At 47.7% G+C, this 49,352-nt stretch carries 51 protein-coding genes and 3 pseudogenes; 28 read left to right on the forward strand and 26 right to left on the reverse strand.

Going from position 1 to position 49,352, the window contains the following annotated elements; genetic code table 11:
- Together RWM02_RS07250 and RWM02_RS07255 are read left to right on the forward strand one after the other, a co-directional pair.
- Positions 1–209: pseudogene (locus RWM02_RS07250) on the forward strand (cytochrome C); the annotation flags it as partial.
- Between the two features lie 6 nt (positions 210–215).
- On the forward strand, positions 216–869 hold the full coding sequence (locus tag RWM02_RS07255) for a response regulator transcription factor (protein ID WP_314070589.1): 654 nt from the start codon (positions 216–218) through the stop codon (positions 867–869).
- Here the strand turns inward: RWM02_RS07255 and RWM02_RS07260 are convergent, their stop codons facing one another.
- The 3 genes from RWM02_RS07260 to RWM02_RS07270 are packed head-to-tail and all read right to left on the reverse strand — an operon-like array spanning position 870 to position 3,332.
- Positions 870–1,631: an ABC transporter ATP-binding protein gene (locus RWM02_RS07260; protein WP_314070591.1), complete on the reverse strand. Its 762-nt coding sequence runs from the start codon at positions 1,629–1,631 to the stop codon at positions 870–872.
- Positions 1,628–2,659 carry a FecCD family ABC transporter permease gene (locus tag RWM02_RS07265; protein ID WP_002944284.1) on the reverse strand — a complete coding sequence of 344 codons (1,032 nt, stop codon included), beginning with the start codon at positions 2,657–2,659 and terminating at the stop codon, positions 1,628–1,630. Before RWM02_RS07265 ends, RWM02_RS07260 begins: the two co-directional genes overlap by 4 nt.
- The gene (locus tag RWM02_RS07270; protein ID WP_314070597.1) at positions 2,649–3,332 is read right to left on the reverse strand and encodes an ABC transporter substrate-binding protein; all 684 of its coding nucleotides are present in this window, start codon (positions 3,330–3,332) and stop codon (positions 2,649–2,651) included. Before RWM02_RS07270 ends, RWM02_RS07265 begins: the two co-directional genes overlap by 11 nt.
- A gap of 158 nt (positions 3,333–3,490) precedes the next feature.
- Here RWM02_RS07270 and proB point away from each other — a divergent pair, with 158 nt between their 5' ends.
- Together proB and RWM02_RS07280 are read left to right on the forward strand one after the other, a co-directional pair.
- Complete coding sequence (gene proB / locus RWM02_RS07275) at positions 3,491–4,618, forward strand: glutamate 5-kinase (protein ID WP_314070599.1); 1,128 nt, start codon at positions 3,491–3,493, stop codon at positions 4,616–4,618.
- 220 nt (positions 4,619–4,838) lie between these two features.
- The gene (locus RWM02_RS07280; protein WP_122861764.1) at positions 4,839–5,447 is read left to right on the forward strand and encodes a hypothetical protein; all 609 of its coding nucleotides are present in this window, start codon (positions 4,839–4,841) and stop codon (positions 5,445–5,447) included.
- Between the two features lie 20 nt (positions 5,448–5,467).
- Here RWM02_RS07280 and nhaA read toward each other — a convergent pair whose 3' ends face one another.
- On the reverse strand, positions 5,468–6,646 hold the full coding sequence (gene nhaA, locus RWM02_RS07285) for a Na+/H+ antiporter NhaA (protein ID WP_314070601.1): 1,179 nt from the start codon (positions 6,644–6,646) through the stop codon (positions 5,468–5,470).
- A gap of 185 nt (positions 6,647–6,831) precedes the next feature.
- On the opposite strand from nhaA, the gene RWM02_RS07290 reads away from it, so the two are divergent.
- From RWM02_RS07290 to RWM02_RS07330, 9 genes are all read left to right on the forward strand, one after another.
- Positions 6,832–8,091 (forward strand): glutamate-5-semialdehyde dehydrogenase, encoded by a 1,260-nt coding sequence (locus tag RWM02_RS07290; RefSeq protein WP_314070604.1) that lies wholly within the window; start codon positions 6,832–6,834, stop codon positions 8,089–8,091.
- Between the two features lie 63 nt (positions 8,092–8,154).
- Positions 8,155–9,060: a restriction endonuclease gene (locus tag RWM02_RS07295; protein ID WP_314070606.1), complete on the forward strand. Its 906-nt coding sequence runs from the start codon at positions 8,155–8,157 to the stop codon at positions 9,058–9,060.
- Between the two features lie 74 nt (positions 9,061–9,134).
- Positions 9,135–9,764 carry a hypothetical protein gene (locus RWM02_RS07300; RefSeq protein ID WP_314070608.1) on the forward strand — a complete coding sequence of 210 codons (630 nt, stop codon included), beginning with the start codon at positions 9,135–9,137 and terminating at the stop codon, positions 9,762–9,764.
- Positions 9,761–10,549, forward strand: a complete 789-nt coding sequence (gene proC, locus RWM02_RS07305) for a pyrroline-5-carboxylate reductase (protein WP_314070611.1) — start codon at positions 9,761–9,763, stop codon at positions 10,547–10,549. Before RWM02_RS07300 ends, proC begins: the two co-directional genes overlap by 4 nt.
- Positions 10,550–11,022: 473 nt before the next feature.
- Complete coding sequence (locus RWM02_RS07310; protein WP_314070614.1) at positions 11,023–11,781, forward strand: amino acid ABC transporter substrate-binding protein; 759 nt, start codon at positions 11,023–11,025, stop codon at positions 11,779–11,781.
- Between the two features lie 38 nt (positions 11,782–11,819).
- Positions 11,820–12,575, forward strand: a complete 756-nt coding sequence (locus tag RWM02_RS07315) for an amino acid ABC transporter substrate-binding protein (protein ID WP_314070616.1) — start codon at positions 11,820–11,822, stop codon at positions 12,573–12,575.
- A 6-nt stretch (positions 12,576–12,581) separates the two neighbouring features.
- Positions 12,582–13,250: an amino acid ABC transporter permease gene (locus RWM02_RS07320; protein WP_314070619.1), complete on the forward strand. Its 669-nt coding sequence runs from the start codon at positions 12,582–12,584 to the stop codon at positions 13,248–13,250.
- Positions 13,250–13,984, forward strand: coding sequence for an amino acid ABC transporter ATP-binding protein (locus tag RWM02_RS07325; RefSeq protein WP_314070621.1), 735 nt, complete (start codon positions 13,250–13,252; stop codon positions 13,982–13,984). The genes RWM02_RS07320 and RWM02_RS07325 overlap by 1 nt, the downstream gene beginning before the upstream one ends.
- A gap of 15 nt (positions 13,985–13,999) precedes the next feature.
- Positions 14,000–15,136, forward strand: a complete 1,137-nt coding sequence (locus tag RWM02_RS07330; protein WP_314070622.1) for a trans-sulfuration enzyme family protein — start codon at positions 14,000–14,002, stop codon at positions 15,134–15,136.
- Positions 15,137–15,290: 154 nt separating this feature from the next.
- Here RWM02_RS07330 and RWM02_RS07335 read toward each other — a convergent pair whose 3' ends face one another.
- The 5 genes and pseudogenes from RWM02_RS07335 to RWM02_RS07355 form a co-directional block, all read right to left on the reverse strand.
- Entirely contained in the window at positions 15,291–15,740 is a 450-nt protein-coding gene (locus tag RWM02_RS07335; protein ID WP_314070624.1) for a TerC family protein, read from the reverse strand.
- The gene (locus tag RWM02_RS07340; protein ID WP_314070626.1) at positions 15,737–16,294 is read right to left on the reverse strand and encodes a TerC family protein; all 558 of its coding nucleotides are present in this window, start codon (positions 16,292–16,294) and stop codon (positions 15,737–15,739) included. Before RWM02_RS07340 ends, RWM02_RS07335 begins: the two co-directional genes overlap by 4 nt.
- 19 nt (positions 16,295–16,313) lie before the next feature.
- A complete protein-coding gene (locus RWM02_RS07345) occupies positions 16,314–16,682 on the reverse strand; it encodes a stress protein, tellurium resistance protein TerZ (protein WP_314070629.1) in 369 nt (122 codons plus the stop codon).
- Complete coding sequence (locus tag RWM02_RS07350; protein WP_314070632.1) at positions 16,679–17,281, reverse strand: TerD family protein; 603 nt, start codon at positions 17,279–17,281, stop codon at positions 16,679–16,681. The genes RWM02_RS07345 and RWM02_RS07350 overlap by 4 nt, the downstream gene beginning before the upstream one ends.
- A 9-nt stretch (positions 17,282–17,290) precedes the next feature.
- A pseudogene (locus tag RWM02_RS07355) lies at positions 17,291–17,868 on the reverse strand (TerD family protein).
- A 97-nt stretch (positions 17,869–17,965) separates the two neighbouring features.
- Between RWM02_RS07355 and RWM02_RS07360 the strand changes: the two are divergent.
- A complete protein-coding gene (locus tag RWM02_RS07360) occupies positions 17,966–18,220 on the forward strand; it encodes a helix-turn-helix domain-containing protein (protein WP_122861777.1) in 255 nt (84 codons plus the stop codon).
- Positions 18,221–18,397: 177 nt separating this feature from the next.
- On the opposite strand, the gene hemJ is transcribed toward RWM02_RS07360, so the two are convergent.
- The 4 genes from hemJ to glmM form a co-directional block, all read right to left on the reverse strand.
- On the reverse strand, positions 18,398–18,832 hold the full coding sequence (gene hemJ / locus RWM02_RS07365; protein WP_314070636.1) for a protoporphyrinogen oxidase HemJ: 435 nt from the start codon (positions 18,830–18,832) through the stop codon (positions 18,398–18,400).
- Between the two features lie 339 nt (positions 18,833–19,171).
- Entirely contained in the window at positions 19,172–19,534 is a 363-nt protein-coding gene (locus RWM02_RS07370) for an NINE protein (protein ID WP_314070639.1), read from the reverse strand.
- Positions 19,524–20,054, reverse strand: a complete 531-nt coding sequence (locus RWM02_RS07375) for a signal peptidase II (RefSeq protein WP_314070640.1) — start codon at positions 20,052–20,054, stop codon at positions 19,524–19,526. The genes RWM02_RS07370 and RWM02_RS07375 overlap by 11 nt, the downstream gene beginning before the upstream one ends.
- Positions 20,047–21,390 carry a phosphoglucosamine mutase gene (gene glmM / locus RWM02_RS07380; RefSeq protein WP_314070643.1) on the reverse strand — a complete coding sequence of 448 codons (1,344 nt, stop codon included), beginning with the start codon at positions 21,388–21,390 and terminating at the stop codon, positions 20,047–20,049. Before glmM ends, RWM02_RS07375 begins: the two co-directional genes overlap by 8 nt.
- A 317-nt stretch (positions 21,391–21,707) precedes the next feature.
- Between glmM and rpsT the strand changes: the two genes are divergently transcribed.
- Both rpsT and prfA read left to right on the forward strand, forming a co-directional pair.
- Positions 21,708–21,974, forward strand: a complete 267-nt coding sequence (rpsT, locus tag RWM02_RS07385; RefSeq protein ID WP_002949506.1) for a 30S ribosomal protein S20 — start codon at positions 21,708–21,710, stop codon at positions 21,972–21,974.
- An 11-nt stretch (positions 21,975–21,985) separates the two neighbouring features.
- Positions 21,986–23,053, forward strand: coding sequence for a peptide chain release factor 1 (prfA, locus tag RWM02_RS07390; protein WP_122861782.1), 1,068 nt, complete (start codon positions 21,986–21,988; stop codon positions 23,051–23,053).
- A gap of 581 nt (positions 23,054–23,634) precedes the next feature.
- Here the strand turns inward: prfA and RWM02_RS07395 are convergent.
- The 3 genes from RWM02_RS07395 to RWM02_RS07405 are packed head-to-tail and all read right to left on the reverse strand — an operon-like array spanning position 23,635 to position 24,966.
- Positions 23,635–24,036: a tetratricopeptide repeat protein gene (locus tag RWM02_RS07395; RefSeq protein WP_314070646.1), complete on the reverse strand. Its 402-nt coding sequence runs from the start codon at positions 24,034–24,036 to the stop codon at positions 23,635–23,637.
- Complete coding sequence (locus RWM02_RS07400; RefSeq protein ID WP_122861784.1) at positions 24,033–24,287, reverse strand: MarR family transcriptional regulator; 255 nt, start codon at positions 24,285–24,287, stop codon at positions 24,033–24,035. Before RWM02_RS07400 ends, RWM02_RS07395 begins: the two co-directional genes overlap by 4 nt.
- 10 nt (positions 24,288–24,297) lie before the next feature.
- Positions 24,298–24,966 carry a hypothetical protein gene (locus RWM02_RS07405; protein ID WP_314070652.1) on the reverse strand — a complete coding sequence of 223 codons (669 nt, stop codon included), beginning with the start codon at positions 24,964–24,966 and terminating at the stop codon, positions 24,298–24,300.
- 94 nt (positions 24,967–25,060) lie between these two features.
- On the opposite strand from RWM02_RS07405, the gene RWM02_RS07410 reads away from it, so the two are divergent.
- Together RWM02_RS07410 and RWM02_RS07415 are read left to right on the forward strand one after the other, a co-directional pair.
- Entirely contained in the window at positions 25,061–25,831 is a 771-nt protein-coding gene (locus RWM02_RS07410; RefSeq protein ID WP_314070655.1) for an exodeoxyribonuclease III, read from the forward strand.
- On the forward strand, positions 25,825–26,151 hold the full coding sequence (locus RWM02_RS07415) for a YnfA family protein (protein ID WP_314070658.1): 327 nt from the start codon (positions 25,825–25,827) through the stop codon (positions 26,149–26,151). The genes RWM02_RS07410 and RWM02_RS07415 overlap by 7 nt, the downstream gene beginning before the upstream one ends.
- A gap of 96 nt (positions 26,152–26,247) precedes the next feature.
- Here RWM02_RS07415 and RWM02_RS07420 read toward each other — a convergent pair whose 3' ends face one another.
- Positions 26,248–26,808, reverse strand: a complete 561-nt coding sequence (locus tag RWM02_RS07420; RefSeq protein WP_314070661.1) for a manganese efflux pump MntP — start codon at positions 26,806–26,808, stop codon at positions 26,248–26,250.
- A 298-nt stretch (positions 26,809–27,106) separates the two neighbouring features.
- Here RWM02_RS07420 and RWM02_RS07425 point away from each other — a divergent pair, with 298 nt between their 5' ends.
- The 4 genes from RWM02_RS07425 to RWM02_RS07440 all read left to right on the forward strand — a co-directional run bounded on the left by RWM02_RS07425 (position 27,107) and on the right by RWM02_RS07440 (position 30,573).
- Entirely contained in the window at positions 27,107–27,871 is a 765-nt protein-coding gene (locus tag RWM02_RS07425; RefSeq protein WP_314070664.1) for a DUF4197 domain-containing protein, read from the forward strand.
- A 14-nt stretch (positions 27,872–27,885) separates the two neighbouring features.
- Positions 27,886–28,773 (forward strand): DMT family transporter, encoded by an 888-nt coding sequence (locus RWM02_RS07430; protein WP_314070667.1) that lies wholly within the window; start codon positions 27,886–27,888, stop codon positions 28,771–28,773.
- 228 nt (positions 28,774–29,001) lie between these two features.
- Positions 29,002–29,895, forward strand: a complete 894-nt coding sequence (locus RWM02_RS07435; protein WP_314070670.1) for a DMT family transporter — start codon at positions 29,002–29,004, stop codon at positions 29,893–29,895.
- 39 nt (positions 29,896–29,934) lie between these two features.
- Positions 29,935–30,573: a DUF6630 family protein gene (locus tag RWM02_RS07440; RefSeq protein WP_314070672.1), complete on the forward strand. Its 639-nt coding sequence runs from the start codon at positions 29,935–29,937 to the stop codon at positions 30,571–30,573.
- Positions 30,574–30,668: 95 nt separating this feature from the next.
- Here RWM02_RS07440 and RWM02_RS07445 read toward each other — a convergent pair whose 3' ends face one another.
- From RWM02_RS07445 to RWM02_RS07460, 4 genes are all read right to left on the reverse strand, one after another.
- Positions 30,669–31,466 (reverse strand): metal ABC transporter permease, encoded by a 798-nt coding sequence (locus RWM02_RS07445; protein WP_314070674.1) that lies wholly within the window; start codon positions 31,464–31,466, stop codon positions 30,669–30,671.
- A gap of 458 nt (positions 31,467–31,924) precedes the next feature.
- A complete protein-coding gene (locus RWM02_RS07450; RefSeq protein WP_314070676.1) occupies positions 31,925–32,680 on the reverse strand; it encodes a metal ABC transporter ATP-binding protein in 756 nt (251 codons plus the stop codon).
- On the reverse strand, positions 32,677–34,242 hold the full coding sequence (locus tag RWM02_RS07455; RefSeq protein ID WP_314070678.1) for a nickel/cobalt transporter: 1,566 nt from the start codon (positions 34,240–34,242) through the stop codon (positions 32,677–32,679). The genes RWM02_RS07450 and RWM02_RS07455 overlap by 4 nt, the downstream gene beginning before the upstream one ends.
- Positions 34,243–35,169, reverse strand: coding sequence for a metal ABC transporter solute-binding protein, Zn/Mn family (locus tag RWM02_RS07460; RefSeq protein WP_314070681.1), 927 nt, complete (start codon positions 35,167–35,169; stop codon positions 34,243–34,245).
- Positions 35,170–35,281: 112 nt separating this feature from the next.
- Between RWM02_RS07460 and RWM02_RS07465 the strand changes: the two genes are divergently transcribed.
- Positions 35,282–35,656 (forward strand): Fur family transcriptional regulator, encoded by a 375-nt coding sequence (locus RWM02_RS07465; protein WP_314070683.1) that lies wholly within the window; start codon positions 35,282–35,284, stop codon positions 35,654–35,656.
- 177 nt (positions 35,657–35,833) lie between these two features.
- On the opposite strand, the gene RWM02_RS07470 is transcribed toward RWM02_RS07465, so the two are convergent.
- Complete coding sequence (locus RWM02_RS07470; RefSeq protein ID WP_314070687.1) at positions 35,834–36,229, reverse strand: acyl-CoA thioesterase; 396 nt, start codon at positions 36,227–36,229, stop codon at positions 35,834–35,836.
- 45 nt (positions 36,230–36,274) lie between these two features.
- Between RWM02_RS07470 and RWM02_RS07475 the strand changes: the two are divergent.
- From RWM02_RS07475 to RWM02_RS07485, 3 genes and pseudogenes are all read left to right on the forward strand, one after another.
- Positions 36,275–37,000, forward strand: a pseudogene (locus tag RWM02_RS07475) (methyltransferase domain-containing protein); the annotation flags it as partial.
- A gap of 43 nt (positions 37,001–37,043) precedes the next feature.
- Positions 37,044–37,928: a cytochrome-c peroxidase gene (locus RWM02_RS07480; protein ID WP_314070689.1), complete on the forward strand. Its 885-nt coding sequence runs from the start codon at positions 37,044–37,046 to the stop codon at positions 37,926–37,928.
- Positions 37,925–40,360 (forward strand): EAL domain-containing protein, encoded by a 2,436-nt coding sequence (locus RWM02_RS07485; protein WP_314070691.1) that lies wholly within the window; start codon positions 37,925–37,927, stop codon positions 40,358–40,360. Before RWM02_RS07480 ends, RWM02_RS07485 begins: the two co-directional genes overlap by 4 nt.
- Positions 40,361–40,660: 300 nt before the next feature.
- Here the strand turns inward: RWM02_RS07485 and RWM02_RS07490 are convergent, their stop codons facing one another.
- Together RWM02_RS07490 and RWM02_RS07495 are read right to left on the reverse strand one after the other, a co-directional pair.
- A complete protein-coding gene (locus RWM02_RS07490) occupies positions 40,661–41,206 on the reverse strand; it encodes a DUF1523 family protein (protein ID WP_314070694.1) in 546 nt (181 codons plus the stop codon).
- Positions 41,207–41,282: 76 nt separating this feature from the next.
- A complete protein-coding gene (locus tag RWM02_RS07495; RefSeq protein WP_314070696.1) occupies positions 41,283–43,529 on the reverse strand; it encodes a nitric-oxide reductase large subunit in 2,247 nt (748 codons plus the stop codon).
- Between the two features lie 151 nt (positions 43,530–43,680).
- On the opposite strand from RWM02_RS07495, the gene RWM02_RS07500 reads away from it, so the two are divergent.
- Together RWM02_RS07500 and RWM02_RS07505 are read left to right on the forward strand one after the other, a co-directional pair.
- Positions 43,681–44,211 carry a chemotaxis protein gene (locus RWM02_RS07500; RefSeq protein WP_314070699.1) on the forward strand — a complete coding sequence of 177 codons (531 nt, stop codon included), beginning with the start codon at positions 43,681–43,683 and terminating at the stop codon, positions 44,209–44,211.
- A 211-nt stretch (positions 44,212–44,422) separates the two neighbouring features.
- Positions 44,423–44,761, forward strand: coding sequence for a hypothetical protein (locus RWM02_RS07505; protein WP_314070702.1), 339 nt, complete (start codon positions 44,423–44,425; stop codon positions 44,759–44,761).
- A 163-nt stretch (positions 44,762–44,924) separates the two neighbouring features.
- Here the strand turns inward: RWM02_RS07505 and RWM02_RS07510 are convergent, their stop codons facing one another.
- Both RWM02_RS07510 and RWM02_RS07515 read right to left on the reverse strand, forming a co-directional pair.
- A complete protein-coding gene (locus RWM02_RS07510; protein ID WP_314070705.1) occupies positions 44,925–46,673 on the reverse strand; it encodes an ABC transporter ATP-binding protein/permease in 1,749 nt (582 codons plus the stop codon).
- Positions 46,674–46,883: 210 nt separating this feature from the next.
- Positions 46,884–49,097 carry a TonB-dependent siderophore receptor gene (locus RWM02_RS07515; RefSeq protein ID WP_314070709.1) on the reverse strand — a complete coding sequence of 738 codons (2,214 nt, stop codon included), beginning with the start codon at positions 49,095–49,097 and terminating at the stop codon, positions 46,884–46,886.
- Positions 49,098–49,352 lie beyond the last annotated feature (255 nt).

The following is a 49,352-nucleotide window of genomic DNA, read 5'->3' on the forward strand; positions in this document are numbered from 1 at the left end:
ATACCGATAAGCAACTAACCTGCGCTAGCTGTCACGCCGAGGTAGGCCACAGCGGGCTAAACAATATGCTAAACTACTGGAAGCCTGAATACAAAATCTACGAAAAGAAAGCCGCAATCAAAAAAGAAGAGATAAAGAAGGCTTATTTCGGGGAGGATTATGCGGAGCCGAAAGTAGAAAATAAAGAAGGCAATGCCACCAAAAAGTAGGCTAAAATGAAGAAAATTTTGCTCGTTAGCGACGACGTGGAGATGCAACTAAACCTCAATGCCGCGCTTTACCGCTTTAACATCCGCATAGTTCGTTTTGAAAATTTAAGCGAGCTAAAAGAGGATTATTACAACGGCAACCGCTACATCTTTTACGTTATCGACGTAAAGACGAAGGATCTGGCAAATTTCGACTCGGTCAAATTTCTGCGAGATAACGGGAGTCTAACTCCCGTTATGATCCTGATAGATAAGGCCATTCCCGCGCTTTATAAGAAAATTTACTACGCCAAATACGACGACTTTATGGTTAAGCCGTTTTTGCCGGAGGAATTTTTGTTTCGCGTGTTTAGAAACTGCCGAATTTTGCTCGGAAGCAAATTTGAGCTAAAAAACGGCGCTATCTACGACAAAAACAGCCTTACTCTGCACATAAACGGCACAAATATAATGCTTGGCAAAAAAGAGGGATTGTTTTTAGAAATTTTAGCTAAAAACGCCCCGCACGTAGTAACGATCCAAGAGCTTGAGTGGAATATCTATAAAGACGAAGAGGTCTCGTCCGATCGTCTGCGCTCGCTCGTGCGCCAACTACGCGCGAAGCTGCCTTTTGAGCTAATCAAAACCGTGCGAAGTATCGGGTATAGTTTGGAGGAGTAGCTACAGCTTAGGCAGGATCACCTCTTTTTGCGCGAGCCTTTCAAAGGTGCAGACGTCGCCGTAAATTTTAGCCAGCAGCTCGTCGTTTAAAACCTGTGCGACGCTGCCTTTTGAGACGATCCGCCCATCGCGAAATACTATCACTTCGTCGCAAAACCAAAGGATGTGGTTGGGCTCGTGCGTGCAGATGACGATCGTCTTGCCGCCAGCAGCGATCTTTTTTAAAATTTTCCAAAGCGTGATCTGGTTTTTAAAATCAAGCGCGGACGTCGGCTCGTCAAGCAAGATGAGCGGCGTATCCTGCGCAAGCGCCCTGGCAATAAAAACGAGTTGTCGCTGCCCGCCGCTAAGCTCGTTCATCTTTTTATCCGCTAGATGCGAGATACCGATAAACTCCATCGCCTCGCTCACCGCCCTTTTGTCGTCTTTGCTAAAGCCAAATAGGCTCTTTACGTGCGTTGAGCGGCCCATCAGAACGATGTCTCTTACGAAAAACGGAAAATGCAGCTCGGTGTGCTGCGCGACGTAGGCTATGTTTTTAGCCATCCATGCGGGGCTTTTGTGCTTCGTGTTTTGCGAATCTACGTAAATTTCGCCGCCTTTGATACTTAGAAATTTCATACAGCAGTTAAAAAACGTGCTCTTGCCGCTGCCGTTAGTGCCCAAAAGCCCGCATATGCTGCCTCTTTTTATCTCGATGCTTACGTCTTCGAGACCAAATCCGCCGTAGCTAAAGGATAAATTTTTCGTTTGCAGTATCATTTTAACAGCTCCTTTGCCTTGCTTCTTAAAAGCGCGATGAGAAAGGGCGCGCCCACCAAAGAGGTTATGATGCCCACGGGTATCTCAGCCATCGCTACCGTGCGCGCGAGCGTATCGCATACGAGCAGATAGAGCGCTCCTATGAGCCCCGATAGCGGCAGCACCCATCTGTTATCAGGTCCGCTTATGAGGCGCGCGACGTGAGGCATGATGAGCCCTATCCACGCGATGATGCCCACGTTTGCCACGCACACTGCGGTCATCAAGGTAGCGATCGTTATAAAGATAAGCTTGTATTTTTCGGGATTTATGCCGAGGCTTCTTGCCTGATCGTCGCCCAGGCTTAGTAAATTTAACTTCCACGCAAGCGTGCAAAGCGCTAAAAAGCAAACTCCCGTGACCGAGGCGATCTCGCCTAGGCTTTGCCATTTGGAGTAGTACAGCCCGCCCATCATCCAAAATGTAATCTCTCTTAGCTGCGCGTCCTCGCTTACGTATTTTACGATCGATACGCACGCCGAAAATATCGAGCTTACGATGACGCCTGATAGGATAAGTCCCACCACGGGCACTATACCGCCGTTTTTTGCAAGCGTATAGGATAGAAACACCGCGAAAAACGAAAAAGCAAACGCGCTTAAAGCGATATTAAAAAATATGCCCGAAAACAGTATCGCTAGCGCCGCGCCCAAGGCAGCGCCCGAGCTAGCTCCCAGTATAAAGGGCTCAACGAGCGGGTTTTTAAAGCAGGCCTGATATATCGCGCCCGCGTTTGAAAGCGCGAAGCCAACTATCACGGCGGTTAAAATTCTAGGCATTCTGATTTCAAAGATGACGGTTTGATCCATCTTAGAGATGCCTGCGGCGGGGATGTCAAAAATTTTCAAATTTAAAACGTCTAAAATTTTAGCGATCGAAATTTTATAATCCCCGAGCATGAGCGCCGCGATCATACAGAGCAAAAGCGCGCCCAAAAGAACGAATAAAAATAGTAAATTTGACTTAAAAGCGCCGGGCTTAAAAGTCATGCTCTACCGTCCAGTCTAAAATTTGCTCGCTTCTAAGCGCCTTTGCCTGCTCCTCGCTAACGCCGTAAACGTCTTTGTAAAAATCAAGGACGAATTTATGAACCTTGATATCCGAAAAGAGCTGCGGATAGGCCGCTTTTGCGATTATGAGGATATCTATCGGATACTCCACGCGGCGCGCGCAGTTCATCGGCGACCACGGCATGGCGTAAACGCGCTTATTTTTGATCGCTTTTAGCTCCTCTAGTTTTTCAAAATCTGCTGAATTTAAAAGCTCGCTTGCAGGATGGTAGCCGTTTGAGGTCGGCAGCACGATGACGTCGGGATCTATCGCGTAGAGCTGCTCGGTGCTTAAGATCACGTTTGAGCCGTCGCCTCTAAATGCGTTTTTTGCACCCGCGATATTTTCGATGATGAATGATTCGGGGGTATTTACGCCGTATGCGCTCGCTACGCCGCCGTTTTTGCGGATGTTTGGATTAAGCCCCATGTAGAGTATGCTGACCTTCTCATCGTCTTTTAAATTTGCCGTGCGCTCCTGCACGAGTTTTTGGGTTTTATTAAGGTAGTCAAAGAGCTTTAGAGCCTTGTCCTTTTGCCCGAATATCTCTCCGAGCACCCGCATCTCCTCTTGCATGGTTGCGATTTCAGCGCCTCTTGGAGCGTAGATCACGGCAAGCGGAATGCCAAGCGCCTCGATAGTAGCGATCGTTTTTTCTACCGCGTCTTTATTTGATGAAATTTAAATTAATATTACTGCAGGGCTACAAAAACATAAAATTTAAAATAAGCCGTTTTGGGTATAATTTTCAAAAATTTCGGAGCGGTAAAATGGACAGAAAAGAGCTTCTAGGCGGCGTAAAACGCATCGTCGTAAAAATCGGCACCTCGACGCTAGCAAACGCGGACGGCTCGCTAAACGAGGATAAAATCAAACAAATCGTAGCAAATTTAAGCGAACTAAACGAAAACGCCGAAGTGGTCTTTGTTACCTCGGGCGCCGTGGGTGCGGGCATGGGGCAGATGAAGCTCGCGCACAAGCCTAAATCCATCGTCGAAAAGCAAGCGCTTGCGGCCATCGGGCAGGTTTCGCTCATCCATCTTTATCAAATTTTATTTTGGGCGCACGGCAAAACGATCGCGCAGTTACTGCTAACCAAGGACGATTTTAGCGACCGCCGCCGCTACCTAAATATGCGTAGCGTCCTGCGCTCCTTGCTCGCTAAAAAAATTATCCCCGTCATCAATGAAAACGACCCCGTCGTGGGTGAGGGAATAAGGGGCGTAAAAGTCGGCGACAACGACACGCTAAGCGCGCTGGTCGCGGGACTAATAGAGGCTGATTTGCTCGTGATTTTGACCGATATCGACGGACTATACGATAAAAATCCAAGCGTTTTTTCGGATGCTAAATTTATAAATTTAGTCGAAAATTTAGACGACGGCATCAGGGCGGCCGCCGGCGCGGAGGGCAGTAAATTTGGCACCGGCGGCATGCGCACCAAGATAACCGCAGCCGAAATGGCGACCAAAAACGGCACGCATCTCATCATCGCAAACGGCGCCGACCCGCGAAATATCGTGCGAGCAGCGCAGGGCTGCGAGGTCGGGACGCTCTTTTTGGCGGGTAAAAATAGGATAAATTCGCGTAAATACTGGCTCGCCTACTCCGCCGCGGACAAAGGCTCGGTCGCTATCGACGCGGGCGCGGCAAAGGCGCTAAAAGAGGGCAAAAGCCTACTAGCAGTCGGCATCCGCGAGGTCGTGGGCGAGTTTGAGCGCGGCGAAACGCTCGCTATCAAAGACGCAAGCGGCCGAGCGCTAGCCCGCGGCATAACAAACTACTCCTCGGCCGAGCTAGCCCTCATAAAAGGTCGCAAGAGCGAGGAGATCGAGGCAGCTCTTGGCTACAAATACGAGGACGAGGCGCTACATATCGACAACATCGCGCTGATTTAGGTTAAATTTGACGGTTTGCCTGCGGCTAAATTTAGTCGTAGCCGCGTCAAATTTACGCTAAATTTAGAGCAAATTTTGCTGTATGGCGGGCGAAATTTAAGCGGACGCGGCGGCTAAATTTGATCAAATTTGACTGCCCGAACTAGCCGCGCGGTCGCCGTTAAATTTGACGGTTGATTTTTGAGCGCGCTTTAAAATACGGATAAATTTAAGGAAAACAATGAACGAAAAAGAAGCGTCGAAAGCAAAATTCGGGCGCGACTCTGCGGCGCGTAAAGGCTTGTTTGAGAGAGCGATTTTGGCAGGCTGGGCACCGTTTTCGCTCGGGGTTTTGTTTTTTGCGGCGCTTGGGATCTGGGCGTTAAATTTGAGCACGGACGAGATTTTAGAGCTTAAATTTTGGCTGCCTTTTATCCGAGGCGTGCGGGTTTTTGCGCCGTTTTTAGATGATTTTGCAAACAACGGCGCGAGCCTAAATGTGCTTGCCTTTTACGCCTGCGCCGCGCCGTTTTGGATCTGCTTTTTCGCCGCCGTCTTTTGTCTAAACTACGGCCGCGCGGACGTCGGAGGGGCAAATTTGATCGTCGTGGCCGCAAAATTCGTCGTGCTAGGCGGTTTTTGCTTTCTCGCGCTTAGCGGGCTGCTCTTTGCGCCCGAGGGGATGGGCGGCAGATGGGGCGTTTACGTGCGATTTGACAACTACTCCCTCGCAAACGACAGCGCGCTTTACAACCTAGCCGCCGGGCTGGGTATCGGCTTCGTGTTTGCGAGCTTTGCGCACGTAGCGTGCGATTTGATTTATAGATTACGCAGCGGCCGGCCTGAATGATTTAGCCGGCTTACTCGTGATTATCTTTCTAGCGTGCTTTGGTTTTTGGCGCTAAATTTAAGCAATATAAACCCAGCGGCGCCCGAAACTACCGAACCTAGCAAGATAGCAAGCTTGTCGGTGTAGGCAAAGGCGTCCGTGTCGTTGTAGGCTAAGCCGTTAACGAAAAGGCTCATCGTAAATCCTACGCCGCAAAGTACCGCGATGCCGTAAAGTTGGATGAAATTTGAGCCTTCTGGCAGCTTGGCTAGCTTAAATTTGATCGCTAAAAAGCTAAAAGAAAATACTCCGATCTGCTTGCCGACGAAAAGCCCCAGCGCCGTGCCTAGCGCGACCGGAGACAAAATCTCGTCCAGTCCGACGCCTCGCAGCGAGATGCCTGCGTTTACGAAGGCAAATATCGGCAGCACGCCAAACACCACCCAGCCGTGTAGGTCGTGCTCGATGCTTTTTAACATAGATTTGCTCGGCTCGTCTTTAAAACTAAGCGGTATGAAAAAGGCCGCCACGACGCCGGCAAGCGTGGCGTGAACGCCAGATTTTAGCACCGCTACCCACATCACCGCGCCTACGATTAGATAGGCCGCCTTGCTCTTTACGCCGAGTCTGTTTAGCGCAAAAAGCGCGGCTAGGCAAACGCTCGCGACCGCAAGCATTTGGGTGCTAAGCTCGCTCGTGTAAAATAGCGCGATAATCACGATCGCGCAAAGGTCGTCGACGATCGCCAGCGTCATGAGGAAAATTTTTAAACTAGTCGGTACGCGAGGCCCAAGTAGGCTCAAAATCCCCAAAGCAAACGCGATATCCGTCGCCGTCGGTATCGCCCAGCCGCCAAGCGCGAAGGAGTCGTGTTTCGTAAAAAGATAAAAGATAACCGCGGGCACTATCAGACCGCCCGCCGCGCCGATGGCAGGCAGCGCGATTTGCGACGGATTTTTTAGCTCGCCCTCCAAAACCTCGCGCTTTAGCTCAAGTCCGATGAGAAAGAAAAATACCGCCATCAACCCGTCGTTCACCCACAAGATCAGGGGTTTGCTTAGTCCGTATTCGCCGAAGCTCACGGTAAATTCGGTCTTTAAAAATTCGTTGTAAAAATCGCTCAAAAACGTGTTTTGACACAGTAGCGCCGCGACCGTAGCGATCATCAGCAAAATCCCGCCGCTGGCTTCGTGTTTTAAAAACTCTTTTATTCCGCCCATTTTGCTTCCTTTTTATAAATTTTGGCGATTATAGCGTATTTTTACGCTCGCATAAAATTCGGGCGAATTTGGCTATAATCAAGTCAAATTTAAAGCTAAAATTTGGTAGACGCATCGCTAAATTTTGCTTTGTCGTGTTACTCTTTGCGCCTAAGAGAGGGCGCTTTATAAATCAAGGAGCGAAAATGAACGAAATTTTAGAGATCTGTAAGCGCGCAAAGGCCGCTTGCGGCGAGCTTTTAAGGCTTGGTAGCAAGGCTAAATTTGAAATTTTAAACGCCGTATCGGACGAGCTGCTAGCGCAAAAAGAGGCTATAAAAGCGGCAAACGCCAAAGACCTTGAAGGCGGTGAGAAATCGGGACTTAGTGCGGCGCTGCTCGATCGTCTGCGACTAACAGACGCCCGAATCGAGGCGATGGCGCAGGGCGTGCGCGAGGTGGCGGGCTTTGCCGAGGTCGTGGGCGAAAATCTAGGCGGCTGGAGCCATCCAAACGGCATGCAAATCAGCCGCGTGCGCGTGCCGCTGGGGGTGCTCGGTATCATCTACGAGAGCCGTCCAAACGTCAGCATCGACGCGGCGGCTCTGGCGCTAAAAAGCGGCAACGCGGCAATCCTGCGAGGCAGTGCTAGCGCGCTAAATTCGAACATTTTTTTAGTAAATTTATTTAACGAAGCGGGGGCGAAATTTGGCCTTCCAAAAGGCGCGGTGCAGCTTATAGAAAGCCCTGAGCGCGAAGTCGTGGCGCAAATGGCGAAAATGAGCGAGTACATCGACGTTTTGATACCGCGCGGCGGCAAAAATTTAAAAGATTTTATCGCGCAAAACGCGACCGTACCGATCATCATGACGGGTGCCGGGGTGTGCCATATATTCGTCGACGAGAGCGCAAATTTAAAGCAGGCTGTAAAGATAATCAAAAATGCTAAAACCCAGCGCCCAAGCGTCTGTAATGCCGTAGAGTGCGTTCTTTTGCACGAGCGAATCGCAGGCGAAATTTTACCGGGACTTGTGCGCAAAATGCCCGAAGTCGAGTTTCGGGTGAGCGAGCAGCTGCTAGGCGCGTGCGAGTCGGAGTTGCGCGGTTCGGCAAACGTTAAGCTTGCCGGCGAGAGCGACTTTGGTGCCGAGTTTTTGGATCTCGTTTTGGCCGTACGCGCCGTGCGGGACGTAAGCGAGGCGATTAGTTTTATAAATGCGCATTCTAGCGGACATTCGGACGCGATTTTAAGCGAAAACTACGCAAACGTCGAGCAGTTTTTAAACGAAGTCGGCAGCGCGGTCGTCTACGCAAACGCCTCGACGCGTTTTAGCGACGGTAGCGAGTTTGGATTCGGCGGCGAGATCGGCATCAGCACGCAAAAGCTGCACGCCAGAGGGCCGATGGGGGTGAGGGAGCTTACGACTTACAAATATATCGTCCGCGGGGATTATCAAACGCGTTAGCGGCTTGTCTCGCGATACTTCGCCTTAAAATTTACGCTTAAATTTATAGATATAAGAAAAACAATGATACCAAGCTACAAAGAGATGATGTTTCCGATTTTGAGATTTATCGGCGAGCGCGGCAGCGTGGATAGAAAAGAGGTTTGTAAATTTGTCGCGGAGCACTATAAATTTAGCGACGACGAACTCTCGCAAAGGATCCCTAGCGGCATGCTTTTATACGTTAACCGCGCGGGCTGGGCGTTGTCGTATTTTGCAGGTAATAAAGAAGTCGTAAATTTGCCCGGCACCAAAAAGCCGGTCAAAAAAACCGGCAGAGGCGTGTACGAGATAACGGATCTTGGCAAACAAATACTAAAAAGCAAGGATGCGCAGGTGAAATTTGAGGCTTGGTACGATGAAATTTATAAAAACAAAAGCGCGCCGAGTGCCGAAATCTCGCAAACCGCGACGCAAGAAAAGACGCCTAGCGACGTCATCGCCGAGACGGCAGACGAGCTTGCGCAAAATCTAAAATCTCAAATATTAGACGAAATTTCGCAGAAAAAGCCGAGCTTTTTTGAGTATTTGGTGGCGCGCTTACTCGAAAAAATGGGCTACGGAGTAGGCAGACTAACCAAAAGCGGCGCGGACGGCGGTATAGACGGTATCATAGACGAGGATGAGCTCGGGTTGTCGCAAATTTACGTCCAGGCTAAAAGCTGGCAAGGCGCGGTTTCGCGTCCTGAAATTCAAAAATTCGTCGGCGCGATCTCGGATAAGCAGACTAAAAAGGGCGTATTTATCACGACGTCAAAATTTAGTAAGGATGCCGAAAGATACGCGGCAAACGTGCAAAGCCACACGGTAGTTTTGATCGACGGTGAGCGGCTGGCGGAGCTGATGATAAAATACAAACTAGGCGTTCAGGTGCGACAAAATATCGAGATTTGCGACATCGACGGCGACTTTTTCGGCGATGAAATTTGACCCGTCGCGAGTCGCCGCTCGGGCGTAGAAAGACGAAATTTATGCTAAAATCGGCGCAAATTTAAAGGAAGTCGATGAAAAAACTAAAATTTATCTTTGCTCTCGCCTCGGCGTTTATTTTTAGCGGTTGCTACGAGACGACGCTGCTTACGCGGGTGCCGATCTCCGCGCTTATTTCTGATAAAGGCTCGGACGTGAAATCCACTCTCGTGCTAACGGACGTAACACCGCAGACGCACGACGAAAAAGTAGTAACAGATAACGTGCGTGTTTTTGTTCCCGACGCAAAATTTAAGGATTTCCCGACCGGACAGAGCGCTTACGAGATGAGTGTGAGCGTCGGTAAGGACGAAAAAGGCGGCAAAAACTCGGACAAACTCGCCGTGCGGATATATCTGGACGAATTTGGCAGCGTCTACGGCAGGCTTAGCAAAAACGTACTCGAGCAGTACGCGGGCGCAGCGAAACAGGGTGAAGCGCCGACGCTAAAAGCAGCGATCAAATTTGAAAACGACACGAAGGACGTCTATGAGCTGGTTGTGGGCAACGAGTTTAAGGCTAGCGACGAGGCGCAGACGGGCGGCATTTATACCTTGACGCCTGGGCAGGTTACGGGGGCTATCTGGGCGGATAGCGCGGCGGTACGTGACGCGATCGCGGGCAGGGCGGTCAAAATCGGCACTCTAAGAAAGGCGACAAAATGAAAAATCCTAAAATCGGCTTTATCGGCGGCGGAAATATGGGCGGTACGATGATCGAAAATTTGGCGCAAAGGCTGGGCGGCGAGAGGGTGTTCGTCTATGCTAGGAGTAAAACGGCGGCACTGCGCGAAAAATGCGGCGTAAATGCCTGCGAGAGCGAAGCTGCGGTCGCATCGGCGGCCGATATCACGGTGCTAGCGACCAAGCCAGCGGCGTATGAGAGGATATTAAATTTGATAAAAGACGTGGCGCGGGGCAAGGTTATAGTCACGCTAGCGCCGAGCTTTAGCCTAGAGCAAAGCGCGCAAATTTTAGGCGCAAAGGCTAAGGTCGCGCGCGCGATGCCAAACACTCCCGCGGCAATCGCAGAGGGCGTAAGCGCACTGTGTTTTAACGAAAATTTAAGCGCGGACGAGCGGGCGGCGGTGCGAGAGATTTTTAAAAATTTCGGCGCCGTTTATGAGTTCGAAGAGGCTAAATTTGCCGCATTTACCGGCATCGCGGGTAGCCTGCCGGCCTATGTTTTTATGTTTATCGAGGCGGCTGCGGACGCGGGAGTGCTAGAGGGGCTGCCTAGAGCGCTGGCGTACGAAGCCGTGGCTGCTAGCGTCGCAGGCTCGGCGCGACTCATGCTAAAAAGTGGCAAACACCCAGCGGCTCTAAAGGACGAAATCTGCTCGCCCGGCGGTACTACGATAGAAGCGGTCAAAGCGCTGGAAAACGGCGGATTTCGCGCGGCGGTGATGGATGCGGTCGCGGCATGCGTCAAAAAGGCGCGCGCTAAGTAAATTTACTGCTTTAGCCGACGCTTTAAAACGATTTTTAGAGTTTAGAAGTGTGCGAATTTTGCTTATAGACGCGATCTGTTCTAGATTACGAGTTAAATTTAAAAATTCTAATCAAAATTTTAATTTCCGTAAAATTTAAAATTTAACTTATAGCTCGGCTCTGTCGATATTTGAGCCGATTTTGTATCTAAAATTTATATCATTTAAAAAATAAAATCCGAAATTTTGATATAAATTTATTTTATCTTAAACTTTTTTTGCATAAAATCACCGCCAAATTTTACTCGAAAGGTACGCTATGAAAAACGATATGTGCGACATGTGTTGTTGCGAAATGAAAAGCTAGGGCGCTAGGCACGAATATCTTTTTAAGTGCTTAGCAAGTCGCTAAACATTTAAAAAGATATTTTCAACTCCGCACTCGCGGACCTTTTTAGATGAATAGCCAACGATAAATTTAAAAAGGACAAAAAATGAAAAAACTACTAAAATCTTCTCTACTTACTTTGGCGAGCTTCGCTCTTTTAACTGGTGCAAATGCAAAAACTCTTGAAAACGGCGTTTTAAAAATCGCGACCGAAGGCACGTATTCGCCCTACTCCTACCACGATAAAAGCGACGCGCTAACCGGCTACGACGTAGAAGTGGCACGCGAAGTGGCAAAGAAGTTAAATTTAAAAGCGGAATTTGTCGAAGCTCCGTGGGATGCGATGCTGGCGGCATTTGATGCGGGCAAGGCCGATATCGTGTTCAATCAAGTAAGCATCACGGACGAGCGTAAGAAAAAATACGATTACACCGTTCCCTACACCGTCGCCTACGCCGCGCTAGTCACTCATAAAGACAATAACGAAATCAAAAGCTTCGAAGATCTAAAAGGCAAGAAGAGCGCGCATTCGGCAACTAGCAACTGGGCCGGCATCGCGCAAAAATACGGCGCGCAAATCGTCACCGTAGACGGCTTTAGCAAGGGCGTGGAGCTCATCATCAGCCGCCGTGCGGATGCAACGATAAACGACAGCGTGACATTCTACGACTACATAAATCAGCGTCCAAACGCCCCGTTAAAAATAGCCGCTAGCGGTAGCGAGCCGATCTACTCCGCAGCCATCGTGGAAAAGGGCAACGAAGAGCTCGTAAATGACGTAAACAAGGCTCTTAGCGAGCTAAAAAGCGAAGGCAAGCTAAAAGAAATTTCGGTCAAATACTTCGGCAAAGATATCTCGGAGTAAATTTTACCCGCATAAAAGCAGCTAAATTTAAAGGATAAATGATGGTTTCAAAACTACTAAAAATTTTGGCTCTGGGCGCGTTTTTGACGCTAAATTTAAACGCCAAAACCATAAAAGAGGGCGTTTTAACGATCGCTACGGAAGGCACTTACGCGCCGTTTTCATACTACGACGATAAAAACGAGCTAAAGGGCTACGACGTAGATATCGCCCGTGAAGTCGCTAAGAAGCTAAATTTAAAGATCGAGTTTTTAACCGCTCCGTGGGATGCGATGCTCGCGGCATTTGATGCAGGCAAGGCCGATGCGGTATTTAATCAAGTAAGCGTTACCGATGAGCGCAAGAAAAAATACGACTACGCACTACCCTATACCGTCGTACACGGCGCTATCATCACGCATAAAGATAACGACTATATCAAAAGCTTTGATGATCTAAAAGGTAAGAAAAACGCGGACTCCGCTACCAGCAACTGGGCGAAGGTGGCCGCTAGCTACGGGGCGCAAAACGTCACGGTCGATAGTTTTAGCAAGAGCATGGAGCTTCTCGTTAGCAAGCGCGTAGATACCGTCGTGCGCGATAATATCGTATTTTACGACTTCATCAAGCAGCGCCCGGGCGCTCCGGTTAAGATAGCCGCCGAGGGAAGCGATACCGACTATACCGCGCCTATCGTGCAAAAGGGCAATACGGAACTTGCAGGGCAGATTAGCAAGGCGATAGAGGAGCTAAAAAACGAAGGCAAGCTGGCTGAAATTTCGATCAGGTATTTCGGCAAAGATGTCTCGCGGTAGGCGACGATGAATGAATTTGACCGTATAAGCGAGCTTTTGCTAAGCTCGCTACAACCTATGGCGCTGGCGATGATAAAGGTGACGCTGCCTCTTACGGCGATCTCCTTTTCGCTGGGACTTCTTATCGCTGTGCTAACGGCGATCGCGCGCATAGCAAATATCAAAATTTTAAAGCAACTTAGCGAGTTTTATATCTGGATATTTCGCGGCACGCCGCTTTTGGTGCAGCTTTTTATCGTATATTTCGGTCTGCCGATCGTGGGCGTTACGCTCGATGTTTGGAGCGCGGCGATCATAACTTTCAGCCTAAATATCGGCGCTTACGCTTCCGAGGTCGTCAGGGCGGCCGTACTTTCGGTGCCTAAAGGCCAATGGGAAGCGGCCACGGCGCTTGGGATGGGTTATGCGCAAATTTTACGCCGTATCATCGCTCCGCAAGCCGCGCGTATCTCGCTGCCCCCGCTTTCAAATATCTTTATTAGCACGCTAAAAGACACCTCGCTTGCGGCTTCCATCACGATGGTCGATATGTTTATGGTCGCTCAGCGAATCGCCGCGCGCACCTTTGATCCGCTCACGCTTTACGTGCTTGCCGCGCTTTTTTACTTGATAGTCTGCACGTTTTTGACGTTTTTGCAAGCTAGGCTCGAGAAAAGATTTTCAAGGTACGTGTGATGATAAAATTTAAAAATTTGACTAAGAAATTCGGCGACAACGTTGTTTTAAACGGTTTAAATTTAGAATTTAAAGACGGCGAGACGACGGTTATTTTAGGAAGCTCGGGCTCGGGCAAATCAACCCTGCTGCGTTGCATAAATTTACTCGAGATCCCGGACGGCGGCGAGCTTGAGCTTGGAAGCGATAAGATAAGCTTCGCCGGTAAAATTTCGCAAAAAGATATGCTGCCCTTTCGCGAGCACACGGGGATGGTCTTTCAGAGCTTTAATCTCTTCCCGCATCTAACGGCTCTACAAAACGTAACCGAAGGCCCCGTGCAGGTGCTGAAAATCTCAAAAGAGCAGGCAGAAATTGAGGCTCTGGCTCTACTTGAAAAGGTCGGGCTAAAGGGCAAGGAGCACGAGTATCCAAGCAGGCTCTCGGGCGGCCAGTCGCAGCGAGTAGCGATAGCGCGGGCGCTTGCGATGAAGCCGTATTTTTTGCTTTTGGACGAGCCTACGAGCGCGCTTGATCCGGAGCTTGAGGCCGAGGTTTTGAAAGTCATCGGCGGCCTTAGCAAGGAGCGCGACTCGCTCATCATCGTCACTCACAATATGAACTTCGCTCGCAAAGTCGCGGATAGAATTTTATTTTTAGAGCGCGGCAATATCGAATTTGACGGTACGGCGGAGGAGTTTTTCAGCAGCGATTCGCCGCGCATAGTCAAATTTATCTCGGCGATGGATTTTTAAATTTAAAGGAAAAAAATGAAAATAGATACGCTAATCGTAAAAGGCATCGAAGCCAAAAACAACCCTCACGGCGCGGTCGTTCCGCCTATTTATCTAGCCACGACGTTTGCGCAAGACGGCTTGGACGACTTTCAAAAGTATGCCTATTCTCGTAGCGCAAATCCGACGCGAAATGCATTTGAGGAGCTTTTCGCCAAATTTGAAGACAGCAAATACGCCTTTGCTTTGGCTTCGGGCATGGCGGCGACCTCGGCGGTTTTTAATCTGCTAAAAAGCGGCGACAAAGTGCTTTTAAATAGCAATGTTTATGGCGGCACTTACCGCTACGCAAACGGTATTTTTGCAAATTTCGGGATCAAATTCGAACTCGTCGACGATCTAAATAAAATCTCTCGTTTGGATGAGGACGTTAAGATGATATTTATCGAGACGCCGTCAAATCCGCTGCTGCGAGTAACGGATATCGCGCGACTAGCCGAGCTGGCTCGTAAAAACGGCGCGCTTGTCGTCGTCGATAATACTTTTTTGACGCCGTACTATCAAAAAGCGTTAAAATTCGGTGCCGATATCGTCGTTTATAGCGCGACGAAATACATAGGCGGGCATGCAGACGTAATCGCCGGAGTCGTAACGACCGACAACGATGCGCTAGCCGAGCGTATAGCTTTTATGAAAAATACTCTAGGCGCGACGCTAAGCCCTGCCGATGCGTATAATCTAATAAGGGGTCTTAAAACTCTTAGCGTGAGATTTGATAGGCAAAGCGAAAATACTTTAAAAATCATAGAATTTCTAGAAAACAACTCAGCCGTCAAAACCGTACACTATGCAGGCTCGTATTCGCCGGAGGAGAAAAGCATTCAAAACACCCAAGCCGGCGGTATCGGCGCACTCATATCCCTAGAGCTAAACGAAAAATACGACTATAAAATTTTTGCCAAAAGCTTGGAACTTTTCGATCTAGCCGTGAGCCTTGGCGGCGTTGAGAGCCTGATCTGCCACCCGGCCTCGATGACGCACGAGTCCTATTCGCCGCAATTGCAAGCCCAAATCGGCATTACGCAAGGTTTGCTACGCCTTGCCGTCGGTATCGAAAATTCGGATGATTTGATCGCGGATATAGCTCAGGCGATAAATAAGGCTAAAATTTAACTTTGCTTGCCGTCTTGGCGCCTTTTATCGCTCGGGCTAAATTTATCAAATTTAGCCTTGGCTAGGCGGGCAAAATGGGCGCGTCTAGCTCGTTAAAGCTGCAGCTAGCGCCAAGGCGGGCGAATTTATAAATTGTCGCCAAATCAGTCCGTGGCTATCTTGCTTTAAACAAACTAGTAAAAATCCCGACGCCTAAAACTCCCAAGATAACCCACAAACTAGCCTGTGCCGAAATCTCAAATCCATGATGAAAGATGTGCTCGGAAGCGTTTAGGGCGAGCTTTGCCGCGATAAAAAACAAAAGCGCTATAACGGCTTTTTCTAAATACGCCAAGTAGTCTTTTAGCGCTTCTAGTACGAAGTAAAGCGTTCTAAGCCCCAAGATCGCAAAAATCATCGCCGAATAAACGATAAGTGGATCTTTACTAACGGCGATGACGGCCGGAACGCTATCAAAAGCAAACATAACACCGCTAAGCTCTATAACGCAAAGGCACAAAAATAGCGGCGTAGCTATCCATTTGGCGTTTAGTTTGGAAATTTGATTTTGCAGTTTTGCCTTTTCGTCTGCTGAAATTTGAGCCGAAATTTCTTGGTTTCTCACAAAAAACTGTGTCCTAAAAGGCGTGGGAATACCGGGAAAAATCTATAAACCGCCCTGTAAGCTAGATGGTTTGAGTAGTCCTCTATCTCTTCGCCATCATCGCTCTTTTTCATCATCATTACCGCGCTATAAGCTACCATGATAGCAAAAACAAACTCCATCCACGGAGAAATCCCAAGTAGACTCGTTCCGACGGCTACAAAGACTAGCCTAAATATAATTGCGCCTATAATGCCAAAATACAGCACTCTGTGACGATAAATTTCAGGAATTTTAAACCACGAAAAAATTGCCGCCATAACGAATAAATTATCGATTGAAAGCGACTTTTCTAAAATATAACCTGAAAAAAATAGGCTCGCCGCCTCGCTACTAACGGCAAGATACAAATATCCGCCAAATGCCGTAGCTACGACAATCCAAAATATAGACCAGAGCGCAGCTTGCTTTAACGATATATTCTCGTCCTTCTTGTGCGCGAAAAAATCTATCACAAACGCTGCCGCGGCGAGCAAGACAAAAATGACCGCGGTTTTAAAATCTAAAATTTCCATTATTCCTCATTTGTTTTTGTTATTGGTTGCAGTTTTGTTCGGGAAGCCCTCTTTGGCGGTTTAGCTCTTGCGCCGCTTTGCACGCCGAATATGATTGCTTGCCGGCGCAATTTGTGTTAAACCAGTCTATCAGCTGCGAATGCATACGGACGTTTTGATTGTATAAATTTACCTCTTCGCTTGAATACCGATTTACGAAAGTAGAATTTAACGCTCTTTCTATCGCAAGCGCTTTGTTGTAAATTTTAACGCACTCTTTCATTAGTTTATCGCTGATTACTGGCGCATTACCGTAAGTTTGCGCCGAGGGCGAGATCTCGTAACCGCCCTCTATCTCAAATGCGCCTAAAATCGCAATCGTAGCCGCTAAGAAAAATAAAATTTTCATAAGTACTTCACTACGGAATTTAATATCAGCTCATCAAGCTTTCTATCGCTCGTAGGTTCGCCGATAGCCGAAAATTTCCACTCGCCGTTTCGCTTATATAGCTTGCCTAAAATCATCGCAACCTTATATGCAAATGCGCTATCTCGTACGATATTATACGACGCAAAGACTTTATTTACGCGCGTGGGCGTACCTTCGTAAAGTCTAATGCTAGCAAATGGAATTTTATCAAAGTCGATTTGATTATAAGAATTTAGCACGAAAAATATTTGCTCTACGTTTGAGTTTAAACGGCTAAGATCGACGCTGATTATTTCGTTATCCAGTCCGTCGTCGCCCCCTACGTCTCCGACCAAGTCATCGCCGCTGTGAAATACGCCCGGGGCTGATTTTTTACCGAAATAGACCACATCGCAAAACTGTTTGTTTGAGTCAAACATCGCAGCGCTTAGATCCAAATCCACCGGCTTTATCTTATCTCTAAAAAAGCCTTTTTCGGTTATGGCGCCCCAGTTTGCTCCTACGCAAAAGCTGTGCAGATGTCCGCCGTCGTCTTTGGCGAGCGATATTTTTTGTCCTTTGATCAAATTTATCGCCATGGTTTGCCCCTATACGTCTAGTCCAAACTGCCTACAAAATCCAGCCAGTCCATCCTTAAAACCGCTTCCGTTAGCCGCGAAACGCCACTCGTTGTCTTTAAAGTAAATTTTACCGAAAGATACTGCGGTTTCGGTAGAAAAATCCTCCTCTAAATCGTATCTGGCTATCTCTTTGCCGCTTCTTTCATCGACGATTCGCATAAACGAATTTCTTACCATACCGAAATTTTGCCTTCTAGCGACTGCTTCATGGATCGTGACGACTATGTCGATCTCTTTGACGCTTGGCGAAATTTTAGCTAGGTTTATTTTTATGATTCATCGTCGCCTTCGCCTTCGCCTGTGTGGTTATCGCCCGTGTGGACTACCGAGCCGTCTGCGCTAATTAGATTGTTGTAAAAGACGAAATTCTTCTCGTTTTCTACTTTGCCTGAAGCTCCTACCAAAAACGCGCTTGCATCCAGGTCAAACTCCGCGCCGGTGTCGCTGGAGTTTGTATCCCATCCAAGACCTACTAAAATTTTAGTTAGCCCTGGAGCTTCTTTGCTTAAACTAACTCTACCGCCCTTTGATAAATTTACCGCCACTTTGGCCTCCTTTAAAATTATTTATCCTATAGGATATAGATTTGGAGATTTTATCTAAATAAAGTTTAAGTTTAACTTTTACCTATAGGATAAAATAATGGGCGAAAATTTAGCTTTTTTTAGTGCCGATGAGATACTAAATTTCTATCGGCAAATTTCTGCAAACGTCCGAAAGCTACGTGAAAATAAAGGCATTAGTCAGCTCGATATGGCTTTAAGCATGGATATAAAGTCGGTCGCATTTTACTCAAACTGCGAGAATTGCCGCTATGATAAGCATTTTAACCTTGAGCATATTTATAAAATTTCAAAAATTTTAGATGTAGAGGTTGGGGAGATTTTCAAATTTTAGCGATTTAATTTGAGTTAATGTCGCCTAGAGGTTTAATTGAGCCTAGTGATGAAAAATCGGTTTAACTTTGCACGCCGAATTCGTAAGATACGGATCAAAAACGCAAGGCTAAATTTAACTTCGCAACACCGAGGCAAAGTAGGTTCGCTCAGCCTCGGGGCGCGTATTTAGCGCGGTTTAAAACGGCTTATACACCATCATCCATATGATGATAACCATCGCGATGGTCGGCACTTCGTTGTAAGCGCGAAAGAACATACCGCTCTTGTTACAGCGTTTCTCGCGTAGCTGCACCATATAGCGGCCAAGATCTAGATGAAACGCCGCGAGGATGACGACGACGGTGAGCTTGACGTGCACGTAGCCGCTGTGCAAAAGCTCGGGCATCGCGACGATGATCAAAATGCCCGTCAAAAACGTGCCGATCAGCGCGACCCAGCCGATGTAGTGGTACATCTTGTACTCTTGCACCTCGACGACGCGCACGAAGTCTGGCTTGTCCATATTCTCCGCGTGATAGACGTAGAGGCGCGGCTGATAGAACAAAAACGCCATCCACGAGATGAAACACAAGTAGTGGAAATACTTGATGAGGTTGTAATACTCTGCCATTTTTTCTCCTTTTAGTTTTTATTTTAGCGGCTTGTCTCGCGAGCGCTTTTTGTGGATTTTGTTAAAATTTGACTTGATAGGCTACATGCCTTATCTTCGTCAAATTTTAACTTCTTCTGCTTGCGGCTGCGAGCTTACGAAGCAGAAAACCCCAAAAATCATCTCAAAACACTTCGCCTTATCGTTTTACGCTCAAATTTGAAGTCAAATTTACAAATTTTACTCGCCCAAACCCGCACCTTGAAAGTGCTAAATTCGGTCGGCAAATTTAAATTTTGTCGCTCAAAAGGATGCTTTGCGTAAAGAGTCAAATTTGACTGTATCAAATTTAGCCGACCTTTATCCTAGCAAAATTTCCTTCCTCGCTTCAAATTCCTCTTTGCTTATCGCGCCGCTCTCGTACAGCTCGTAGAGGCGTCTAAGCCGCTCCTCGAGGTCTTGCGCGCGAAGCTTCTCCTTTAGCGCTTCTTTTTTCTGATTTTTCTCGACCGCCGCGCCAGTTAAGCGTAGATCAAATAGCCACCATGCGCCCCAAAGCGCCAAAAATACGTAACCCACGATCGCCCAAGCTAGGCTATATCCGATGAAAAACAGCGCCATCATCGCAAAGCCGCTCACGAATTTGCCCAGATAAAATCTATGCCCGCCAAACCAGCCCGTAAGCAGCCAAAGCGCGTAGGCTATATAAACGTTATCGCCCATTTTTAGCCCCTTTTCGCCCCGCGGCGAAGCTCTGCCAGAGTATGAGTACGACTCCGACGTCGATCATAACGTCGGCGAGGTTAAAGATCGCAAACTCAAACCACTTGTGCCAGTAGACGTAGTCCACGACGCCGCCGTGAACGAAGCGGTCGAGCAAATTTGAACTACCCGCGCCCAGGATTATACCCGCTCCCAGGGCGTGCTCCTCTAAAATTTCCTTTTTTTCGCCGTTTGCGCTCAAATTTGACTCCGTTTGAGCCGCGGCTCGCGCATCAAATTTACGCTTTAGCCGCCAGAGCAGATAGCCGCAAACGCCCGCGATCAGCGCTAGCTGGATAAATTTAAGCCACTGCCCAAGAAACGCAAACATCGAAAACGCCACGCCTCGGTTATATGCAAGCACTAGCGAAAAGTACTCGCCCTGCCACGAAAAACCGCCCAAAAATATCTGCTTGACCGCCTGATCGAGCGCGAAAACGACGAAAAACGCCGCGAAAAAAACGCCTAAAATTTTAGCCATTTAACGCTTTTAGGAAAAATTTCTCGACCTCGTCCATTCGGGTTTTTAGCGCGTCGGCGCACTTGCCTTCAATCAAAAGCCTGATGAGGTTTTCGGTGCCCGAGTAGCGAAATAGCGAGCGGATGCCCTCCTTTGCGAGGCTTGCTTCAAGCTCTTTTAGTCCGGCGATGCTTTCAAGCGGCTTTTTCTCGGTTATCTTTAAATTTAGCAAAATTTGCGGATACGGTTTTATCTCGCTTAAAATTTCGCTCGCTTTTTTGCTTTTTTTTAGCACTAGCGCCGCAAACTGCAGCGCCGCCACGAGTCCGTCGCCCGTTTTTGCGTAGTCGCTAAAGATGATGTGACCGCTCTGCTCGCCGCCGAAATTCGTGCCGTTTTCTTTCATCTTTTCAAGCACGTATTTGTCGCCGACGTTCGCGCGTAGAAGCTTGATTTTGTGGGATTTTAGGTAGTCTTCGAGCGCCGCGTTGCTCATCACCGTAGCCACGACCGCGCCGCCTTTTAGGGCTTTGTTTTCTTGTAAAAATGCCGCCATGACGCCCAGCAAACTATCGCCGTTTGCCACCTCGCCGCACTCATCGACGACCACGAGTCTGTCGGCGTCGCCGTCAAGCGCAAAGCCTAAATCCGCCCGCAACCGCACAACTTCAGAGGCTAAATTTTGCGGATAGAGCGCGCCGCAGTTTAGGTTTATGTTGCTGCCGTTTGGCTCGTCGTTTATGACGATAGTTTCAGCTCCTAGCTCGCTAAAGATAGTCGGAGCGACCCTGTACGCAGCGCCGTTTGCGACGTCTAAAACCACGCGCAGCCCGTGCAGGCTTAGGTTTTTAGGAAATGAGTTTTTGATCTGCACGATATAGCGGCCGATGACGTCGTCGATGCGCTTTGCGGCGCCGATTTCTAGCATCTGCTTTTGCGATCTCTCTATGAGCGCGTCGTCAAAATAAATCTTTTCTATCTGCGCTTCGGCCTCTTCGCCCAGTTTATTGCCTTCGCTGTCGAAAAATTTAATGCCGTTATCGTAGTACGGGTTGTGCGACGCGCTGATCATGATGCCCGCGTCGCAGCGCATATCCTCGGTGAGAAACGCGATCGCGGGAGTTGGCATCGGGCCGATCTGACGGACGTTGTAGCCCACGGCCGTGAGCCCTGCGACGATGGCGGTCTCGATCATGTAGCCGCTTCTGCGCGTGTCTTTGCCTAGCAAAATGGTGTTCGTATGCGACGCAAACTGCCTAAAATATATCCCCGCGGCCATAGCAAGGCGCATGGACGTGGCGGCGGAGAGTTTTTCGCCTGCTTTGCCGCGGACGCCGTCGGTACCGAATAGTTTCATCATCTTTCCTTTTATTAGCGGTTTTGCGGCGTTGTCTCGCAAGCGCCTTTAAATGATTTTCGATTTTTCTCGCTACGGCGGACTACATGTCCGGCCTTGCTCAAAAAATTCTCAAAAACATTTAAATTCATCTCGCGATACTACCGCCTTGTTTTAAGTATAAATTTTGCCGATTTATTAAATTTCCGACTTATTCTATCAAAAAATATTAAAATTTAAGCCGTAAATTTCCTCGCTTTAAATTTTACTTAAATTAAGCGGATTTTAAAACTGGTTTTTATATAATCACGGACTAAAATTATGAAAAAAGGGACATTATGGCAAACCATAAATCTTCTGAAAAAAGAGCCAGACAGACTATTAAAAGGACTGAAAGAAACAGATTTTACCGCACTAGGCTTAAAAATATCACTAAAGCCGTGCGCGTAGCCGTTGAGGCAGGCGATAAAGAAGCCGCGCTAAACGCGTTTAAAGTGGCAAACAAAGACTTCCACAGCTTCGTTAGCAAAGGCTTTTTGAAAAAACAAACAGCTTCTCGCCGCGTAGGACGCCTCGCAAAACTCGTAAACAAACTATCTGCTTAATCTAAATTTTAATGTTAGCCGACAAACTGCAGCCTTTTTTGGATCGCTACGACGAGCTCTCTCGTCTGCTTAGCGATCCGTCTATCACAAACGATATCGCAAATATGACCAAGCTCTCCAAAGAGCAATCAAATTTAGAAGATATCGCCTCGGCTGCAAAGTCCTATCTGCAAACTCTCGCAGACATCGAGGAGAACAAGGCTCTGCTCGATGACGCCGAGCTTGGCGAGCTAGCCAAAGACGAACTAAAAAATCTCGAATCCCAAAAAGAAAATCTCGAAGAAGAGATTAAAATTTTACTCCTTCCAAAAGACCCCAACGACGATAAAAACGTATTTTTAGAGATCCGCGCGGGCACCGGCGGAGACGAAGCGGCGCTTTTTGCGGGCGATTTGTTTAACGCCTACGCCAGATACGCCGAGCTTCGCGGGTATAAATTCGAGATCGTGAGCCAAAGCGAGGGTAATACGGGCGGCTTTAAAGAGATTATTTTGCTAATAAAGGGCAAGGGGGCATACTCGAGGCTCAAATTTGAGGGCGGCACCCACCGCGTCCAGCGCGTACCCGAGACCGAGAGCCAAGGCCGCGTGCATACCTCGGCCGTCACGGTCGCTATCATGCCCGAGGTCGAAGATAGCGAGATCGAGATAAATCCAAACGACCTTCGCATCGATGTCATGCGCAGCTCGGGCCACGGCGGACAGTCGGTAAACACGACCGACTCGGCGGTGCGAATCACTCACATCCCCACAGGCATAGTCGTTACAAACCAAGACGGCAAAAGCCAGCACAAAAACAAAGAAGCCGCGATGAAGGTGTTAAAAGCACGCCTTTACGAGATACAAGAAGAGGAGCGCCTAGCCAAAGAAACCAGCGAACGCAAAAGCCAAGTCGGCACCGGCGACCGCTCGGGACGTATCCGCACCTACAACTTCCCGCAAAACCGCATCAGCGACCACCGCATAAATTTGACGCTTTACCGCCTCGACGCGATAATGGCGGCGGGACTTTTCGACGAGATTATCGAGCCGCTGATTGCGCATTATCAGGCCGAAGCGATCTCGGACGCGGATCTATAAATTTTAAAATTCACTCAAATTTCGGCATTTTTATACGATATTTTCGTTAAATTTGGATGCAAATTTTATTGCAGACGAAGTCGTGATACAAGTTAAATTTGACGACTTATCTTTGCACTTTAGGTAAAATCTCTGAAAAATAGTTGCAAATTCGGATCTGCTTTTTTAAATTTAGCGTTAAAAATATTAAATAAAAACTAAGTTGAGGTGTGTAAACCAATGAATTTTAGTCACTGCTGATACGTAAATTTTTCAAATTTATCCGACTAAAATTTATCAAATTTCCAGCCTATCACGTCGTCGATACGTAAAACAAAAACCGTCCGTCAAAGCCAAATTTAACGCTCGAAATCGAGTTCTATAAAAATAGCAAAACCCGTAAAATTCTCAAATTTATAACCATAAACAAGGCGTCTAATTTATTGCGAGCGGCTTTGCAAAATTTGAGTGAAGTTTTTACAGTAAATTATTCAAATTCAGTGCCTAGAAATAATCTAAAATCCTGCTCCGAAGCTAAATTTAACATCGCACCGGCGTATTCGTCATGCGCAAAATCCGTCTTTATACGGCTAAAAACAGCCTCACTTCGCTAGTTCAAGTATATTGCACGCGCGTTTGGAGCCAAGCTCGCAGGCCTTTTTGAGTCGCTCGCCCGATAGTTCGAAGCTCTGCTCTGCGACGTCGCCCCTTAGATAAAACACCGACTCTTCGTAGCAGCTCTCCACGCTCCCTGCGGCGCAGGCGTCTTTGTAGATCGCAAAGGCTTTTGCGCCGTCCTTGTAGCCCGTTAGCCCTTTAGCGTAAAACTCCGCAGCAAAGTAACACGCCAGCGCGTCGCCGCCCGAGCAGCTTTTTTCTAGCGTAGCGAGCGCTTTTTCGCAGCTTGAGGCGTCGCCTTTGTTTATGCAGGCATTTAGCCCGGCCTCGTCTATCGCGGCGTTTGCGAACGCGACCGCAGCGGCGAGTATCCAAATTTTCCTCATTTTTTCTCTAGTTCCTTTAAGTTTTTAAATCTATAAATCCCGTTTTTCACTCGCTCGAAAATTTTGCGATTTTCAAGCAGTTTTATCGTCTGCGTGACGGTGGGCTTGCTGGCGTCCGTCTGCTCGCAGATATCTGAAATTTTAACGGTTATGAAGCCGTTTTCGTCCGCATTTTGGGCTAAAAACAAGATGATTTCCATCTTTTTCTCGCCCAAAATTTGACCGAAAATCTCCCTCTCTAGCTCCGTCATCGCGCTAAATTTACTTGTATTCTAGCAGTTTAAAGTATTTTTTCGCGACGGGATCGAGAAAAAAGGCATCGTATTTATCGCCCGGGTCATTTCCCATAAGTTCCGGTCTCATGTTGTATTTGTACATTTCTCGACCATTTTCATTCTCGTCTTCATGATAAACGTAAAACGCGCCGTCTAGGACGACTTGTCCAAATTTACATTTTTTGCTCTCGCTTTCTTCATTAGGCCATTCGTATTCCCATTTGTATATCTGCCCAAAATTTGAATTTCCGACTTTTAAAAATATATTTTTGAGATGATTGCTGTTAGGCTCGTCCAGCATTAGTTCGCCGTATTCGATGCCTGTGTTTACATCTCCGTCATATCCTTCGCCAAAGTCGTAATTTTTTCCTTCGTAGGTTATTTTGCTACCGTCCGCCATAACGAAATTTTCGCCCAGACGACTATAGTTTTCATCCTCTTTGCGCTTGCTTGCCTCGGCTTCTAAGTGTTGCATGCTGTTTTCATTGACGCAGTAGCTGAGTTTTAGCTTTACGATATCGTTTTTATTCTTTTTTAAAAACGATTTTAACGCGTGCATAGACTTGACATCTGACAAAAATATCTTGGCAGTATCTATCTCTTTCGCACCCAAAAACGCGGCAAGCGCAAGCGATAAAACGATGATTTTTTTCATTTTTTACTCCTTAAAATGATCCTGATTTTACTAAATTTTAGCTTATTTTACGGCTCTTGCGATACAATACGCCAAATTTAACAAAGGATAAAATTTGAAACTAATCAGCTGGAACGTAAACGGACTGCGCGCCGTCGCCGCTAAAGACGGCTTTGCTTGGCTAGAGCAGCAAAAGCCCGATTTTTTGGGCCTTCAGGAGATTAAGGTGCGCGAGAGCGACGTGCCTGCCGAGATTTATAAGCTCGGATTTAACGAAATCAGCGTAAATTCGGCGGCCAGAGCGGGGTATTCCGGCGTGATGAGCCTAGCTAAATTTGGCTCCGTTACGCAAAAGGCGGCGTTTTTTGACGACGACGAGGGGCGGGTTTTGGAGCATAGATTCGGCAACGTCGTGCTTTTTAACATCTACTTTCCAAACGGCCAAAAAGACGAGACGCGCCTAGCTTACAAGATGGACTTTTACGCTAAATTTTTAGCTTACGTCGAGGAGCTCGTAAAGCAGGGCAAAGACGTGATATTTTGCGGCGACGTAAACACCGCGCACCGCGAAATCGACCTCAAAAACCCCAAAGCAAACGCGAAAACCTCGGGCTTTTTGCCTATCGAGCGCGCATGGCTGGACGAGGTCGTATCGCGCGGCTTTATCGACACCTTTCGGCACGTGCGCGGCGACGTCGCGGACGCGTATTCGTGGTGGAGCTACCGTTTTAACGCCCGCGCTAAAAACGTCGGCTGGAGGATCGATTATTTTTTCATTTCGGCAAGCCTCAAAGACCGCCTAAAAGACGCCTTTATCCTAAGCGATATCACGGGCTCCGATCACTGCCCCGTGGGCATAGAGATCGATCTGGACGGACTTTGTTAAAAGAAATCTTGCTTTATTTTGCGGCGGCGTTTTTCGAGATTTTGGGCTGCTTTAGCTTTTGGGCGTATTTTAGGCTGGGCAAAAGCGCGCTGTTTTTGGGGCTCGGCGGTGCGTCGCTCGCGGCGTTTGCTTATATTTTGACGCGGGTAAATTTAGACTTTACCGGACGCGCCTATGCCGTCTACGGCGGCATCTATATCGTCTCGTCGCTGCTTTGGCTGCATTTTGTAGAAAAGCAAGCCTTTACCAAATGGGACTTAATCGGCGGCGCGATTTGCCTACTGGGCGCTTGCGTGGTGCTTTACGGCGGTAGGGGTTAATTTAACCTAAATTTTACGCTTGTTTTTATGCTGCGAGCGAGATTTTGGGTTAAGAGCAGCGTTTTGATTTCTAAATTTTAGCGCACCGTATCAAATTTAACTCAAAAACCCATGATCAAAAAGGTGCGTGATTAGGATTTTAAAACCAAGTGCGATGAGGATCGCGCCACCTAAAATCAGCGCCTTTTGCTCCAAAAACTCTCCCGCAAATTTACCGACGTAAAACGCCGCGACGCTAAGCGCAAAACAAACTATCCCGATTACGGCGGCGCTAAAGTAGATGTCAGCAGCCGTAAAGCTCAGCGTCACGCCCACGGCTAGCGCGTCAATGCTGGTGGCAAATCCGCCCGAAAGTAGCATCTTCGTATCAAGGCTTACGGCCTGCGTAGGCTCGTTTCTACAGGCTTCGCGAATCATTTTTACGCCCAAAAAGCCCAAAATCGCAAACGCGATAAAGTGATCGATCTGCGCGATAAATCTCGCAAACGCCGCGCCCAAAAAGTAGCCCGCAAGCGGCATCGCCGCCTGAAAAAATCCAAAAACTGACGCGATAAATAAAATCTTTGATAGCGCGAGATTGCGGTATTTCGCGCCGTTTGCGATGCTAAGCGCCGCCGCGTCCATGGCAAGCGCGATAGAGAGAAGTAAAAGCTCCATTTTGCCCTTTCAAAAAGGCTAATTTTAACTCAAAATTTGCCTCCTGCGGTTAATCTCTCTCAAATTTGCGGCTAAATTTGACGTCTGAAATTTGGAGCCAAACGGACGAGCGCACCATATAAATTGTGCTTAAATTTAGCCCTTAAATCACGGCTCAAATTTGCGATTTAAATTTTGCAAATTTAATCCTCCGCGCCGTAAAAATGCGGGTAAATTCGCTCTAAAAAGGCCAAATTTACCCGTTTAAAAGCTGCAATTTAATATCATAACCGCCGAATTTTACTTTAAGGAAAAATCGATGAAAAAAAGTTTGATCTTATGCGCTATTTTACTCGCCGTTTCGGCTCAGGCGGCAGGCTGGCAGGACGCGCTAAATAAAGAGACGCTAAATCAAGGCGCGCAGATACTGGGTGCAGCAAACTCGGGAGACTATAAAAGCGCGGTCAGCTCGGCTCTAAACGCGGCCGTTAAGGAGCTGTCAAACGGAGGATTTCTAAAAAACGCCACAGCCAAAATCCCGCTGCCAAAGAGCCTAGAAACGGCGGCAAATTTGGCTAAAAAAGTGGGCGGCGAAAAGTGGGCCAACGAGATGGTAACTTCGATAAATAACGCGGCAAGCGCTGCCGTGCCGGGGGCTGCGGACGTATTTTCGGGCGTGATAAAAAACATGAGCGACGCGGACGTGAAAAAGGTGCTAGAAGGCGGCAAGGACAGCTTTACGAAGTTTTTGCAACAAAACTCGAGCGAGAAACTGCAAGCCGTGTTTAAGCCGATCATTACCAAAATGATGAGCGATAATACCTTTGCCACGGCGTACAACGGGCTAAATTCGTTCGTCGCGGGCAGCGCGCTGGCAAAATCAGATGCCGCAAAGCAACTAAAAGGCATCGCAACTAGCATGGGCGCGGGCGAATACATCCCGCAAGAAAACGAGGATCTAAACGGCTATATCACGCGCAAGACGCTAGATGGGCTCTTTAACGTGATGAGCGAAAAGGAAAGCTCGCTAAGGGGCGGTGCCGTGGAGCAGGGCACGAAGATCCTGCAGGGAATTTTCAAGTAAAATAAGGGAGAATAGTGAAAAATAGTTTGGAATTTCGCGCCGACGTAGGCATGATTTTTGTTGCGATAGTCTTTGGTCTGGGCTATCTGCCTACCTCGCTAGCGCTTGCGACCAACGGCGTTTTTGGCGTTTTGTTTTGGAGATTTTTGCTAGCGGCGATCATAGCCGGCGCGATTTTTTACAAAAAGCTAAAAAACGTAAGCGCATCTGATATAAAACCCGGCGTGATTTTGGGTCTGTTTTTGTTCGCGGGATTTGTCAGTCAGACTTTTGCGTTTAAGTACGCCGACACCTCGTCTGTGGCCTTTATAATCGGGCTAAACGTGGCTTTGGTGCCTTTTATTGCGGCGGGGCTTTTTAGGCATAAAATTTACTCCTATGCGTATGTGGGCGTGGCGTTTGCGGTGGCAGGGCTTTATATGATAGGCGACACGAAGGTCGGCTTTGGCCTGGGCGAGATTTTGGCTCTGGTTTGTGCGTGCGCCTACTCTTTTCACATCGTGCTCACCAACCGCCTGGTGCAAAAATGCAACCTCGTAAATATGGTCTATTTTGAAATTTTGACCCTAATCGCGCTTTGTTTCGCGGCTATTTTGGTTTTTGAGGACGCTAAAATCGCTCCCGTCGTGGACAGGGCGTTCGTCATAGCGATGGTAGTCGTGGGCGTGCTGGGTACGGCGTTTGCGTTTTTCGCGCAGGCGCTGATGCAAAAATTTACCACGCCGGTTAAAACGGCGATATTTTTCACTCTCGAGCCCGTAACCGCAGGAGCGATGGGCTATTTCATCGGCGCGGAGGACATCAGCGCATACAGGCTTTGCGGCGCGGCGCTCATCTTGGTCGGAGTTTTGATCAGCGAGATAGGCAGCTACCTGCGCGCTAAAAAGGAAAATTTAGCCTAAATTTCGGCGGATTTTGCTTGGCGTTTCGCTCAAAGCACCGGCCCTCCGTAAAATCAAATTTATCAAATCGCTGCCAAATTTACTCTCGCGGCGATTTTATCCATTTTAAATTTATCGCCCTTTTTGCCAGCTAGCAAGAGGGCGGCGACTCTCAAATTTGACGCGATAAAGCCCGAATTTAGAGAAATTGCGTTAAATTTGCCCCTTAAATTTAGCTAAAGAAATCAGATGAAAAAATCAACCGAATTTAAGGCCGACCTCGCACTGTTCGTGATCGCAGTGGTCTGGGGCGTGACGTTTTTGCCGATGGCGCAGACGCTAAAGACAAACGGCGTTTTTACGCTTTTGTTTTGGCGATTTTTGATCGCGGCCGCGCTAATGTCGCTAATAAGCCTCAAATTTACGCGCAAGATCGACCGCAATTCGTTAAGATTCGGCGCATTTTTAGGCGCGCTTTTGTTTGCGGCCTTTACGCTTCAGACCTTCGCTCTCAAATACGCCCCAAGCTCCACCGTCGCCTTTATCACGGGGCTAAACGCCGTTTTTACGCCGTTTATCGCGCTTGCGTTTTTCGGACAAAAGGTCGTGGTTTACGCATTTATCGGCGCGTTTTTATCGGCGGCGGGGCTTTATTTTCTAACGGGCAGCGAGCTGGGTTTCGGTGCGGGTGAGGCGCTTAGCGTCGTTTGCGCGCTTGGCTTTGCGCTGCATATCATTTTCACGGGCGTTTTGGTGCGCAGGTGCGAGCTTTATTGGATGGTGAGCGCGCAGTTTGCGGCCGTGGCGGCGCTTTGTTTCGTCGCCGCGCAGATTTTCGAGCCTCGCAGCGTCGTACCCGTTTTGGACGAGGCGTTTTTCGTCGCGGTCGCAGTAACGTCAGTGTTTGCGACAGTTTTGGCGTTTTTCGTACAGACGGCGGCGCAGCGCTACACGACGCCCGTTAAAACCTCGCTTATATTTACCTTTGAGCCCGTGAGCGCAGGTATAGTGGGGTATTTCGTCGGCGGCGAGATACTAAGCGGCGTGCAGATAGCAGGAGCCGGGCTCATACTCTTTGGCATCGTCGTTAGCGAAGTCGGCAGCTACTATAAAAATAAAAGATCGCGAGAAGCCGGCTCGTAAGGGCGGCTAAATTTGACGAATCTAATCAAAGGAGCGAAAATGACGAAAGATCAGTGCTGCGTCCTAAAGCATTTGACGGCGGGCGAGACGGGCAGTTTTGGGAAAATGGGCGAGATTAATGACGGTGAGTTTTTGGATGCGCTTATCGCAAAAGGGCTTGTTTGGATGCTTGACTGGGCCGGCGAGGACGAGACGGGAGAGCTGGGTAAATTTATCAGCTCTAGGCTTGATGCGCTGCAAAGCGGCGTGTCACTAGACTGCGATAAAATTTACGCAAGGCTCGAAAAAGAAGCGAAAAAAGAGGGTTTCGAGCGCGGCGATGCGAGCCTATTTTTTATGAATGAGTTTCAAAAAGCACTAAAGAAGAGCGATTTTAGGCTGTTTACTTTGGAGCTTCATAGCGACGCTTATTATCTACTTATCGCGCATAAGGACGCCGAGAAAGATTTTAAAAAGCTAGGCAAGCGCGAGGAGCTATTTTGGAATATCGCGCCGTGGGGCAAGCGCCGCAAAAGGCAGATCCTTTACGTCATAAACTGCGAGTGCGGCGAGATGTCCGCGTGGCAGCTGGATGCGGACGAGCCGTCGCCAAGGGACGAGGTTTGCGAGGTATGCGGGCGGGTACTTTTCGACGCAGACGGCAATGCGATGCAGCCTTTGGAGAAGGAATTTATCTGATTCGGCTTTGCGGGGTCAATTTGCCTGTGTCATATGTGAACGACTATAAATTGTTCTCGCAAATTTGACCTAAAATTTAACCCAAAACGCCGAATCTACCGCCTCTTTACCGCGGTAAATATAAAAAAACAAATCGAAGCGATAAGGATGATGCTCGCGCCGCTGGTTAAATTCGCCTCAAAGCTCAGCCACAGCCCGCTCACGCAAAACGCGGCCGAGATGAGAGCGGCATTTAGCATCATCGTGCCCAGGCGGCTCGAGACTGCGCCCGCGATGTAGGGCGGGATCGTGAGCAGCGCGATAACGAGTATAAGCCCGACTGCGCGTATCGTCATCACGACGCTTAGCGCCATCATGCACGTTAGCGCGTAGTAGAGCAGCGTCGTGCGCACGCCGCGAAGCCTCGCAAACTCCGCGTCAAAGCTAAGCGCCTCAAACTGGCGGTAAAATAGCGCGACGGATGCGAGTATGACGCAGTTTGCCACTGCCATGAAAACAAGATCGCCCTGCGGCACGGCCAAAATCGAGCCAAAAAGATAGCTCATGAGATCGACGTTGTAGCCAGGCGCTAGGTCGGTGAGGATGATGCCAAACGCCATACCAAACGCCCACAGCGCGCCGATAACGGAGTCCATTTTGCTCTTGTCTTTGAGTGTGATCGTAGCGATGAGTAGCGCTAAAAATACGGAAAACAGGCTCGCTCCAAGCAGCGGCTCGAGCGAAAAATAAAACGCGATGCCAAGCCCGCCGTATGCGCCGTGAGCGATGCCGCCGGCGATAAAAACCATACGATTTATGACCGTGAGCGTGCCGATCACACCGCAGGCGATGCTAACGAGGATGCCCGCCAGCAGGGCGTTTTGCATAAAATTTAAGCTAAGAGCATCTAGCATTTGTTTCCTTTTTTTACTTTTTTCGGCGTTTGGGTTCCCGTTTTTATATTAAATTTCGTCGAAAATTTTAAAATTTACCCGCCGAGCTTCTTTGCGTAAAAAACAACCGTTTGAGGTTGTTTTTTACTTTGTTGTAAAGGGGGTGGGGGCTTGAATGGCGAAGTCGCTCCCCACCCCCTTTAATCCCCCTCCCCCTACGACGCTTTTAAGGTGGCGACATGGCTTTGCTGACGCAAAGCGTCGCGAGTTTAAATTTGCATTTTCAAGATGCAGGTCTCGGTGACCTAAATTTGCAAATTTGACTTCAAATTTGAAGTCAAAAAGTTAAGGCGCAGTCTTTTTGAGATGATTTTTGGGGTTGCGCAGGTAAAATTTAGCTTAGGCTAGACATATAGTCTGCCGAGCTAAATTTTAGCCAGCTCCGCAAAAAGCGCTCAAAAGACAAGCCGTTGCCAAATTTAGCGATGTCCGCAGCCACATTCTTTTAACGCCACCTCCACATCGCAAAAATGCCTATGATCTCTCGCCAAATGCTCGATAAAATCCTGCTTTGAGCCGTGCGAGATCTCGTGCATGAAAAGATCGTGATTGACGTAGGCGACCTTGGTGGCGAAATTTAGCGTCAAATTTACGTCGTGGCTGATGAGCACGACGCCCGTGCCCTCGGCGTTGATCTGCTTTAGCAGCTTGTAAACGTCGGCTTGACCCTTCGTGTCGATACTGGCGGTGGGTTCGTCTAGCATCAAAATTTTAGCCTTTGCGCAAAGCGCGCGAGCGATATAGACGCGTTGGCGCTGTCCGCCGCTTAGCTCGCCGATCTTGCGCCGCGTAAATTCGCCCATCCCGACGCGCTCCAGCGCCGCCTCGGCCTCTATCTTGTCGTCCTTGCCGTAAAATCCAAACAGCTTTTTATCTATCCGCCCCATCAAAACGACCTCGAGCACGCGCATCGGGAAGCTTTGATTTATCGGGATATTTTGCGGGACGTAGCCCACGGCCTTGCTCACGCTAGCAGGCTCCTGGCCAAACACCTCGATCGTGCCGCCGCTTGGCTTGTTTAGACCTAACATCAGCTTTAAAAGCGTGCTTTTGCCGCCTCCGTTTGGGCCTATGACGGCTAGAAAATCCTTGCAGTCGTATTCTAAATTTATACCGTCAAACACGAGGTTTTCATCGTAACCGAAGCTCAAATTTCGCACCGAAATGTCGCTCATAAAACGCTCACCTTACCCGAAATATAAAACATAAAAACGCCGAGCCCCAGCATCACGAAAAGCGCTGCAAACTCGCAACAAGTCCGCAGCGCGCGAAATCTCACCGCACCCTTTAGCTTAAAGCCGCAAACGGCCGCCAGAAATATCACCGCTCCCATGCCAAGCCCCATAAATAGGCCGCTAGCAAGCCCCGCCGCGTAGCTGTTTAGGCTAAAGGCCAGCACGAAAACCAGCAGCGTGCCAGGACACGGCACGAGCGATCCTGCTAGCACCACGAGCCACTCGCTGGCGGTTTTTGGCGCCTCGGTAGAAGCCCTACAGGCCGCGCAGCCGCATTCGCTCTCGTGAGCTACGGGGTTAAATTTGACGGAATTCGCGCTCAAATTTGACGCGGAGGCTAAATTTGAACCAAAAACTTTACTCGCTCGGTTTGCACCCTTTTCGCCCAAGATAGGCGCGGCGGCAAAGCTAAATTTTGGCTTTAGAGCCGTTTTTTTAATCTTAGCGTAGATCATATAAAGGCTCACGCAAACGATCGTTACGGCCGAAATTTTTGTCATCGCGCCCGCCATGTCGCTAACCTTGTTCGTCAAAAACGCATTTAAAAAAACGTAGCTAAAAAGCACGATCAAAAACGCCCCCGCCACGTGCGCGAAGCCGACCTTCATCGCAAAAACTAGAGCGCGCGAGTAGCTGCCGCCGTTTGCGACGAAGTAGCTAGCCGTTAGCATCTTAGCATGCCCGGGGCCTGCTGCGTGCAAAAAGCCGTAAAAGAAGCTAACCGCGGCTAGCAGGGCGAAATTTAGCGCGTTTAGCTCGGTGCTATTTATCTTGATGAGCTCTTTTAGGCGCTCTAAAAACTGAAGGCTCATGCCAGAAACCGAGTCAAATTTGGCCTTATCCGCTGCGTCGATTTGCTCTAAATTCTGCTTATTTTGCGGCTTAATAAGCGAGCTAAGTTCAGGCTTTGCGGGTTCTATTTTAGGCGCTTTTGAAGTCATTTCAAAAAACGCCGCATGCAAATTTACATTTGGCACGAGATAAATTTTATCGGTGAGAGCGTATGGGTCTGGCGAGCTTATTTTAAAGTTAAAAAATCCCTCGTGGTCAAAAATCTCGACCGTGACGACGCGGCCGTCTTTGACCGCTAAATTTAGCTCTAAAATATACTCGAAATTTAGCCTGCCGCCCTCCAGATAGACCCGCTGCGAGAGCGTTTTAGTGTGCAAATTTACGGTCTCGCCCGCGCCGTCGTAGTAGCCTACGCTAGTTAGGTAGCCGCGCGGCACGATGTAGTCGAGCAGGGATTTTTGCACCTTCCACGCTTCGTTTTTGCTAAGCGCTTTGTCGGCATTTTCGTCGTAGCTTTGTAGCGTGAGTTCGGTGAAATTTTCAGAAAATGTCCAGGTTACGGCGGCTGTTTTGATCGTCTCGCCTTGCAGGTTAAATTTAATGTCGGCATGCGCGGTCGGGGTGTAAAGCGCGCATAGCGCGCAGGCGTGCGCGAAGCTAAAAAAGGACGCAAAAAGCGCGAAAACGGCAAATATGCGTCCAAATTTCATTTACAGGCTCTTTGCGAAAATTTGCGCCGTTTTGCGTAGCTCGGCATCCCAATCAAGCGGCAATTGATCGATCTCTACGACGCTTGCGCCGCTTTCTTTAGCGACGGTTTGCGCGGCTTTTTTAGAAAACTGCGGAGCGACGAAAATAACCTTCACGCCGTGCTCTTTGGCTTCCTCGATGAGCTCTTTTAGCTGGGCGGGTTTTGGCTCCTTGCCCTCTACTTCGATCGCGATTTGCTCTAGATCGTAGCGCTTAGCAAAGTAACCCCAAGACGGGTGATATACGATAAATTCGCGGTTTTTGACGTTTGCTAGAGTGTTTTTGATAAAGCCGTCAAGCTCGTCAAGATTAGCTTCAAATTTGGCCAAATTCGCCTCAAAAAGCGCCTTGTTCTCAGGGTATTTTTCGATTAGCGCGTCGGCGATGTTTTTAGCTTGGACTTTTACGGAAACGGGATCTAGCCAGATATGCGGGTCAAATTCGCCGTGGTGATGCTCGTGATCGTGGTGATCGTGACCAGCGTGTTCGTGCTTATGCTCGTGGCTTGCGTGTTCGTGCTTGGCGTCATGGTGATGCTCGTGTTCGCCGTGTTCGTGGTGACCTTCAAATTTGATCTTTTCCACGCCCGCGTCGGTTTTTACGATTTTGAGATTTGGATAAGATTTTTGAAATTTCGGCAACCAAGCATCCTCAAACTCGATCCCGATAGCAAAATAAAGGTCGCTTTTTTCAAGCGCGGTCATTTGTTTAGGCTTTGGTTCGTACGTGTGCGGATCGGCTCCTTTGCCCACCATCACGTTTACCTCGACCGCGTCGCCCGCGATTTGCTTGACGAAATACTCCTGCGGCAAAATACTGACGCTAACTTGCCCTTTGGCGTAGAGCGCGACTAAGCCCAAACATAAAAACGTGAAAATTTTTCTCATTTTTATCCTTTCCGTGTTAAAATTTGGGCGAAATTATATCAAAAGCAACTTAGTTGCAAATTAATTTTTCTCAAGGTATAATACCCTAAAATTCTTAACGCGGAGGAAAAATATGGGCGAAAATTTGGAAGAAAAAGCCGCTTTTGAGGAGCTTTTAACGAAAAATGATATCAAAATCACTCCGCTTAGACTCGAGATTTTACGCATCTTACGCGCCGCCGCCGCGCCGCTTAGCTATGATGAAATTTTAGCCCAAATAGGCGCAAACAAAACCACATTTTACCGCTGCATGGACCTTTTTGAGGCTAAGGGCATCGTGCTAAAAAGCGAAAATAACCGCAAAAATTTCTACGAGCTTGAAAGCGGGGCAAAGGCGTATTTCGTCTGCGATGTCTGCCACAAGATGACTAATATCGACATGCCGCGCCTAAAACAAAATCACGTCAAAAGCGTCGTAGTTAAGGGCGTTTGCGACGACTGCTTTTAAAATTTGCGCTTTAAATTTGGCGATAAATTCCGAACCCAAATTTGCTTACCGACATTAAATTTAAAAAACGGCTTAGCGAGCAAATTTCACCGCAAATTTATAAAAACGCGCTCTGCTAAATTTAAAGCGGTTGCCGCGTCAAATTTAAAACTCAAATTTGACGCGAGCGATTTAAAACTAATCCTCGTAAAGCTTTGCGATCTCGGGCGGTATCGCGATCGGACGACCGCGCGCGAGATCATAAAATACGTAAGTCGTCACCGCGCTAGCAACCATCTCTCCGTCCTTGCTAAACTCGTAAAAACGCTTCGAGCAGCTTCTTTTTTCGGGCTGCGTCCAGGTTTTCACGCACACCTTATCGCCCAAAAATAGCTGCCCCAGATAGTCTATCTCGTGCCTGCGCACCATCCACGTGCGGTTTTGCGCGAGATTTGTCTCGATTAGGTCGCCCACGGCGTTTGAGTGGGCGCCAGCGGCTTCTTGCATCCAGATGACGTAGTGAGCGTTGTTTGCGTGACGGTTCACGTCGATGGCGTCCTCGCCCACGATAAATTCGTAGTAAAAAATTTTCATTTTCGCTCCTAAAAACGCTAAAATTGTAGCAAAAATTTAAAGGCAAACAAAATGAAAGAGATGTGGGACAAAAAGGCGGCAAGCTATACGAGATTTACGGGCGAGCCTAGCATTTTTCAAAGACGGTTATACGATAAGATTGCGGAATTCGGAGTTAAATTTGACGGTAAAAGCGTCGTAGATATCGGCTGCGGTACTGGCGTACATACGCTGCTTTTGGCGCAAATTTGCCGCGAGATAACCGGCATGGATATCTCAGGCGAGATGCTAAAAGTCATGCTAGAAGACTCTTCGAAATTTAATATTTCAAATTTAACCGCCGTTCAAAGCGATTTTAAAAACTTTAATCCAAACCGCGTTTACGACGTGGCTTTTAGCACGATGAGCCCCGCGATCGCAGACGAGGATGATTTTAGTAAATTTATAAATTTGGGCAAAAAAAGGGTCTATCTTTGGTGGAATAAACCGCGGAATTCAAGCGTTTTAGAGCTTTTTTACGAAGGATCCGAGAAGCGATGCTTTAAAGAAAAGGCAAACTTTTTCGAAGAGTACTTGCGCCGCGAAAATATCGCCTTTAACTCCTGCGTGCTCGAGGAGTCTCGCCAGCAAAAACGCACGCTTGAAGAGATGACGCAAAACGCGCTTTGGCATTTGGAGATAGCAAATTTCGCGCACGAGGAAAACGCGGTCAGATCGCGGCTAGAAAGCATCGCGCAGGACGGCTTCGTGACGGAAAAAATCGTCTCTTCAATGAAGCTTTTAGTTTTTTAAGATATAATCGCGATATTTATTTAAAATTTAAAAAGGATTTTAGTTGCCGCGAGCGTTTTTGCAGATATTTTCGTGCGTTTTATGCTTTTTTTGCGTTCAAGCTTTCGCCGCTTCGCACGTTTTATCTCCGGTCGTCCAGCCGAAATTTGACGAGCAAAAAGCCAGACTAGGCAAGGAGCTGTTTTTCGACGCATCGATAAGTCAGAGCGGCACGCTATCTTGCGAGAGATGTCACAACCTTTACTGGGACTTAAGCGGTACAAGCAAAAAAAACGTAAAAATCTCCGCCGACGAGCAGATTAGCCCGCCTACCGCGCTAAACTCGGCGTTAAATTTTATATTTTTTAAAAACGGCGAGGTTAAGGATCTAGCCGAGCAGGTCAGACAGAGTCTAACGAGTAAAAATGAGCTTGCCAGCGAGCCGAAATTTTTAATCCAGAAGATAAATCAAAACTCCGTTTACAGGAAAAAATTTGAAGAGCTTTACAAAAACGGAGTGAGCTTTGAAAATATCGTCGACGCGCTGGTAAATTTTGAAAAAGCCCTCGTCACGCCAAACGCCAAATTTGACAAATTTATCAGCGGCGATGAGAGCGTTTTTGACGATGAGGAAAAGCGCGGATTTGAGTTATTTAAAACAATCGGCTGCATAAACTGCCACAGCGGCGCAAATATGGGCGCAAACCTCTACTACGAGCTAAGATTTCACGCAGACGGCAACAAAACCGGCCGCTACAAAGTGCCTAGCCTGCGCAACATCGAAAAAACCGCGCCGTACTTTTATAGCGGCGAGGTAATGGACCTAAAAGACACGATTAAAGCCGTCGGTAAAATGCTTTTAAACTACGATCTAAGCGACGAGCAGACGCACGCGCTTTATAAATTTTTGCTGACTTTAAGCGGCGAAAAACCGGAAATTTTAAAATGAGACACAAGATAATCTTTCATAAAATTTTATTTTTTACTATCGTTTGTATCGTATTTTTCGGTACCGTGATGACCTATAAGGCTACCAAAGACCTAGTAACCGCCTATGAGTGGAAAGGCACGATAGAAAGCGTAATGGACGCTAACGACGAGGCGAATTTTCTGCTCGAAAAAAGTTTTTTGGAGGCCGACTACGACGCGATCATGCGCTATACGGCGGAGTTTAAAAAGGGCCTAAAAAAGCTTGATTCGAGCAATCTAATCTCCTTTGAAAAACTCGCGTTAAACAAAAAAATATTTACCGAGCTAGAAGAGGCGGTTGAAAAAAGAGTCGAGCTAACGGATAAATTTAACTCCGTAACCGCAATGGCAAAGCTCGTTTATAGCGAGATAATTTTAAAATTTGAGGCTTTGGACGGATTTTATTTTAAAGAGTTGATGCCGCAAATTTTGGTATTTAGATACGACTTAAATGCCGATCTAAAAGCGCCTAGAAAGCTTTTAAACGAGTATTTAGAAGATCCAAAACTAACCAAAAACGACGCCAGATTTTTGGCGGGTACGCAAAGATTGCTTGGCTACTACGAGCAGGCGCAGGAGCTTTATCACGAGATAATATCGCTCGGAATTTACAAAAAACTATTCGATTTAAAAGAAAGCAACGAGCGCTATATACAAAAAGTCACGTCAAATTTGCGCGGTACGATGGTGCTGGTGTTCATACTATTTGCGCTTGCGTCGCTGTTCGTCTATATCTCTTACGTTAGGGCAAAGAAGCACATCAGGCTTCTAACCCGCTTCGAGCAAGCCGTCGATAATAGCTTTAACGCAATAACCTTTACCGATCTGGATAGAAAAGTAAAATACGTAAATAAAATTTTTGAGCGAAATTTCGGGTATAAATTTGAAGAGCTAAAAGGAAAAAATATAAACATCCTCAAGTCTTATCTGCACCCGCATGAATTTTATCAAAATATGTTAAAAACGATAGAATCCAATCAAATTTGGCGAGCCGATGAGCTAGTGAGCAAAACAAAAAGCGGCGCGCTCATCCATGAGCAGGTTATTTTCTCTCCGCTTTTTAACGAAAGCGGCGATAAAGACGGCTATATGTCGATCAAATACGACAAAACCAAAGAGCTAGCGATGACCAAAGAGCTCGAAAATAAAAATAAAGAGCTACAAAACGAAGCGCTAAGAGATAAACTAACTGGACTCGGTAGCTATTTTGCTCTGACTCAGAGGATGGAGCAAGGCGCTAGCGGTATGGTCATCTACATAAATATAAATAATTTTATGGATTTTCGGTTTTTTTACAAGACTAAGACCGTGGACGCCATCATCGCATCCTTTGCCGAGACCCTTCAGCTTTGTATCGATACTTATAAGATGGACGCGGACATTTACAGAGTGCAGTTTGACGAGTTTTGCATATGGTACGGCGGCGGCGATGTGGAGTTGGCCGTGCGTAAATTTTTGGATTATTTTAGGGCAAATAGCCTCTATATCACGGTCGAGGGAACAAGAGAGTTTATCCCTAATATCAAAATAACCATCGGCGTTAGCCTGCCTCAAGACACTCCGCAAACAAACCGCCTAACCCAAGCCATGCTAGCGCACCACGAAGCAAAACAAAACGGCGAAACGGCGCAGTTTTACACCGAAAATAGCTACATAGAGCAGCAGTACTACCACAACCAAATCATGTCGCGCACCATCGAAAACGCTCTATATAACGACACGGTGATCGTCGAGTGTCAGCCTATTTACGACGTATCCGGCGAAGGGGCCGGGATCAAATACTACGAGGTGCTCGTGCGTCTCATCGACGAAAACGGCAAGATTCGCTATCCGGGCGAGTTTTTGGATATAGCAAAGAAAATTTCGCTTTACAACGACATAACCAAAAAAGTCGTCGAGCACGTATTTAGGCTCGTGGAGAAATTTACGAACACGAGCTTTTCGATGAATCTTTCCAGTAGCGACATCGCAAACGAGAGCATAAGAGAGCTCATCGAGAAAAAGCTACGCGTCTGCTCAAAGCCCGAGCACGTGTATTTTGAGATATTAGAGAGCGAGGGCGTGGATGATTATAAGATCGTAAATGATTTTATCAACAAGATCCGCGCCTACGACTGCAAAATTTCGATCGATGATTTCGGTAGCGGCTACTCGAACTACTACCGTATCTTGGAGCTTGATATCGACACGATCAAGATCGACGGCTCGATCATCAAAAAGCTCCCGTACGACAAAAACGCCCGCTATCTGCTGCAAACCATCATCGACTTTGCCGGAAGGCAGGGCTACAACGTCGTGGCGGAGTTTGTGAGCTCAGAAGAAATTCTCGCCGAAATAAAAAAATTCGGCATAAAATACGCACAGGGATTTTTGCTAGGCAAGCCGACCTCGCCGAGCAATATCGAGGAGTAAAACGCGCAGAGCTTTGCGCCGTTAAATTTAGCTCGTCTTAGTCAAATTTGTCCGTTCAAATTTGACTAATCCTGCATCCAAACCGCTAAAAATCCGAGCAAAACTATAGCTAAAAACAATCACGCCTGAAAGTAAAAATTCTTTTTCAAATTTTCGTTTATCAGAGCGCAAAGCTCGGAGATAAAGATGTATAGTTCGCTCACGCATATCCTTTGGCCTCAAATTTTACGTCAAATTTGCTGCTTTTGCCTAGTCAAATTTTGAGCGAGGCGACGAAAAGATACTCAAATTTAGCTTGGATTATAAATTTGAGCTTGACTCGTCTTTAAATTTCCTTCTAACAAAAACGGCGCAAACCGCAAACGAAACCGCCGTCAAAGCGTAAAATATATAGCTAAAAATAGGATTTGCCCGCGTTTCGCCATCTTTTAGCTTTTTTACCGAAACGGCGTTTCTAAACATATCAAACATCGCGATGCGCCAGCCGTAGTATTTGATCTGCGCCCTGCCTTCGCCCACTAGACTCTGTGCGGCTGCTTGGACGTCGGCGGAGTTAAATTTAAAATAAAGCGGCAAGCCCCAGCCCGTGTCCTCGTTTCTATACGGCATCACCTTCGTGCCGTTTAGCTCCCGCGTGTAGATGAAGTACACGTCGCGCGTCGGGCCGTCGGCGGGATTTTGCGCGTCGATAAAGCCGTCTTTGTCCATGCGTTTGACCTCGCCGCCCGTGATGATCGCCTCGTCGTAGTGCGGGAAAGCGTAGTTTATCGCCGCGACCGCCAAAGCGTGCAGAGCTAGCAGAAAGCTAATGATGAAAATTTGAAGGTATTTTTTAAGTTTTTGCATTTTCGTCCTTTGGGGCGAATTTTACAAGATAGAAGTTTAGAAGAAGCTAAGCCCCTAAAGCAGGGGCTTAGAAGGGTTAGGCTTTAGCCTTGCGACCGCAGCTTCCCGCGATAAATTTAAGAATCTGGATAAAGAAGCAAATACCGCCGATGATGAAGATCGTATCGCCGATCATCCTTAGCCAGCGTAAATTTTGCAAGTGATCCATCTGTAAAAACTCCGCGCTTCTAGCGTACCACATGCCCACGTCTATCGCGGCGACGGCCTGATAAAGACCGATCGGAAGCAGCGACGCTACGATCATCAGCATTAGTCCCGCATTTAGCGACCAAAAGCCTACTTTCATCAGCTTGTCGTTAAATTCTTGCCCTTTGAAAAGGTAAAGCGCCACGAGCCAAACAAAACCTAGCGCCAAAAATCCGTAAACGCCAAACAGCGCTGCGTGTCCGTGCACCGAAGTGGTGTTTAGACCCTGGATGTAGAACAAAAATAGCGGCGGGTTAATAAGGAAGCCAAATACGCCAGCACCCAACATATTCCAAAACGCCACCGCGATAAAGCAGTAAAGCGGCCACTTGAGATTTTTCGCCCAGCTTTGCGCGAACTGAAGCGAATACTGATGGAAGGCCTCTGCCCCAAGAAGCACCAAAGGCACGACCTCAAGCGCGGAAAAGCTAGCGCCCACCGCCATAATCGGAGTGGTCGTTCCCGCAAAATAAAGGTGGTGGAAGGTGCCAGGGATGCCGCCGATAAGAAATAAGCTAGCGCTTGCCAAGGTTGAGTAAGTCGCAAATTTTTTGCCGACTAAGCCTAAAGATGCAAACACGAACGCAAGCGAAGCGGTCGCAAATACCTCGAAAAAGCCCTCGACCCAAAGGTGAACGACCCACCAGCGCCAGTATTCCATCACCGGTAGCGGGCTTCTTTGTCCGTAAAATAGCCCCGCGCCGTAGAAAAGTCCCACCGCGATAGCAGAAGCCGTAAAGATAGCTAGCAGGTTTTTATCGCCGTCAGCCTTAAACCCGCCGACGAATCCGCGAAGCACGAGCGCCATCCAGATAACAAGGCCCACAAACAAAATAAGCTGCCAAACCCTGCCAAGCTCGATATACTCGTATCCTTGGTGACCGAGCCAAAAGCTCAGGCTAGTATCCATCTTACCCGCTATCGCCATGTACTCGCCGATAAAGCTACCCACGACTAGGAAAAGCAGCGCGTAGAAAAGCAAATCCACGCCTAGTTTTTGAAATTTAGGATCCTTGCCGCCGTTGATGATAGGCGCTAGGAAAAGTCCGGCCGCCAAAAAGCCCGTCGCGATCCAGAAAATGCTCGCCTGGATATGCCAAGTGCGCGCCAAAGAGTACGGGATGTGCTCGGATAAATTTATACCGTAAAACTCCTGCCCCTCGACCGTATAGTGCGCCACGAAGCCGCCTATCATGATCTGGAAAACAAATAGCGCGAGCGCTACGAAAAGGTATTTGCCAAGCGCCTTTTGAGACGGGGTTAAATTTAGCCTTGAGAGCGGATCTGCATCGATAGGAGCGAGCCTTTCGTGGTCTTTTTCGCCGTAGAAATTTGAAAACCAAACTAGTAAGCCAACGCCCGCAACCAAAATCGTAACGCTAATAATCGTCCAAAATACGTTTTCTTGCGTCGGGACGTTGTCGATTAGCGGCTCGTGCGGCCAGTTGTTCGTGTACGTGGCCTCGCTATTTGGGCGATTCGTCGCCGTAGCCCAGGTCGCCCAGAAGAAGAAATCATTTAGCTGCTCGCGGTTTTCCTCTTTGGCTAACGTGTTGTTTTTCATCGCGTAGTTTTCGCGTAGTTTTTGGTATTTCGGATCGTTACCGAAAAGCCCGTTATACTCGCCCCGGACTACCTTTGCCGCCGCGATCCTCTCGTCGCTGATCGTTATAACGCCGTTTTTTAGCGTATTCGTGCGGTATTCGCTCTTGGTTAGAGCCTTGATGTTGGCTTGTTGCTCGGCGCTCAGAGCGTCAAATTTGGCTCCGTAAAGCTGAGCGGCCTTGATATCCATAAATGCGACTAGCTCTTTATGCAGCCAATCAGCCGTCCAATCAGGCGCCTGATACGCTCCGTGTCCCCACACAGAGCCCACCTGCATACCGCCGATGCTCTGCCAGGCCTCTTGACCTTTATAAATTTGCTCTTGCTCGACTATTATTTTGCCGTTTTTATCGGCGAAACTCACCACCGGCGGCGCTTCGCGGTAAACCTCTACGCCGTAATAGCCGAGTATCCCGAAGGCGATAGTAACGACTGCTACCAGCGCCCACCAATACTTCTTGTATTCACGCATACTTTGTCTCCTTTTGAAAAATTCGGATAAAGTTTATCCAAAATAAATTTTCGCAAAAATGATGTATATCAATAAAAGGACTAAATTTGTCCTTAAAATACGGCTTATATTAAAAAATGTATAATTTCAAAAATATATTTTAGGGGATTTTATGTTTAAATTTGAGATCGTTTATAAATTTTGCCTCATTTGCATGCTGATTTTGGGACTTTGCCTGCTCGCGTTTTCGGGAGTAAATTTCGCGCTCGGAGAGTACGGCGAATTTTGGATGGGCGCGCATAAATTTGCGGGCTTTTTAGTCGCGCTTGCAGCCGTTTTGCACGTGATAAATCGCAAGAAAAAGCTCATTAAGCTCGCAAACGAATTCGTAGACGTCGTCACTCGCCGCAAAAATCCGAGCATGTGCAATATGGACCGCATCATCGCCTCGCTCGAGCCCTATACGATAGCCCAAATCTCGCAAAAACTAGGCTTTGACGAGGCTGAGTTTTGCCGCACATTGCACGAAAACGGCGTCAAATTTAGCAACGCCGACCAAACCCTACGCCAAATCGCTTTTTTAAACGACGAAAAGATATTTTTCGTGCTAGTTCTCATCGTCGAGGCAAAATTCGGCAAGAGATTTTGCGGCGAACTAAAATTTAAAGGCGCTAAATTTAACGGCGTCAAAAAAGCGGCTTAAGTTTGGCCGCAAGCGATGCGGGGACTAAATTTACATTTTTGAAAGGGCACAAATTTTAAAAATAACCGAAATTTTAATCATAACTTTTAACATTTTGCTTTTTGGCGGGATTGCTTGGACGATATTTTGGCGCAACCCTAGCAAACTTAGCCGACGCCAACTCGCCGCCGTAAACGAAATCGGCGAAGGGGGTGCGATAAAAAGGCTTTCCGTGCGGCCGTTTTTGCTTTGGTTGGAGAGGTTTTTCATCTCATACGAGAGCCTTTGGTTTGATCAAAACTACATCTACGTTTTTAGAGGACAGGAGCTTGCGGCGAGGTATAAATTTGAGCAAATTTTAGCGCTTGAGGGCACGAAAACGCGGATCAATAGCACTAGAATTTGGCGGATTTGTTTTGCGGACGAGTTTGAGCAAGACGGCTCGACCGAATATAAATTCGCGCCCGCCGTTTCGATTTTTACGTCGAATTTTAAAGAGTTTTTGCAAATTTTACGAGAGAAAAATCAGGACGCGACCAAAACGAAACCGAGATTTTGGGAGACCGTTTAGCTGTAAATTTGGAATTTGCGTTAAATCGTGCTCTTTGAACCGATACAAAAAAGATAAAATGCGGTCGTTTTGATAAAAAATAAAATATAAAACGCTCCGGCGCGTAAGTGTATTGATTTAACAAAACGGGCTTAATATAGGACTAAAAATTTAGCGATAATTTTTAAATTTTATCTATATCTATAACCTTGTCAAAGATAAATTTAAGCTCCTCTTGGTGCGTGATAGCTAGTACGCCAAGGTGCGGAAAATCGCGCTTCAGGGTGGTTAAAAGCTCTTTTGCCAGTGCGCTATCAAGCGCCGAAGTCGCCTCGTCAAGCAGTAAAAACGGTGGCTGCGCAAAATAAACCCTCGCAAACGCAAGCCTTTGCGCTTCGCCGCCGCTTAAAATCTTGCCCCAGTCTCTAACTTCGTCTAGTTCGCGGATAAATTTATCTAGCCGTACTCGTTGTAAAATCCCCTCAAAATCGGCATCGGCGCCTTGCAAATCGCTAGGATACGCAATAAGCCGCCTTAGACTCATACGAGCCAAAAACGGCTTTTGCGGTACGCTCATCGTCCCGCGCGGCGCGCAAACCTCCCCCGAGCTGTGATCCCAGATGCCCGCGATATACCTAAATACGCTGCTTTTGCCCGTTCCGCTCGGGCCGCGTAGCAGCACCCATTCGCCGCTTTTTACGCTTAAATTTAGCCCGCAAACCAGCTTCTCGCCGCTCGGGGTAAAAATTTGTAAATTTGTACACCTTAGCTCGTTTACTTCGGCGTTTTCGTCAAATTTATCTTGCACCAAATTTGCCGCCGTTGCCTGGGCAGGTTCGTTCACTCCGTCAAGATCGCTGTTGTGCTCTCTAAATTTAGCGTCAAATTTGACCTTAGAGTCCGCTGCCTGCGCGATCTCGATGAATTTATACACGCGCTCCACGCTCGCCGCCCACTCCATGATCTGTTTATAGTAGTCCATAAACCACGCAAAGCCGTCCTGCACGCTATAAAACGCCGAGCGCGCCCGCATCATATCGCCAAAGCTCATCGCCCGCGCGAAATAAAGCGGCAAACAAGCAAAAATCGGGATGAGATTCGTGACCTTTAGATAGCTAGCCGAAAAGCACTCGAGGCGAAACTCGGTGTTCATGATGACGCGCCAGTTGCGCACTACCTCGCTAAAGCTTGTTCTAAAGCGCGATTTTTCAGCGCCGGCGCCATTCATCAGCGCGACGGCTTCGGCGTTTTCACGGGTGATGAGCAGATTTGCGCGGTAGTCGGCCTCAAGCTGCTGCTTTTCGTAGTTTAGACGCTTTAGGCTGCGGCCGATGAGGTGCGTGATAAGCGAGCTAAAAAGCGTATAAACGAGCGCGACGTAGACCAAAAATCCCTCCAGCGCAAACTCGCGTCCAAACGCGCTAAAGCGCAACACCTTTGATGCTTCCCAGAGGATAAAGGCGAAGGCAAAAAGCTTGGAGAGGTTGTAAACCATGGATTTTATGAGATTTACGCTTTTATCGGCGAGCAGGAGGCTATCCTCGGCGATACGCTGATCCGGGTTATCAAAGCCAGCAGCACCGGACAAGCGGTAAAAATTTGCGTTTTTTAGCCATAAATTTTCCATATTTTGGCTTAGGTTTTCGCGCCACGAGATCACAAGGAGCTTTTTAAACCAGTTTCCGATCACGATAAAAAGCACGATAATCGCAGTATAGACGAGAAATTCGCCCACAAGCGGGAGCATGAGATCTTTTTGAAATTTCTCGATCGCGTCGTAAAATTTTTTATCCCAAGCGTTCATGAGCGTCGCGACCTTGACGATGGCTAGACTAGCTCCCAGCGTCACGGCCAGCATCGTCCACGCCCCCAGCGAGCGCTTGCCCGTCCAAAACCAGCCCGCGATGATGAAAAACTTCTTTAAAATTTGCAAATTTAGCCTTTTTGTTTGGTTTTTGCTATTTGCGGCGAGTCTTTTTTACGGCGCGAATTTTAATCTAAATTTAGCCTGCATTGAGCAAATTTGTCCGCTCTGCCCTTTCGCGCCAAATTTACGCCCGCCCCGCTAGAAAAAGCGAAGCGGCGTTTTTACTCGCCGCTTCAAAAAGCAAAATTTCGCGCAAATTTAGCCCGCCAAAGCCCTTTAATACGTATAGTTAAACGTCAGCGTGAAATTTCGCGGATCGCCGTAGAAGTTGTTCATGCCAGCGGTTCTGTTTTGGGTGTTCATGAAATATTTTTTGTCAGTTATGTTTTTGACCGCGAGTCCGAGGCTGAAATTTTTGTTGAAAAAGTAGTTCACGTTCGCGTCCCAAAGCGCATAGGCTTTTTGTGCCGGCGCTACGTAGGCTACGTTTTGATAAAAGCCCGAAGTCGCGCTCTGCCATCTCACTCCGGTACCAAAGCTCAGCTTTTGGCTGCTTGAAAAAGGTATCTCGTAGCTGGTGTAAATTTTAAACAAATGCTTAGGTACGTAGGATTTTGCGTTCGCGCCCTTGTCGTAGTTTACGTTCGTAGAGGTCTTTTTCTCGCTTTTCATATAGACGCTTTTGTTAAACGTATAGCCGGCAAAGAGGTTCCACCTATCTGTTAGCGCGCCTGAAATTTCAAGGTCTAGGCCGCGGCTTCGCACCTTGCCCTCGGCGATGCTGTTGGCGGTATTTAGCGGATCTTGGATGGCTCTGTTTTCTTGTACGACCTGAAATAGCGCTACGGCCGTGTTTAGCGCGCCGTCAAAGTACTCTGATTTTACGCCCGTTTCTACGTTGTAGCCAACGATCGGCTTTAGGATATTTTTGTTCGCGTCCGTCGCGCTTTGAGGTTTAAATATCTCGGCGTAGCTAAGGTACCAGCTGTGATTTTTGGCAAAATCCCATGTTAGTCCCGCATAAGGCGCGAAGTGATTTTTGGTTAGATCTAGCGTCTTTTTGCTCGTATGATTTTTTAGGTCGTCCCACTTTTTGTCGTATTTTACGCTGGTAAATCTCCCGCCTACTAGCAAATGCCAATCATCGGTAAAGTTATATCTAGTGCCGATACCAAAGGCGCGCTGGTAAATTTTAGTCGTGTATAGATCATCGTCGGTGATGCTACTACCGCCCCAGTTTGGCTCGGCTATGGCGCTACCGTTCCAGTTATATAGCCCTATACCCAGCGAGCTTAGGCTGGCGTTTGGCGCCCATTTGTCGTGGCGGGTAAATTTCTCGCGAGAGAGCGATCCGTTTACGAAAAACTCGTGCTTTTGGCCGAAAAGTTCGTATTTACCGTCTGCGCCGATTTGTAAATTTACCTCGTCCGATTCGTTATCGTATTTTCTAAATCTCACGTTGTGCGTCGGTCTTGCAATCGCGACGTTGTAAGGGTTTGTGCCGCCCATCGCACCGAATTTAAACATTCCTTCGCTCTTGGTGTAGTTTAGTTTAGCGTAGATTTTCGTATCGTCGCTAAGCTGGTGCGAAAGCTCGGTAAAGGCGTTAAATTTCTCATATTCGCTTTTGTCCCAGCTCGAGCCGAAGTAGCTTTTGCGGCTCAAATTTAAAAGATTGCCGCCAGCATCACTAGCCGGCACGCCGTAGATGTCGTAGACGCCGATCGTTCTTTGCCAGATGAGGCCCGTAGTTAGCATCGTTTTATCGGTTAGATCAAACTCAAACGTACCGCCCAGCGCCTCTCGGTGACCGTTTTTGTGATTTTTAAACGAGCCGGTTTTATTTAGGATGCCGATTAGCCTACCGCGGATCGTGCCGTCCGTGTTTAACGCGTCGGTGACGTCAAACGAGCCTCTGTAGTTATTCCAGCTACCTATACTTAGCCCCAAATTTACGCCAAGCTCGTCACCGGGGCGCTTGCGGACGAGATTTACCGTACCGCCGGGCTCGCCGTTACTCTGCGTAAGGCCCGCCACGCCGCGAAGTACCTCGACCCGGTCGTAAAACTCAAGATCGGTAAATTCTTTTGAAAATCCGAGCGTGCCTTGAGCCGTGATCGAGACCGAGGATGCGACGCCGTCTTCTTGGATATTGTCGATGTTAAATCCTCTCGAGACGATACGGTCGCGCCCGCTATCGCGGTAGAGCGTGATGCCGTTGGCATAGTTCATCGCAGTGTCTACGTCTTTTAGGTTTAGATCTTTTATGAGCTGATTTGAGACGACGGATACCGACTGGGGCGTCTCGCGTATGCTTAGATTTAGTCCGGTTGCGGTACTCATATTTCCCGTCGTATACGATCCCGTTCCCTCGGTCGTGGATAGGTCTGCCTTGCCGTAGGCGGTCACCTCGCCGAGGTTCGCATCGACTGCGTAGAGCGAGCAAGCAAGGCAGATAGATAAGCCTATAAATTTGCATTGAGCGTTCAAAATTTTCTCCTTAATATTGATAATGATTAGGCGAATTATATATCAAAATATTTAAGAAAAAATAAAGAGCAAACAAGCGCTAAATCAGATAAAATAGGGGTTAAATTCGAGCGGATAGATTTGGTATTTTGGGTTAAAAATTTTATGAAAAAAAGTTAAATTTTGAAAGGAAAGAGGAGGTAAAATTGCATCAAATTTAAAATTTAGCGAGCATTTCTTAAAACGCTCGCTATTTAAATAATTAAGCACCGATGA

Source organism: Campylobacter showae, assembly GCF_963515975.1.
Taxonomy (GTDB): domain Bacteria; phylum Campylobacterota; class Campylobacteria; order Campylobacterales; family Campylobacteraceae; genus Campylobacter_A; species Campylobacter_A showae_F.

Excerpts from the sequence above, each read along its gene's own strand:
- proC (WP_314070611.1), top strand. The coding sequence starts at position 9,761 with ATGAAAAATCCTAAAATCGGCTTTATCGGCGGCGGAAATATGGGCGGT.
- RWM02_RS07395 (WP_314070646.1), bottom strand. The coding sequence starts at position 24,036 with ATGAGGAAAATTTGGATACTCGCCGCTGCGGTCGCGTTCGCAAACGCC.
- RWM02_RS07350 (WP_314070632.1), bottom strand. The coding sequence starts at position 17,281 with ATGGCGATAAATTTGATCAAAGGACAAAAAATATCGCTCGCCAAAGAC.
- proB (WP_314070599.1), top strand. The coding sequence starts at position 3,491 with ATGGACAGAAAAGAGCTTCTAGGCGGCGTAAAACGCATCGTCGTAAAA.
- RWM02_RS07265 (WP_002944284.1), bottom strand. The coding sequence starts at position 2,659 with ATGACTTTTAAGCCCGGCGCTTTTAAGTCAAATTTACTATTTTTATTC.
- RWM02_RS07345 (WP_314070629.1), bottom strand. The coding sequence starts at position 16,682 with ATGAAAATTTTATTTTTCTTAGCGGCTACGATTGCGATTTTAGGCGCA.
- RWM02_RS07455 (WP_314070678.1), bottom strand. The coding sequence starts at position 34,242 with ATGAAATTTGGACGCATATTTGCCGTTTTCGCGCTTTTTGCGTCCTTT.
- RWM02_RS07325 (WP_314070621.1), top strand. The coding sequence starts at position 13,250 with ATGATAAAATTTAAAAATTTGACTAAGAAATTCGGCGACAACGTTGTT.
- RWM02_RS07425 (WP_314070664.1), top strand. The coding sequence starts at position 27,107 with ATGAAAAAAAGTTTGATCTTATGCGCTATTTTACTCGCCGTTTCGGCT.
- RWM02_RS07315 (WP_314070616.1), top strand. The coding sequence starts at position 11,820 with ATGATGGTTTCAAAACTACTAAAAATTTTGGCTCTGGGCGCGTTTTTG.
- RWM02_RS07400 (WP_122861784.1), bottom strand. The coding sequence starts at position 24,287 with ATGACGGAGCTAGAGAGGGAGATTTTCGGTCAAATTTTGGGCGAGAAA.
- RWM02_RS07485 (WP_314070691.1), top strand. The coding sequence starts at position 37,925 with ATGAGACACAAGATAATCTTTCATAAAATTTTATTTTTTACTATCGTT.
- nhaA (WP_314070601.1), bottom strand. The coding sequence starts at position 6,646 with ATGGGCGGAATAAAAGAGTTTTTAAAACACGAAGCCAGCGGCGGGATT.
- RWM02_RS07310 (WP_314070614.1), top strand. The coding sequence starts at position 11,023 with ATGAAAAAACTACTAAAATCTTCTCTACTTACTTTGGCGAGCTTCGCT.
- RWM02_RS07405 (WP_314070652.1), bottom strand. The coding sequence starts at position 24,966 with ATGAAAAAAATCATCGTTTTATCGCTTGCGCTTGCCGCGTTTTTGGGT.
- RWM02_RS07330 (WP_314070622.1), top strand. The coding sequence starts at position 14,000 with ATGAAAATAGATACGCTAATCGTAAAAGGCATCGAAGCCAAAAACAAC.
- RWM02_RS07450 (WP_314070676.1), bottom strand. The coding sequence starts at position 32,680 with ATGAGCGACATTTCGGTGCGAAATTTGAGCTTCGGTTACGATGAAAAC.
- RWM02_RS07445 (WP_314070674.1), bottom strand. The coding sequence starts at position 31,466 with ATGCTAGATGCTCTTAGCTTAAATTTTATGCAAAACGCCCTGCTGGCG.
- hemJ (WP_314070636.1), bottom strand. The coding sequence starts at position 18,832 with ATGGCAGAGTATTACAACCTCATCAAGTATTTCCACTACTTGTGTTTC.
- RWM02_RS07495 (WP_314070696.1), bottom strand. The coding sequence starts at position 43,529 with ATGCGTGAATACAAGAAGTATTGGTGGGCGCTGGTAGCAGTCGTTACT.
- glmM (WP_314070643.1), bottom strand. The coding sequence starts at position 21,390 with ATGAAACTATTCGGTACCGACGGCGTCCGCGGCAAAGCAGGCGAAAAA.
- RWM02_RS07375 (WP_314070640.1), bottom strand. The coding sequence starts at position 20,054 with ATGGCTAAAATTTTAGGCGTTTTTTTCGCGGCGTTTTTCGTCGTTTTC.
- prfA (WP_122861782.1), top strand. The coding sequence starts at position 21,986 with ATGTTAGCCGACAAACTGCAGCCTTTTTTGGATCGCTACGACGAGCTC.
- RWM02_RS07260 (WP_314070591.1), bottom strand. The coding sequence starts at position 1,631 with ATGATACTGCAAACGAAAAATTTATCCTTTAGCTACGGCGGATTTGGT.
- RWM02_RS07435 (WP_314070670.1), top strand. The coding sequence starts at position 29,002 with ATGAAAAAATCAACCGAATTTAAGGCCGACCTCGCACTGTTCGTGATC.
- RWM02_RS07470 (WP_314070687.1), bottom strand. The coding sequence starts at position 36,229 with ATGAAAATTTTTTACTACGAATTTATCGTGGGCGAGGACGCCATCGAC.
- RWM02_RS07460 (WP_314070681.1), bottom strand. The coding sequence starts at position 35,169 with ATGAGAAAAATTTTCACGTTTTTATGTTTGGGCTTAGTCGCGCTCTAC.
- rpsT (WP_002949506.1), top strand. The coding sequence starts at position 21,708 with ATGGCAAACCATAAATCTTCTGAAAAAAGAGCCAGACAGACTATTAAA.
- RWM02_RS07490 (WP_314070694.1), bottom strand. The coding sequence starts at position 41,206 with ATGCAAAAACTTAAAAAATACCTTCAAATTTTCATCATTAGCTTTCTG.
- RWM02_RS07320 (WP_314070619.1), top strand. The coding sequence starts at position 12,582 with ATGAATGAATTTGACCGTATAAGCGAGCTTTTGCTAAGCTCGCTACAA.
- RWM02_RS07255 (WP_314070589.1), top strand. The coding sequence starts at position 216 with ATGAAGAAAATTTTGCTCGTTAGCGACGACGTGGAGATGCAACTAAAC.
- RWM02_RS07500 (WP_314070699.1), top strand. The coding sequence starts at position 43,681 with ATGTTTAAATTTGAGATCGTTTATAAATTTTGCCTCATTTGCATGCTG.
- RWM02_RS07360 (WP_122861777.1), top strand. The coding sequence starts at position 17,966 with ATGGGCGAAAATTTAGCTTTTTTTAGTGCCGATGAGATACTAAATTTC.
- RWM02_RS07465 (WP_314070683.1), top strand. The coding sequence starts at position 35,282 with ATGGGCGAAAATTTGGAAGAAAAAGCCGCTTTTGAGGAGCTTTTAACG.
- RWM02_RS07290 (WP_314070604.1), top strand. The coding sequence starts at position 6,832 with ATGAACGAAATTTTAGAGATCTGTAAGCGCGCAAAGGCCGCTTGCGGC.
- RWM02_RS07280 (WP_122861764.1), top strand. The coding sequence starts at position 4,839 with ATGAACGAAAAAGAAGCGTCGAAAGCAAAATTCGGGCGCGACTCTGCG.
- RWM02_RS07420 (WP_314070661.1), bottom strand. The coding sequence starts at position 26,808 with ATGGAGCTTTTACTTCTCTCTATCGCGCTTGCCATGGACGCGGCGGCG.
- RWM02_RS07440 (WP_314070672.1), top strand. The coding sequence starts at position 29,935 with ATGACGAAAGATCAGTGCTGCGTCCTAAAGCATTTGACGGCGGGCGAG.
- RWM02_RS07370 (WP_314070639.1), bottom strand. The coding sequence starts at position 19,534 with ATGGGCGATAACGTTTATATAGCCTACGCGCTTTGGCTGCTTACGGGC.
- RWM02_RS07300 (WP_314070608.1), top strand. The coding sequence starts at position 9,135 with ATGAAAAAACTAAAATTTATCTTTGCTCTCGCCTCGGCGTTTATTTTT.
- RWM02_RS07295 (WP_314070606.1), top strand. The coding sequence starts at position 8,155 with ATGATACCAAGCTACAAAGAGATGATGTTTCCGATTTTGAGATTTATC.
- RWM02_RS07340 (WP_314070626.1), bottom strand. The coding sequence starts at position 16,294 with ATGGAAATTTTAGATTTTAAAACCGCGGTCATTTTTGTCTTGCTCGCC.